Genomic DNA, 57,671 nt, shown 5'->3' with positions numbered 1-57,671 from the left:
CCGTGCGGGCCGCGGCCGCCGTGACCTTCTTGGCGGCCGCGAGGGCCGCCAGCGCCGCCAGCTGGGCCGGGACGACCGCCGACTTGTGCGGGTCCGCGTCGGCACCGAGGCGCGTGCGCAGCTCGGTGACCCAGATCCCGGCCGCCTTGGCGTCACGGTCGCCCTCGACCGCGACGCGCTCGAAGTACGTGCCCCAGGTGGGCTCGTAGGCGAACAGGTGCGCGGTGTCCTTCGGGAGGCCGAAGTCGGACTCGTAGCGGGCCTCGCGCTCGGCCGGCAGCTCCGGGATCGCGGCCTCGGCGGCCGCCATCATCTCCGGCGTCGGGACGATCGGGACGAGGTCGGGCTCCGGGAAGTAGCGGTAGTCGTGCGCCTCTTCCTTCGAGCGCAGCGAGCTGATGCGGCCGCTGACGGGGTCGAAGTGCAGCGTCTCCTGCGTGACCGGCTCGCCGGACTCCAGCAGGGCCGTCTGGCGCGCGATCTCCGCGTTGATGCCCTGCGCCACGAACCGAAACGAGTTCATGTTCTTGAGCTCGGTCTTGGTGCCGAGCGCCTTCGAGCCCTTCGGGCGGATGGAGACGTTGGCGTCGCAGCGCAGCGAGCCCTCCTCCATGTTCACGTCGCTGACACCGAGCTGGCGCAGCGTCTCGCGCAGCAGGGTCAGCCAGTCGCGGGCCTGATCGGCGCTGTAGATGTCCGGCTCGGTGACGATCTCCGCGAGCGGCGTGCCGCCGCGGTTGTAGTCCACGACCGACGCCTCGGAACCGTGGATCCGGCCGGAGGAGCCCACGTGCACGAGCTTGGCCGCGTCCTCCTCCAGGTGGATCCGGTGGATCTTCACGTCACCCAGCTGGCCGCCCAGGCACAGCGGGATGTCGTACTGGGAGATCTGGTAGCCCTTGGAGAGGTCCGGATAGAAGTAGTTCTTGCGGTGGAAGATCGACCGCGGCGCGATCTCGCAGCCCAGCGCGAGGCCCATCATGATCCCGTACTGGACGGCCTGGGCGTTGGTCACCGGCAGCGTGCCCGGCAGGCCGAGGCAGACCGGGCAGGTGCGCGTGTTGGGCTCCTCGCCGAAGCTCAGCTCGCACCCGCAGAACATCTTCGTGCGGGTCTTGAGCTGGACGTGGATCTCCAGCCCGATGACGGGTTCGTATTCGGTGCTCATGCGTACGCCTTGCTTCCGTCGAAGCCGATGGCCTTCTCGAGGGCGAGCGCCGCGTCGAGGATGCGGTTCTCGCTGAACGCGGGACCGGCGATCTGGAAGCCGACCGGCAGCCCTTCGGAGAGCCCGTTCGGGATCGAGATCGCAGGGATGCCGGCGAGCGACATCGGCACGGTGCAGAAGTCGTTCAGGTACATGGCGAGCGGGTCGGAGGTCTTCGAGTTGAGCTCGAACGCGACACCCGGCGCCGTCGGCGTGACGATGAAGTCGAAGTCGCCGAACGCGTTCTTGAAGTCCTGGGCGATCAGCGTGCGGACCTTCTGCGCGCGACCGTAGTAGGCGTCGTAGTAGCCCGAGGACAGCGCGTAGGTGCCGAGCATGATCCGGCGCTTGACCTCCGCGCCGAAGCCCGCCTCACGCGTCTGGTTGTACATGTCCAGGAGCGTGTCGGCCTGCTTGCGGAAGCCGAACCGGACGCCGTCGTAGCGGGCGAGGTTCGAGGAGCACTCGGCCGGAGCGATCAGGTAGTACGCGGCGAGGCCGTGCGGCGCGTGCGGCAGGTGCGTGGTCTCGACGGTCGCGCCGAGCTGCTTGGCCAGCTCCAGCGTCTCGTTGAACGCCTTCAGCACGCCCTCCTCGATGCCCTCGCCGGAGAGCTCCTCCGGCACGCCGAGGCGGATGCCCTTGAGGCTGTCGGCGGTCGGGAGGCGGACGGGCTCGGGCAGGCCGAGGCTCGTCTGGTCGCACGGGTCGGCGCCGACCATCGCGGACAACAGCATCGCCGTGTCCGTGACGTCGCGCGTGAACGTGCCGGCCTGGTCCAGGCTCGACGCGAAGGCGATCATCCCGTAGCGGGAGATCGCGCCGTACGTGGGCTTCAGCCCGACGATGCCGGTCAGCGCAGCGGGCTGGCGGATCGAGCCGCCGGTGTCCGTGCCGATCGACCACGGGGCCGTGGCGCCCGCGACGACCGCCGCGGAGCCGCCGGAGGAGCCGCCCGGGACGCGCGTGGTGTCCCACGGGTTCAGCGTCGGGCCGTAGGCGGAGTTCTCCGTGGAGGAGCCCATCGCGAACTCGTCCTGGTTCGTCTTGCCCAGGAGCGTGCTGCCGGCTTCCGTCGTGAGCTTCTTGACCGACGTCGCGCTGTACGGCGGGCGGTAGTCCTCGAGGATCTTCGAGCCGGCCTGGCTCGGGATGCCCTCGGTGCAGAAGAGGTCCTTGATCGCGATCGGCACGCCGGCGAACGGCTTGCTCGTGTCGATCTCGGCCGGCGTCTCGTCCGCGACCCAGACGTAGGAGTTGTACGGGTCCTTGGCCGCGCGCTGGCGGTAGAACTCGAAGTACTCGGCGGCGTCGAGCTCGCCGGACCGGATGGCGTCGGCGGCCTGCTTGGCGGTCAGCTCGATCATGACGCGCCCGGGCTCGGAACGCGGAAGCCGCCGTCGGCGGCGTCCGGGGCGCTTGCGAGCGCCTTCTCGACGGGCAGCGACGGACGCGGCACGTCCGCGCGCAGCGCGTTCTCGACGTCGATCACGTGCGAGGTGGGCTGGACGTCTTCGAGATCGAGCTGACCGATCAGCTCGATGTGATCAAGGACTTTGGAGAGTTCGCCGCCGAAGCGCTCGACCTCCTCGGGGGTGAGCTCGAGGCGGGCAAGGCGGGCGACATGGAGGACCTGGTCGCTGCTGAGCATTCCCGCGCATGTTAGGCGGCGGCGCGTTGCGGTACCCAGGTGGCCGCCCAGGCCAGTGCCGCCGCTGCCAGGGCCACGTATGCGCCGTAGGCCAGCTTCGTGTCGTCGGGTTCGAACACGATCCGCGCCGCGACGAGCACGATCGCGAGCCAGCCGACCGCGCGGGCGACCGACTGCACCGTGGCCGAACGGGTCAGCGCGACGCCGAGCACGAGCAGCGCCAGCGCGGCCAGGGCGAGGTCGACCACCAGCAGCGCGTCCCACCCGCTCCGAGGGACGATCAGGAACCGGTCCCAGTCGCTCGGGGGAAACTCGATCCCCGACTCGTTCGGCCAGGGCGCCAAGTACCAGCGGGTGGAGAGCGAGACGAGCAGGGCGACGCCTCCCGCCCCGGCCGCGAGCACACGCCAGTCGCGCGTGCTCGGCCAGGCGGCGAGCAGCGCGCCCGCGAGCCCGATCCAGGCGCCGTAGACCGGCGGCGCGAAGCCCTCTTCCGGCCGGTCGAGCAGGAGGTGGGCGACGACCACGAGCGCCGCGAGCCCCACCAGCGCGCGGCCGCGCGGTGTGAGGACGACCGCGACCGCGAGCACCGCCAGGACGATGTCGAACCCCGAGAACGCCTCCCAGGCCGTGCCGAAGCCGCTGACCAGCACGTGGATGCCCTGCTCGGTCCCGACGACGGCCGCGTGGTTGCCGTACCACGGCAGGAAGAGCGAGACGAGCAGGATCAGCCCGCCGAGTCGCTCAACGCGTGGCATCGGACCTCGGGAGCCACGCGAGGATCGCGGCGAGCAAACCGCCGGCGAGGGCGAGGAGCGCGCCCCAGCTGGGCTCGAGCCCCTCGGGCGGCTCGACCATGCGGAAGGCGACGAGCGCGAGCGTCGCGGTGGCGAGCAATCGCCACGCCCAGACCGCGGCGGGCCGGGTCGTGACGACGATCAGCGCGACCGACAGCGCCGCCAGCGCGAGGTCGACGAGCGTGAACAGGCGCCACGCCGTGTACGCCTCGTCGTCCTCGAGGCTCAGCTCGATGCTCTCACCGCTCTGGGCCACGACGTCCGGCGCGAGGCCGTACCAGACGAGCCACAGGGACCCGAGGACCGCGAGCGCGCCGACCGCGATGAGCGCCCTACGTGCGCGCACCGATCCCGCGCGCGGCGACGAGGGTGGCGAGCGAGGCGGCGAGGGCGATCCACACGCCGTAGGTCGTACCCCAGCCGTCCGGGCGCCAGACCAGCTTCAACGCGATCAGCACGGTTGCGAGGGCGGCGAACGCGGTCGCGGGTGCCGCGAGCCGGCGGAAGGCGAGCAGGACGGTCGCGATCGCGAGCGTCGCCAGCAGCACGTCGAAGACGGCGAATGCCTCCCAGGCCGACACGATGCCGCCGTAGGTGCTCGTCCCGTCGGGGCCGATGGCGGAGACCACGAAGCCGGCGTCGTACCAGGGCATCAAGAGCGAGGCGAGCAGCACGAGGCCGCCGAGCGCGGTGAACGCCCTAGCCGGCATGGGGCGCGGTGCGCCGGGGCACTTCGGGGACGGTCGCTCCGGGCGTGGACTCGTCGCGCAGGGACAGCCACGAGCCGACCCAGCCGACGAGCGCGGCCAGCGGCGACACCCAGCCGCCGTCGCCGAACAGCAGCTGGAGCACGGTGATCAGCAGCGGGATCCAGCCGAACGCGCTCGCCAGGACCGCGGCGGCGACCGCCTTCGTCGGCCCGGAGGTCGCGACGCTGACGATCGGCACGGCCAGGAACAGCAGCGCGAAGGCGATCAGGACGACGGCCTGGACCGCCCCCATGTCCTCGCCCCAGTGCAGGATCGCCGCGACGAGCAGCGCGGCGCCGCCGAGCCCGGCTATCGGCTCGGCTTTGCGCATCAGGCCGCCGCAGCCGCCTTGGCGGCCTGGAGCGTGTTCCGGAGCAGCATCGCGATCGTCATCGGACCCACGCCACCGGGCACCGGCGTGATCAGCCGCGCGCGCTCGGAGGCGGCCTCGAACTCTACGTCGCCGGTGAGCTTGCCGTCCAGGCGGTTCATGCCGACGTCGATGACGACGGCGCCCTCCTTGACCCAGTCGCCCTTGATCAGGTGCGTGACACCCACGGCGGCGACCAGCACGTCGGCGCGACGGCACACCTCCGCGAGGTCCTTCGTGCGCGAGTGCGCGGTGGTGACGGTCGCGTTGGCCTGCAGCAGCAGCGCGGAGATCGGCTTGCCGACGAGGTCGCTTCGACCCACGACGACGGCCTCGGCGCCCTGCAGGTCCACGTCGTGGCGCTTGAGCAGCTCCATGCAGCCGAGCGGCGTGCACGGGCGCAGACCCGGGAGGTTCTTGTGCAGCAGGCCGGTCGAGATCGGCGTGAGGCCGTCCACGTCCTTGCCCGGCGCGATCTCCTCGGTCAGCTTCGGGCCGTCGATGTGCGGCGGCGGCGGGAGCTGCAGCAGGATGCCGCTGACGGCAGGGTCCTCATTGAGCTGGTGCAGCAGCCGCTTGACCTCGTCCTCGCTCGTGTCCGCCGCGAGGCGATGGTCGAACCCGCGCATGCCGACCTCGGCGCACGCCTTCTGCTTGCCGCCGACGTACACCGCGGACGCGGGATCGTCGCCGACCAGGACCGTCGCCAGGCCGGGAGCTTCGTGCCCCGCGGCGACCCATTCCGCGACTTCGGCGCGGATCTCGTGGCGGACTTCCTGGGCGATGGCCTTGCCGTCGATGAGCGTCATTCCGGCTCGGCAGGCTAGCGTTTCGCGTCCATGGGATTCACGACCCGGCCTGAGCTGAACGGTACCTTCGGGATGGTGGCCTCGACGCACTGGCTCGCGTCGGCGGCGGGGATGGCCGTGCTCGAGCGCGGCGGGAACGCGTTCGACGCCGCCGTTGCGGCCGGGTTCGCGCTCCAGGTCGTGGAGCCGCACATGAACGGGCCGGGCGGCGACCTGCCGCTGCTGCTGTGGGACGGCTCGCGCGTGCGGGTGATCTGCGGGCAGGGGCCTTCGCCGGCCGGCGCCACGATCCCCGCTTACCGCGCGCTGGGCTACGACCTGGTGCCCGGCGTCGGGCCGTACGCGGCGTGCGTGCCGGGTGCGTTCGACGCCTGGTGCACGCTGCTGCGCGACTTCGGGACGTGGGAAATCGCCGACGTGCTCGCGTTCGCGATCGGGTACGCGCGGGACGGGTTCCCGGCCACGCCCGGGATCGTCGGCGCCATCGCGCGGATCGACCCGAGCTGGGACGTGTCGGCCGCGATCTGGCGCGTGCGCGACGGGCGGTTGCGCAACCCGATGCTCGCGGACTTCTACACGCGGCTGGCGGCCTCGCCCGGCACGTCACGGGAGGCGCGGATCGACGCTGCGCGGGACGCCTGGTACCGCGGCTGGGTCGCGCCGTCGCTCGCCGCCGGTTTCCTTACCGCCGACGATCTGGCGGCCTACCGCGCGGTGGTGGAGGAGCCGGTGTCGCTGCGGTTCGGCGACTGGACCGTGTTCAAGACCGGGCCGTGGGGCCAAGGACCGGTGCTGCTGGAGCAGCTCGCGCTCCTCGACGGCGTCGAGCTCGGTCCGTTCCTCGGCTCCCGCCACGTCCACACCGTGATCGAGGGGGCGAAGCTCGCGTTCGCGGACCGGGACGCCTGGTACGGCGACTCCGCGCCGGTGCCGCTCGACCTGCTGCTCTCGCGGGAATACGCGGATGAGCGCCGCTCGTTGATCGGCGGCGAGGCCTCGGGCGAGCTGCGGCCCGGCGGGCCGTCGCCGCGCTACCCGTCCGTGCGGGCCGGCGCGATCGGCGACGCGGAGCCGACGCGCGGCGACACCTGCCACCTGGACGTCGCGGACCGCTTCGGCAACCTGGTGAGCGCGACGCCGAGCGGCGGCTGGCTCCAGTCCTCCCCCGCGATCGACGGCCTCGGCTTCCCGCTGGGCACGCGCGCACAGATGTTCTGGCTCGAGGAAGGGCTGGCCTCGTCACTGAAGCCGGGCGTGCGGCCGCGCACCACGCTGTCGCCGAGCATGGCCGTCCACGACGACGGCACCGTGCTCTCCTTCGGGACGCCCGGCGGCGACCAGCAGGACCAGTGGCAGCTCGAGTTCTTCCTCGCCCACGCGGTCTTCGGCCTCCCGCTGCAGGCGGCGATCGACGCGCCGATGTTCCACACCGACCATTTCCCGAGCTCGTTCCACCCGCGCGAGGTGGCGCTGCGCGCGGTCACGGCCGAGGGCCGGTTGCCGGCGGAGACCCTCGCGGCGCTGCGGGCGCGCGGCCACGAGGTCGACGTGACGGATGACTGGTCGCAGGGACGGTTGAGCGCCATCTCGCGCGGCCCGGACGGGCTCCTGCGCGCCGCCGCGAACCCGCGCGGCATGCAGGGCTACGCCGTCGGGCGCTAGGCCGTGGCGGGCCGGCGCAGGCCCGACGTGCGCAGGATCGCGAACGCCGCCACGCACACCGCCGACAGGACGAGGTAGGCGACCTCGTCGCCCGCGACCTCGCCGAGGCGGGAGCCGCCGATGTCGCCCATCGCCTGGCCTGTCGCCCAGGTGAGGTTCATCAGCCCGAACGCGAGGCCCTGCTCGAGGCCGACCTCGTCGGCACCGTCGGACAGCATCGCCATCGCGGGCGCCCACAGCAGACCGATCACCGGCGAGCCGAGCACGATCGCGATCCCGAGCAGCACCGCGGTGTTCGGCCAGGGCAGGATCGCGAACGTGATGGCGCCGCCCACCAGGCCGGCGAGCAGCGGCGCGAGCCGGCCGCGACGGTCGCTGAACCGGCCCGCGAGCGGGCTCACGATCGCCTCCAGGCCGGCGGCGATCAGCCACACCAGCCCGATCGCGGCGGCCGTGGCGCCGAGGTCGTCCATCCGCAGCGGGCCGAGGACGGACAGCGTGCCGAACAGCAGGCCGGGGACCGTCACCAGCAGCAGGCCGGTGCGGACGCTCCCGTTGCTCAGGCTCCCGAGCAGGCCGCGCAGCGACCCGTCGCCGAGTGGCTTCGCGGCCGGCGTGGCGAACGTCCAGATCATCAGGCCGACGCCGATCGCGCCGACCGTGCAGAACACGAGCTCGTAGCTGGTCAGGTCGGCGAGCACGCCGATCACGGGGCCGAACAGCGCGCCCGCGATCGCCGCGCCCATCGCGGTGCCGATCATCTGGCCGCGCTGCTCCTTCGGGGCCGCGCCCGCGATCCACGCCATCGCGCCCGCCCACGACGCCGCGCCGCCGACGCCCTGCACGAACCGGGCGATGTCGAGCAGCACGACCGTGTGCGCGAACGCGAACCCGACGCTCGCGAGCGTCATCAGCATCAGGCCGGCCAGCACGGTCGGCTTCACGCCCACCCGGGCCGCCATGTAGCCGCCCGGCAGGCCGCCGACGAACGTCCCGATCGGGTACGCGGCGGCGAGCAGGCCGGCGCCGGACTTGCTCAGCCCGAACTCCTCCGTGAGGTCGGGCAGCAGCGGGGTGATGGCCGCGTAGAACGAGGTGTCGACGAGGACGACGGCGGAGGCGAGAAGCAGCAGGGCACGCATGGACGCCGTCGACTCTAGGAGCCGGGCCGCCGCCTCACGAGGCGGCTAACCCCACGGGCCAGGTCAGCGTTTCCGAATGGGCGCGACGTCGGCCATGAGTGACCGATCGCGCCCTTCACCCGCGAACCGGACGACCACGATCCCGCCGGGCTGCAGCCCGGTCACGACGCCGTCGCCCAGCTGGGCGTGCACGACATCGTCGCCGACCCGGAACAGCTGCGCGTCGTTCGTGTCGCCGCCCGCGTACTCGGCGGACGCCGCCGCAGCCTGCGACCACGACGCGACCTGGCCCGCGCCCGGGAAGCCGCGCGAGATCCGCGCCGGCTGGTCGGTCAGCTCCCGCGGCAGCTCGTCCAGGAAGCGCGACTTGATGGTCGCGCTCGCGCCGCCGCCGTAGCCCATCCGCCGCCGCGCATACGTCAAGGTCAGCTGCCGCATCGCGCGCGTCAGCCCCACGTACGCGAGCCGCCGCTCCTCCTCGAGGTTGCTCTCCTCGATCGAGCGCGAGTGCGGGAAGGTGCCGTCCTCCATGCCGATCATGAACACGATCGGGAACTCGAGGCCCTTGGCGTTGTGCATCGTCATCAGCGTCACGAGGCCCTCGTCGTCCCGGAGGTTGTCCGAGTCGGCGAACAGCGACGTCTGCTGGAGGAACTCGTCGAGCGAGCCGCCGTCCTCCGCGTTCATGTCGTACTGCGAAGCGGCGGTCAGGAGCGACTCGAGGTTCTCGATCCGGCCCTGGGCCTCGATCGTCCGCTCCGCGTGCAGCGCATCCAGGTAGCCGGTCTGGTGGAGCACCGCGTCCAGCAGCTGCGCGACCGGCGGGTTCTCGTCGGCCCGCGCCTTCAGCTCGGTCATCGACTCCATGAAGCGCCCGAGCGCGTTCCTGGCCGCCTTCGCGAGCCCGGTCTCGTCGCTCTCCGCCGCCTCCCAGACGGTCACGCCCGTGCTGGCCGCGTACGCCAGCACGCGGCTCAGCGACGTCTGCCCGATTCCGCGCCGCGGCGAGTTCGCGATCCGCGTGAAGGCCGTCGCGTCCTGCGGGTTGATGAGGAACGTCAGGTACGCGATCGCGTCCTTGACCTCGGCCCGCTCGTAGAACTTCGGCCCGCCGATCACCTGGAAGCCCACGCCGGCGCGGGTGAGCATCTCGTCCAGCACACGCGCCTGCGCGTTCGTCCGGTAGAAGACCGCGATCTCCGACTTGGAGACGCCCTCGTCGACGAGCCGCTGGATCTCGGCCGTGACCCAGCGCGCCTCCGAGTGCTCGTCGGCCATTTCCCGCACGCGCACGGGGTCGCCCTCCCCCAGGTCCGTCCACAGGTGCTTGGGCATCTGGCCGCGGTTGTGGGCGATCAGCGCGTTCGCGGCGTCCAGGATGGTCTGCGTCGAGCGGTAGTTCTGCTCGAGCTTGACCACGTGCGCGTCCGGATAGTCCTCCTCGAACTCGAGGATGTTCCGGATGTCGGCCGACCTGAAGCTGTAGATCGACTGCGCGTCGTCACCGACGACCGCCAGGTTGCGCGATTCGGCCGTGAGCAGCTGCAGCCAGCGGTACTGGACCTTGTTGGTGTCCTGGTACTCGTCGACCATGACCCAGCGGAACTGGCGCGCGTAGTTGTCGCGCACGTCCTGGTGCTTCTGCAGCAGCTCGACGGAGTTGACGAGCATGTCGTCGAAGTCCATCGCGTTCATGCGCAGGAGCTCGCGACCGTAGTCGTGGTAGATCTCGGCGACGATCTCCTCGAACGGGGAGCCGACCGTCTCGCCGTACTCGAACGGGCTGATGAGCTGGTTCTTCAGGTTGCTGATCTGCGACTGCAGCGCACGCGGCGTGTAGCGCTTGGTGTCGTAGCCGCGGTTGTCCAGGCAGTGCTTGATCAGCCGGCGCTGGTCGGCGGTGTCGTAGATCGTGAACTGGCGCGTGAAGCCGAGCTTGTCCGCGTGCGCGCGCAACATCCGGGCGCACGCGGCGTGGAAGGTCATCACCCACATCGCCCGGGAGACGCGACCGACGAGCAGCTCGACCCGCTCGCGCATCTCGGCCGCGGCCTTGTTGGTGAACGTGATCGCGAGGATCTCGGACGGGCGCGCCTGGCCGGTGCGCAACAGGTAGGCGATCCGGTGCGTGATCACGCGGGTCTTGCCCGACCCCGCTCCGGCGAGGATGAGCATCGGCCCCTCGCCGTGCGTGACAGCGTCGCGCTGCGGCGGGTTGAGGCCTTCTAGGAGATCGTCGATGACGGCGTCGGCGGGCATAGTTATGGCCCTTAGGACGCTAGCGGTCGTCGAGGACGGCTCCGGTCACCCCGGGGTGACCGCGCGCCCAGGCCCGAATCGTCCGGGGTGAACGGCGCGAAACGCGTTGCTCGCGCCCCTCGCTCCGAGTCCAATCGGCTCCCCTTCAGACGATTCAGAGGAGCAGCGGTGTCACTAGCAGGACGATTGGTGGGCTCACTCGTGGTGGTGGGCTGCGTGCTCGGGCCGGGAGACGCGCTGGCCGCCGCGTGCAGCGGCGACGACAGCTACACGGGAGCCTGTGGCCCGGACTTCGTGATCCCGAGCTGGACGGACACCGCGGGCTGGGACGACCCCTCGCACTACGGGACGATCCAGCTCGGCGACGTCAACGGCGACATCCGCCAGGAGCTGATCGCGCGCGCCGACGACGGCATCGAGATCTTCTGGTTCGACACGGACACGGGTCAGTGGCGCCCGCAGGCCGACGCCGAGGGCAACCGCCAGGCACTCACCGACTTCGCGACGCCGCCGCCGGGGAAGGCGAGCACGGCGCAGAACCCCGCTCTGCCCCAGTACGCCTCGACGATCCAGCTGGTCGACGTCGACGGCGACTACCGGGATGAGATCATCGCCCGCTTCTGGGACGGGATGCGCGTGTACAAGTACACGCCGCCGGCGGGTGGCAACGCGATCGACGGCGGCACCTGGACGCGGGTCGGGTACAAGGGCCCGTTCAGCGATGCCGAGGGCTACGGCGCCGCCTCCATGTACTCGACGATCAAGGTCGGCAGCTACCAGAAGCTCGACCCGCCCGTGCTGACCGCACGCCAGCGCAGCACGCCCGGCGCGCCGACGATCGCCATGTACACGTTCGCCAACGGCGGCTGGACGCCGGTGAGCCTCGACCAGCCGAGCTCCATCCTCGCCTTCGACGACCAGGCCTGCAGCCAGCCGTCGTGCTATCTGGACTTCGGGCTCGGCTACTTCGACGAGTACACGATCGCGAGCCTCTACGGCCGGACCGCGGCCGGGTTCGCCGAGGCGAACATCCGGGTCGGAGACGACAGCGACTACGTGCTCGACGCGGACACGCTCGGCAACGTCTTCGCCGACACGCCCGGCACCGCCGATTGCCCGTTCTCCGCCGCCAACGGCTACTCCGGCCCCGGGGCCGGCGACTGCGCCGGCTCCAGCCCTTCCTACTACGAGACCCTGCGCACGGGGGACATCAACGGCGACGGCTATCAGGAGCTGCTGATGCGCGCCGCGGACGGGATGCGCGTCTGGTTCCCGAACCCGGACGAGAGCGATGGGCCGATGGTGAGCGGCACGACGCTCGGCGAGCTCACGGGTGGCCCGAACATGCCCGCCTCGATCTGGGGGTCGATCCGCGTGGGTGACGTCACCGGCGACTTCAAGGACGAGGTACTCGCGCTGGAGGGCAACGGCCTGATGGCGTGGACGTACGACCCTGGCACCGCCACGTGGAGCGCGCTGGAGGACAAGACCACGCTGCAGCTCGGCGCCCCCTGGTCGACGGACCCCGCGTACTACTCGACGCTCCAGCTGGGCGACGTGGACGGCGACGGCCGCGACGACGTCGTCGGCCGCGGCCCCAACGGCATCCGCACCTGGTTCTACAACCGGAACGGGACCGGCGGTTGGGGGCGCTACTACGACACCGGCGAGCTGGACTTCCAGGACGGGCAGGCGACGGCCTACGCGGCGCTCAACACCGCCATGTCCGGACACACGATCCCCAAGAACAGCGCGGTCCGCGACTACTGGTCGCAGGAGGAGCCGCCGGCGGATCTCACCGGCCTCGCGAGCGACCTCGTCACGTACGGCAAGTGCGACGCGAAGAACGCGCTCCCGACCAGCCCGGTGACCTACTCGACCTGCACCCCACCCGACGGCGTCTCCGCCGACGACTGGACAGCGGTGGTCAACGAGCTGCTCGGCGAGACCGACGACGCGAGCAAGGTGCTGGGGTTCATCGGCGACCTGAAGACGATGCAGACCAACATGCTGATCGCCGACGGCGCGGCGCTGCCCGCGATCGGCGCCAACCTCGGCCTGCAGGCCGGCTCGAGTGCGACCGCCGAGTTCAGCCCGCAGCAGCTGTGGAGCCTGATCTTCGGCATCGCCGGGTCGATCGCCGGCCTCGTCCAGCCGGAGGTGGGCGCGGGGCTCGCGGTGGCGAGTTACATCGCGTCCGCGATCCCGGCCGCCTCGGACACCGCCGGCGGCAGCGCGTTCAACACGACGTACGCCGGCCTCGCGGACAAGTTCGCGACGATGGCGGACGAGACCACCAAGGCGATCGAGGACCAGAGCCAGGCGATCCGGTCCGACACCGGCCTGCTCCAGGTGGTCGGCGACCTGCGCCGCAACGGGACCTGGACCCTCGACACCGTCGGCATGGAGAGCGCCGCCGAGCAGGGCTTCGCCACCTGGGTGTACCAGAACCTGCTGCCGACGCTGTACATGCGCTACGACATCACCAACTGCAAGAACCAGGGCTGGAGCGACCCGCCGAACTCGGTCTTGAACTGCACGGTGCCGTCGGGCCCGGCGGTCGTGGCCAACGGGACGAGCTTTCAGGCGATCGCCGAGACCTACAACGGCGAGAACAAGGGCATCCCGTGCGGGGTCACGATCGGGTTCTTCTCAGACACCTACACCTGCACGTGGACGACGCCGCCCTCCGACATCGTCAACCGCGTGTGGGCCACCAACGAGAGCCTCGGCAAGGCGGGCAGCTGCGACTACGTGCCCGGGCAGGCCAAGACGAAGTGGACGTACGGGTGCTCGGTCGAGGTCGACCCGCAGGCGACGATCGCCGTCAACGGCTGGGGCTTCCCGAACAAGGTCGGCTCCCCGAAGCCGTTCGACGACACGCTGGTCCGCGCGTCCAAGCTCGGCCCGCCGGCGCCGATCAGGCTCGGCAAGCGCGGGCGTGCCCGGGTGCGCACCGACGTCGCGCTCCCGCCCGGCACGCGCCTCGCCGGCGCCGAGATCAGGCTCGACCGGCGGCTGTTCGAGCGCGGCGGGCACGGCGAGCTGACGCACCCGCGCGGGAAGGCGACCACCCGCACGGCACGGCTGCGCTGGGTCGGAGGCGGGCGCTACGTGGCCACGACGCCCGCTGGCACGCGCGTGACCGTGCTGCGCTCGCACGGCCGCGCGCGCGTGACGCTCGACATCAGGGCGGCCTCGCTGCGTCCGCCGCGGGCGTGCGTCAGCCTGCCCGCCAGCGTGCGGATGGACGCCGACCCGTTCTCGCTCGAGTCGCGGCTGAGCGTCGCCGGCGTGCCGGTGCGGATGACGCACGAGCTCGAGTGCCGGCGCGACGCGCGCGGGAACGTCGACCGGCTCGTGCACCGACCGCGCGGGTGAGGAAGTAGGGTCGGCCGCGGATGGCGCTGACCGACGAGATCAAAGAGAAAGCGGCGCGGGTCGCCCGGAAGGCGACCCGCGTCCGCATCGACGAGGACGCGATCGAGGCCTACGCCCGTGCGCTGCCCGCCGAGTCTCCGCCCGCGCCCGACCTGGCCGGTGCCGACGACGAGACCCGCGCCGCGTTCAGCCTCCAGCTCAACGCGATCAATTTCGGCAGCGGCTGGTTCCCGACGCTCAACAAGCCGCCCGGGCTGTCCGGGTTCCGCACGATCGAGGCGGGTCTGCGCCGACACGGCCCGTGGACCGCCAACGAGCTCAAGGTCGTCACCCGCAAGGAGCTCGCGGCGACCTTCGGGCAGGACCCCGACCACCCGCTGATGGCGCTGTTCGAGCGCCACCTGCGTGACCTCGGCAAGCGGGTCGGCCCGTCGTTCGCCACCTTCGCCCGCTCGGGCAACGCCACGGACGTCGCCGCGGAGCTCGCCACGTGGCCCACCTGGTACGACATCTCGCCCTACCACGGCGCCGCGATCCCGTTCTTCAAGCGCGCCCAGATCGCCGCCGCCGACCTCGCGCTCTCCGGCCTCACGGACCCCAAGGGCCTGGACGAGCTGACGCTGTTCGCCGACAACCTCGTCCCGCACGTGCTCCGGATCGACGGCGTGCTGCGCTTCGACGAGCAGCTGGTCGCCCGCATCGACGACGGCGAGCTGATCGAGCACGACTCGCCCGAGGAGGTCGAGATCCGCGCGGTCGCGCTCCACGCGGTCGAGCTCCTCGTGCAAGCGCACGGGGCCACGACGGCGACCGCCGTCGACAACGTGCTCTGGCTCCGGGGTGCCGGATCGGAGTACAAGGCGCACCCGCGTCATCGCGCCCGTACAACGGCGTACTAGGTGTTGAGCCGACTCAACGCAAAAATCCCACTGACCTACTCCGGATAAGCGATCATCAGCCCTTGAAAGTACGCGCCTGAGGAGCGCGTGCTCTGAAGAGGGGGTTGTTCTTGAGGTTTAGGTTGCTCCCCGCGCTTGCATGCGCGGGGGTCCTGTGTACGGCGCCGAGCGCCTACGCAGCGACACTGACGGTCGACGACGACAAGGCGGACTGCCCCGCAGCCACCTTCACGTCGGTCCAGGCCGCAGTCGACGCCGCCGCGTCCGGTGACACGATCACCATCTGCGCGGGCGACTATGCCGAGGGCAACGGCGCCCCCGGCACGAACGCGCTGACCATCACGAAGAGCCTGACGCTGAAGGGCGCGGGCGCCGATCTGGTCTCCATCTCGCCGAAGGCGAACCCGCTGGTTCGCGGCAGCATCATCGAGCCGGGCACGCCCGACATCCGCAACGGTGTCGGCGACATCGTGGCCATCGTCGGCACGCCGACGCAGCCGCTCACGGTCAACATCTCGGGCCTCACGGTCGACGGCTACGACCCGCAGGGCCGTGAGATCGCGGTCGAGGCGGGCATCCTGTTCCTCGACGCCAAGGGCTCGGTCGTCCGCTCGCGCGTGACGAACGTCGTCACCTCCGAGGGCGACAACGCCTACACCCGTGTCGGTGGTTACCGCGGCACGCAGCCCGGCATCGGCATCGTCCAGACTTCCAACGCGCTGCTCGCCCCCGTGGACGGCGCGCGCAAGCTGATCATCGACCGCACGCGCGTCGACAAGTACAACAAGATCGGCATCCTGATCGACGGCTCGCAGAACGACGCGGCGCCGTTCGTCCCGTCCGGCACGGTCAACTGGGGCGTCATCACCGCCAGCCAGATCGTCGGCCGCACGCAGTGCGTCAACTACGCCGGCACGGGCAACTGCGCCAGCGTCGGCTTGCTCACCACCGGCCCGCTGTTCGGCCAGGACGGCCTGCGCGTCACCAACGGCTCCTACGCCACGGTCGACAGCTCGCTGATCTCGCAGAACCTGGTCAACGGCACGGGCGCCCCGGCGCGCAACTCCGCGACCAACAACGAGAACCTCTCGCTCGGCGCGGGCGTCCGCTACGCGGGCGCGAAGATGACGACGTACGCGGGCGCGACCGGCCTCGTCGTGTACTCGCGCATCGACCGCAGCAACATCGTCGACAACGCCTACGGCGCGATCAACGTCCAGGCGGACGGCACGACGGCCAACGCGGGCTTCCCGATCCCGGTCATCACCGGCAACCCGCAGCCCGGCTACGGCAACCTGCTGATCGCCGAGGGCAACTGGTGGGGTCTGCGCTTCAACTCCACGACGAACCCGGGCCCGGCGATCTCGCCGACGACGAACCCGCAGACGCCGGAGAACCCGGTCAACGGCGTGACCACGGCCAACGCCACGGGCTCGACCGACCAGACCTCGAACGCGGTCGACTTCTTCCCGTACCGCAGCGGCCCGCAGTCTGACCCGACCAACGGCCAGCTGCCGGTCCTGACCGCGCCGATCCCGGTCGACGACGCCGCTCCGGCCATCTCCCTGGCCGGTCCGGCGAGCGCCGCCCGCGGTGCCACGATCACGCTCAGCGCCGCCGCTTCCGACGACTTCGGCATCAAGCGCGTGCGCTTCGCCGAGGGCCTGACGACGCTCGGCACGACCACGCTTCCGCCGTACGCGCAGACCGTCACCATCCCGGCCGACGCCGCCTGCAACAGCGTCAAGACCTACAGCGCGGTCGCGACCGACTCGCTCGGCCAGACCAAGTCCGCCACGGCGCCCGTCACGGTCACGTGCGGCGCCGGCCCGGAGCCGACCCCGACCGCCACCCCGACGGTCACGGCGACGCCGACGGCCACTCCGCCGGGCCCGCCCGGCCCGTCGCAGAACGTCACGGTCGGCGGCTACGTCGACCAGGACTACGACCCCAGCAAGCCGAACACGGCCACGAACGGCTCCGGCCCGACGGCCGCGCTCGTCTCCTGGCCGCGTTCGATCGCCGGTAAGTCGAAGGTCGTCTTCCAGGCGAGCTCGGAGGCCGGCATCAAGTCCGCCGCCGTCATCCTCGGCTCGCGCACGCTGTGCGTCGTGACCAAGGCGCCGTTCGAGTGCTCCTTCTCGCCGAAGGGCTCCGACGTCGGCGGCCAGTCCCTGCGCATCGTCGTCACCGACAACGCCGGCGCCACCACCGAGCTCACCCGCAACGTGGTCGTGTCGCGCTTCGTCGCGGCGCTGAAGGTCAGCGTCTCCAAGAAGGCCGTCAAGGGCGGCTTCAAGCGCACGCTCACCGGCAAGGTCAGCTTCCCGTCGGCCGTCACCAAGGCCCAGGCCTGCTCCGGCAAGGTCCTGCTGACGATCAAGAGCTCCGGCCGCAGCGTTCTCAACCAGGAGGTCAAGCTGTCGAAGGGCTGCACGTTCTCCCGCTCCGTCACGTCCAAGTCCGCGAAGCAGTCGTTCACGGCCGAGGTCAAGTTCGGCGGCAACAACGTGCTCAATGCCGTCGGCAAGAGCCGGAGGTTCTCGTGATGTCCCTGCGTAAGAGCCTCTCCGCAGCCGCGATCGCGCTCGCCGCGGTCGCTGCCGCCCCCGCTGTCGCACAGGCGCAGGCCCCCCTGCCCCCGTGCACGCAGACGCTGGGCTACAACAACACCATCCCCACCTGGGATCAGTACTGGGCGGGCAAGGGTGACCCGGACGCGGTCCTCCCGCTCGGCCAGGGCACGACCGGCGCCGGTGGTGGCGCCCCGACCAACGGCTCCGGCGCTCCGACGCCGCGCGGCCGCAACCTCACGCGCGTGCTCAACCAGTACTGGGACGCGATGGTCGAGGCGACCAAGAACAACACCGAGGGCCAGCCCAAGCTGATCCGGAAGTACCTCGGCAAGTCCTATCTCGGCCGGGACTTCTCGTTCTACGTCGCGGGCACGGCGGCCAACCTCGCCGACCTCGACACGCCGGGCGGCGACGCCGAGTTCTGGCGCGGGGTCCGCGCGGGCGACATCCCGACCGAGGTCGGCGTCGAGGCCGCGGGCGAGCGGCCCGCGTTCGCGTGGGTCACGGCCACCCCGCACGGCGGCGAGGCCGCCGGCGCGGAGTCGATCACGCGCTCCATGTACGAGCTCCTGGCCCGTACGGACTGCGAGAACAAGAAGCGGCTGGAGAGCCTCGACGTCTTCTACCAGCCCGTCCGCAACCCGGACGGCCGCGACGCCGTCCAGCGCACGTCCGCGTTCGCCTTCGATCACAACCGTGACTTCGGCACGCAGAACCAGATCGAGAACAAGTTGATGCTCCCGGAGATCAACAAGTACCCCGGTCTGTTCTTCATCGACGCGCACCAGCAGTCGAGCGGGTACTTCTTCCCGCCGAACGAGGACCCGGTCCACCACGAGATCTCCAACTTCTCGCTGGACTTCATCCAGAACGGGATCGGGCCGGCGCTGCAGCGGGCGTTCAACGACCAGTCCGCGCAGTACCAGAACTACAACTCCTACGACATGTTCACGCCGGAGTACGGCGACACGGTGCCCTCGCTGATCATGGGCGCCGCGGGCATGACGTACGAGAAGGGCAACAGCGAGGTCTACGGCAAACAGGTCTACGACCACTACCTCGCGATCGACACGACGATCAACGTCACGACCGAGAACAAGGTCCGCCTGCTGTCCGACTGGGTCCGCCAGTGGGGCGAGGCCGTGCACCAGGGCGAGACCTGCGCGCTGCAGGAGAACAAGCTCGTCAGCCCGCTGCACGACACGATCAAGCAGGAAGTGCCCGCGTCCGCGAAGGTCTGCGGCTACTTCTTCAAGCCGGGCCAGCACACCGCTGACACGGCGGCGCTGCTCAAGCACCTCCAGAGCACGGGCGTGAAGGTCTTCACGCTCGACACGCCGGTCGCCGTCAACGGCTACCACGAGTTCGGCAACACGACCGCCGGCGGGTTCCCGCAGTCGGTCAACGGCCAGACGCTCCCCGCCGGGACGTTCTACATCCCGATGGCGCAGGGCATGAAGCACTGGATCCAGGCCGTCCTGGGCGAGAACCCGTTCATCCCGTACGAGTACTACTACGACGTCGTGACCTGGAGCTACCCGCTCCAGCGCGGCCTCTCGGGCTCGGGCTTCCTGATGCAGCCGCTGTCGCCGGGCATCACGATGACGGCGCTGCCGACGGACGCCAACTTCGGCACCGTCCCGACCGGCGTGAACGCGGTCTACGCGTTCAACACCGACTCGGCGCGCGGGCTGTCGCTGGCGATCGACCTGCTCGACAAGGGCGTCAACGTCTACCGCGGCGCCTCCGGGTTCACCGCGGCCGGCAAGCAGTTCTACTCGGGCGCTGCGCTCGTCGACGGCGCTTCGCTGGCCGCGTCGGGCGTCAACCTGAGCACGCTGGCCCAGAAGCGCAACACCCCGGTGACGGGGCTGTCGAGCTTCCCGGTGGCCCGCAAGCAGCTCGTGAAGCCGAAGATCGGCCTCTACACGGGCGCGACGACGATCCCGTCGAACCCGCTGTTCATCTCGGGTCCGAACGTCAACGGCACGTCCGGGCACTGCGCCCTGACCGGCCCGACGGGCTTCTGCGAGGCGCTGCACTCCCTCGCGGTCAAGAACGAGATCCCGCTGTCCACGCTGATCCCGGTCACCCAGACCGACATCATCGACGGCAAGCTCGTCTCGCAGGGCTTCACCGCCCTGATCAACCCGGGCCTGTCGATGCCGACGACGACCAGCACGGGCACCCCGCCGGTGACGTCGATCTCCACGCTGGGCACGAACCTGCTGGCGTTCATCAACGGCGGCGGCAACTACGTCGGCAACAACGCCAACGGCGTCAGCGCGGCGCGCACGATCGGCGCCACCACGCTGAACACCGTGGCCTCGAACGTCACCACGGGTCTGCTGACCCCGGGCTCGACGTTCGACGGCACGTACGACTCGACCAACCCGGTCGCCTGGGGCTTCGACCTCGGCGGCTGGATCTACCGTGACGCGACGGGCAACCCGGTGTTCGACACCGGCACGCTCGGCAACGGCACGTCGGTCGTGACCTACGGCGCCACGCCGGACGAGAAGTACGGCTACGAGTCCAACGCGACGATCCTGACCGCGCGTCCGGCCGTCGTGGACGTGCCGTTCGGCTCCGGCCGCAGCGTGCTGATCGGGTTCAACCCGTTCTACCGCTCGTGGAAGGAGCAGGACGAGCGCCTCGTGCTCAACGCGGCGCTGTACCCCAAGGGCGCCACGATCGGCGGCCCGTCGGCCGCTCCGCAGGCGGCAGCGCCGTCCCCGGAGTCGGCCGCGCCGGCGCCGTCGCTGGAGCAGGTCGAGGCCGTCGCGGCCCCGATCGCGGAGGCCAAGCTGACCGAGACCCCGCGCGCCGCCGTGCGGCCGGTCTCCAAGGCCGACCGTGACGTTCGCATCACGGTCAAGCGCTCCGAGGCGAGCAAGCTGAAGACGGCCGTCAAGGTGGCCAAGCTCAGCAAGTCCGTCAAGAGCAAGGTCAAGTACACGAAGACCAAGACCACGTACACGCTCGTGGTCAAGGGTGTCCGCACGTCGGACGAGCACGGCCGCAAGGACTGGGTCTCGCGCGTCACGATGGCGCTGGACAGCCTGAAGGTGCGCCCCGTCTCGGCGCTCCTGTAGCTCGCAGCCGTGGAACCCCGGGGCCGGAGACGGCCCCGGGGTTGGCGGTTCTCGCGACCTGGGTAGGGACCTCTTGCCAGCGGCAGGAGGAGAGACGGCGTGTACAAGCAGGTGCTGGACCCGGTCGGCGACTCGCTGTTTCTCAGCGCGCTCGTCGCGATGCTCCCGCTGTTGACGCTCTTCGTCCTGCTGGGCGGGCTCAAGCTCAAGGCCCACGTCGCGGGCCTCGCCTCCCTGGCCGTCGCGATGGTGATCGCGATCGCGGTCTGGGGCATGCCGGTCGACACGACCTTCGCGGTCGCCACCGAGGGCGCCGCGTTCGGCCTGTTCCCGATCATCTGGATCATCTGGAACGCGATCTGGATCTACAACATGACCGTCGAGACCGGGCACTTCGCGGTGCTGCGACGGTCGTTCGCGACGATCTCCGACGACCAGCGGATCCAGGCGATCATCGTCGCCTTCTGCTTCGGCGCGCTGCTCGAGGCGCTCGCCGGGTTCGGCACGCCGGTGGCGATCACGGCCGTGATGCTGATCGCGATCGGCTTCAAGCCGATGAAGGCCGCGGCGATCGCGCTCGTGGCCAACACGGCGCCGGTGGCGTTCGGGGCGATCGCGACGCCGATCGTCACCCTGGCCGAGCTGACCGACCTCCCCCAGGCCGACCTGGGCGCGATGGTCGGCCGCCAGACGCCGCTGCTCGCCCTGTTCGTGCCGCTGATCCTCGTCGGCATGGTCGACGGCTGGCGCGGTGTGCGGGCCGTCTGGCCGGCGGCGCTCGTCGGTGGCTTCACGTTCGCGGTCGGCCAGTTCGTCTCCTCGAACTACATCTCGGTCGAGCTGACCGACATCATCGGCGCGCTGGCGAGCGTCGCCGCGATGGTCCTGTTCCTGCGCGTCTGGAAGCCCGGCGAGCCGCTGCTGGTCAAGGGTCAGGGCCCGGCGATCGCGGGCGCGGCGACCCACGACGCGGAGTTCGAGCGCGACGTGCGCGACTCCCGCGCCGACATCTTCAAGGCCTACGCGCCGTACCTGATCATCATCGTCGTCTTCGCGCTCGCCCAGTGGGGCCCGCTGAAGGACTTCCTCGCCAAGGGCGCCGCCGAGTTCACCTGGCCCGGGACGGGTGACATCCAGAACGCCGACGGGGAGGCGCCGAGCGCGACCACGTTCAAGTTCGGCTGGCTCGCGGCTGCCGGCACGCTGCTACTGCTGAGCGGCTTGATCACCATGGCCGTGCTGAAGGTGTCGCCGGCGAAGGCGCTGAAGGCCTACGGCGCGATGCTCGACCAGCTCAAGTGGGCGACGCTGACGGTGATGGCGGTGCTCGCGCTCGCCTACGTGATGAACCTGAGCGCCCAGACGCTGTCGATCGGCAACTGGCTCGCCGGCGCGGGCGGCATCCTCGCCTTCCTGAGCCCGATCATCGGCTGGCTGGGCGTGGCGGTGACCGGCTCGGACACGTCCTCGAACTCGCTGTTCGGCGTGCTGCAGGTGACCGCGGCGAAGGAGGCCGGGCTGGACCCGACGCTGCTCGCGTCCGCGAACTCCAGCGGCGGCGTGCTCGGGAAGATGATCTCGCCGCAGAACCTCGCGATCGGCTGCGCGGCGGTCGGGTTGGACGGCGAGGAGGGCGAGCTCTTCCGCCGTGTGGTGGGATGGAGCCTCGCACTGCTGTTGATCATGTGCGTGCTCGTGTATCTGCAATCCACGGCGGTGTTGTCATGGATGGTCGTGTAGTCGAGGAGCTGAGCCGGATCGTCGGGACCGAATGGACCTACACGGCCGAGCATCAGCTGCGCACCTATGAGTCCGACGGGCTGCTCCAGTACCGGGGCACACCGGCCTGCGCGCTGCTGCCGAGCACGGCGGAGGAGGTCCAGGCGATCGTGCAGGTGTGCGCGCGGGAGTCGATCCCGTGGGTGGCGCGGGGCGCCGGATCGGGCTTGTCCGGCGGCGCCCTGCCCGTCAAGGACGGCGTGCTGATCGTCCTCACGCGGATGAAGCGCATCCTCGAGATCGACCTCGACAACGGGCGCGTGTGCGTCGAGCCGGGCGTGACCAACGCGAACGTCAGCGCCGCGGTCGGGCCCGCGTTCTTCTATCCCCCGGACCCGTCGTCGCAGATCGTCTGCTCGATCGGCGGCAACGTCGCCGAGAACTCAGGTGGCGCGCACTGCTTCAAGTACGGCTTCACGACGAACTACGTGACCGGGCTCGAGCTGGTGCTGGGCGACGGCGAGCTGGTCCAGATCGGCGGCTACGAGCTGGACTCCCCCGGCTACGACCTGCTCGGCGCGTTCGTCGGCTCCGAGGGCACGCTCGGCGTCGCGACGAAGATCTGGCTGCGGGTCGTGCCGTCGCCGGAGACGGTCAAGACGCTCGTGGCGTTCTTCGACTCCACACACGCCGCGGGCGAGGCGGTGTCCCAGATCGTGCAGGGCGGCGTGGTCCCGGGCGCGATCGAGATGATGGACGCGCGCACGATCGAGGCGAGCGAGCAGATGGCGCACGCCGGCTACCCCGTGGGCCGCGCGGCCGCGCTGCTGGTGGAGCTCGACGGCTCCCAGCACGAGTGCGACGCGCGGTTCGACGAGGTCGTCTCGATCTGCGAGGGCTGCGGCAGCGACGACGTGCGCGTGGCCCGCGACGAGGCCGAGCGCGCGCTGTTCTGGAAGACGCGCAAGGCCGCGTTCCCCGCGATGGGGCGCATCTCCCCCAACTACTTCGTGCAGGACGGCGTGATCCCGCGCACCAAGCTGCCGGAGGTGCTCGAGCGGATCGAGCAGCTCGGCGAGGAGTACGGGCTGATCGTCGCCAACGTCTTCCACGCCGGCGACGGCAACCTGCACCCGCTCGTGTGTTACGACGGGCGCGTGGAGGGCGAGGCCGAGCGCGCGGAGGAGCTGAGCGGGCTCATCCTCGACGCGTGCCTGGACGCCGGCGGGTCGATCACCGGCGAGCACGGCGTCGGGGTCGACAAGAAGAAGCACATGCCGAAGATGTTCGCCGAGGCGGACCTGGACGCGTTCCAGCGCCTGCGCTGCGCGTTCGACCCCGCCGGGCTGGCGAACCCGGGCAAGGTGATGCCGACGCCGCGGCTGTGCGGCGAGGTGCCGGGCCCGTACCGCGTGCATCCCCTGGAAGCGGCCGGGCTGGCGGAGCGGTTTTGAGGCCGGAGTCCGTACAGGAGGCGGCGGCGATGCTCAAGGGCTTCCAGCGGCCCGTGCGGCCGGTCGGCGGCGGTACCAAGCGCTGGCTGCCCGTCCGTGAGGAGGAACCACTCGAGACCGGCGCCCTCAACCGCATCCTCGAGCACAACGTCGGCGACTTCACCGCGGTGCTGGAGGCGGGCGTGCCGTTCGCGGAGGCGCAGCGGACGTTCGCCGAGCATGGCCAGCGGATCGCGTGGGACCCGCCGGACCCCGGCGGGGCGACGGTCGGCGGGATCGTGGCGACGGCCGATTCCGGGCCGCTCCGCCACCGCTACGGCGGCGTCCGCGACCTCGTGGTCGGCATCAACGTGGTGCTCAGCGACGGCACCGTCGCCAAGGCCGGCGGCAAGGTGATCAAGAACGTCGCCGGCTACGACCTGGCGAAGCTGTTCGCGGGCTCCTTCGGGACGCTCGGCCTGATCGGGAGCGTCGCCGTGCGGCTGCACCCGCTGCCGGAGCGGACGGCGTCGGTCGTGATCGAGCACCACAACCCGGATCAGCTGCTCGAAGAGGTCCTCACGCTCTCCCGGCGCCCGCTCGAGGCGGACAAGTTCGACGTCACGTGGTCCGGCGGCCATGGGCGCATCCTGCTCGAGTTCAGCGGCGCCTCGGCGGTCGATCAGGCCGGCCGCGTGGGCCAGGTGAGCGACGTCGACTGGGGCGAGGTGCGCGGGCTGCAGCGCGGCGCCGTCGTCGTCAAGGTCTCCGGCCGCCCGACCGACCTGCCGAAGGTGATCCGCGCCGCGGACGACCACAGCGGCACCCTCGTCTCGCGCGCGGGGCTCGGGCTGACGTGGATCGCGCTCCAGAGCGCGGACTCCGTCGCCGCGATCCGGGCGGAGCTCGCGCCCCGGCACTGCACCGTGCTCGACGGCGCCGACACCGGGCAGTGGCCGCAGGACGTCCCCGGCCATGTCGTGATGGAACGGCTGAAGGCACGCTTCGATCCCGCGCGGATCTTCCGCCCGGGCAGCTTCGTGGGAGGCATTTGATGAGTGCTGCTTGGGACACCGAACGGCCGGCGCCGGAGCTGGACCTGATCCGCGACTGCGTGCACTGCGGGTTCTGCCTGCCGACGTGCCCGAGCTACGCGGTGTTCGAGGACGAGATGGACTCGCCGCGCGGGCGGATCGTGCTGATGCGGGTCGGCCACGAGGAGGGCGAGACGATCTCGCCCGAGATGGTCACGCACATGGACCGCTGCCTCGGCTGCATGGCGTGTGTGACGGCGTGCCCGTCCGGCGTGCAGTACGACAAGCTGATCGAGCGGGTGCGCCCGCAGATCGAGCACTCGGAGGCGCGGTCGTGGCAGGAGCGTGCGTACCGGAAGGCGATCTTCGCCCTCTTCACGCACCCCGGGCGGCTGCGCGCGCTCGTGCCCGGCTCGGCCCTCGCGCCCAAGCTCGCCCCGCTGCTGCCGAGCGCGCGGCTGCGCTCGATGCTGGAGCTCGCCCCGCCCGCGCCACCGTCGGCGATGGTGCGGCGGCTCCCGAAGGTGCGCGGAACCAAGGCGCCGGTGAAGCGCGGGAAGGTCGCCTTCATGCAGGGTTGCATCCAGCGCGTGTTCTTCGGCGACGTCAACGTGGCCACGCTCAATGTGCTCTCCGCCGAGGGCTGGGAGGTCCACTCCCCGCGCTCCCCGCGCTGCTGCGGCGCGCTGCCGATGCACGCGGGCGTCGACGAGGAGGCGATCCCGCTCGCCGAGGCGACGATCGCCGCCTACGAGGGCTTCGACAAGATCGTCACCAATGTCGCGGGCTGCGGCTCGGTGATGAAGGACTACGGGCACATCCTCGACACGGATCGTGCCCGGGAGTTCTCCGCCAAGGTCGTCGACATCCACGAGCTGCTCGCTTCCGAGGAGCCGCAGGCCGTGCGCAAGCCGATCGCGCTGAAGGCCGCCTACCACGACGCCTGCCATCTCGCGCACGCCCAGGGCGTGCGGGTGCAGCCGCGCGAGCTGCTGCGCGGCATCCCCGGCCTGGAGCTGCTCGAGCCCCAGGAGTGGGAGCTGTGCTGCGGCTCGGCCGGCATCTACAACCTGCTCCAGCCCGAGGCCGCCGCCACGCTCGGCGAGCGCAAGGCTCGCAATCTGAAGGCGACCGGCGCCGAGGCGATCGCCGCGGCCAACCCGGGCTGCGCGCTGCAGATCGCCAAGCACCTCGAGCTTCCGATCTACCACCCGATGACCCTGCTCGACATGTCCCTCCGAGGAGTGAAGCCGTGAGCAACGTGAAGGCCGCCGCGCCCCCGACCGACGCCGCCGCGCAGATCCTGACCGACGACGCCATCGCCTTCGTGGGCGAGCTGCAGGAGCGCTTCGGCGCGCGTCGCGCCGAGCTGCTCGCCGCGCGCAAGGGGCGTGGCAAGCCCAGCGGGTTCCTGGAGGACACGCAGGAGATCCGCGACGGCGACTGGCAGGTCCCGCCGCCCCGGCCCGACTACGCCGACCGCCGTGCCGAGATCACCGGCCCGACCGACCGCAAGCTCGTCATCAACGCGCTCAACAGCGGCGCGAAGGGCTTCATGGCCGACTTCGAGGACGCGAACTCGCCCACCTGGCAGAACCAGGTCGAAGGCCACCTGAACCTGATCGACGCGGTCGAGGGGACGATCACCTACGACTCGTCCGAGGGCAAGCACTACGAGCTGGTCGACAACCCGGCGACGCTGCTCGTCCGTCCGCGCGGCTGGCATCTGCCCGAGAAGCACCTGACGCTCGGCGGCGAGCCGGTCGCCGGCGCGTTCATGGACTTCGGGCTCTACGCCTTCCACTGCGGCAAGCGGCTCGCGGAGCGCGATCGCGGGCTCTACCTGTACCTGCCGAAGATGGAGCATTACGAAGAGGCGGCGCTCTGGAACGACGTCTTCCTCTTCACCCGCGAGGCGCTGGGGCTGCCGCCGGGCCTGATCCGCGCGACGGTGCTGATCGAGACGCTCCCGGCCGCGTTCCAGATGGCCGAGATCATCCACGCGCTCGGCGAGCACTCCTATGGCCTCAACGCCGGCCGCTGGGACTACATCTTCTCGATGATCAAGGTCTTCCGCGACGACCCGGACTTCGTGCTCCCGGACCGCAACGACGTGAAGATGACGGTCCCGTTCATGCGGGCCTACACCGAGCTGCTGGTGAAGACCTGCCACGCGCACGGCGCCTTCGCGATGGGCGGCATGGCCGCGCTGATCCCCTCCCGCAAGGACGAGGAGGCCAACCAGCGCGCGCTGGACGCGGTCAAGGCCGACAAGGAGCGCGAGGCCAAGGCCGGGTTCGACGGCACCTGGGTCGCGCATCCGGACGTGGTCGACGTGGCGCTCAAGGCCTTCGACGACGTGCTGGGCAACCGCCCGAACCAGATCGACAAGCAGCGCTACGACGTCGACGTCTCGCCCGAGCAGCTGCTCGACGCGGGCTCCACCCCGGGCGAGATCACCGAGGAAGGGCTGCGCAGCGACGTCAGCGTCGGCTTCCAGTACATCTCGTTCTGGCTCGGCGGCCGCGGCGCCGCCGGCATCAACAACCTGATGGAGGACGCCGCCACCGCGGAGATCTCCCGCTCGCAGATCTGGCAGTGGGTCAAGCACGGCAAGTTCGACCGCGACCACGTGCGCAAGGTCCTCGACGAGGAGATGGAGCGGATCCGCGCCGACGTCGGCGACGAGGTCTGGCAGAAGGGCCGGCCGGAAGAGACCAAGAAGATCTTCGAGCAGGTCGCGCTGAGCGACGAGTTCCCGGACTTCCTGACGCTCCCGGCCTACGAGTACATCGACTAAGGCCGGGTGTTCCAGAGCGGGCTCGCCGCGATGTCCTCGCAGGTCGAGCCCGCCGTGCCGTAGTAGTCGTCGCGCCCGACGTCCAGCGTGAGGTTGTTCCAGTCGCGGGCCAGCGGGCCGTTGTAGAGCAGGTCGCGCGGATCGTCGGTCACGTGGCGCGTGCCGTCGGCGTGCGGCGCGCAGTCCGGCACGGCGCCGAACAGGTGCGCGAGCTCGTGGGCGAGCAGGTAGGTGCCCTCGACGGGCCACACGGCCGGGGCGACGGGCACGATGCCGCACGCGAGCTCGGGCAGCCAGACGATTCCGTCCGAGTGCGAGCCGCAGGCCGGCTCGGGATGCCGGGTGCGTGTCCACGCGACGTAGCGCTGCGTGGCGGTCGGGAGCGGCGCGGCGGTGCGCAGGTCGGCGTTGAAGCGCGCGAGTCCGCCCGCCGCCTCGTACTCGGCGGTCGTGCGGGCGAGCTTGACGACCTGGACCTCCGGCGCGCCACTCGCGTCGCGCAGCCAGCGCGGGGCGACGCCACCGTCCGTCTGGGTCGCGAACCAGCCGTCGACCGCGTCGATCGTGGCGACGATGCCGGCGGCGTAGCCGGGCCGCTCGGCCTGGTCGGCCGGCAGCGCGTACACGGCCCGGAGCGCGTGCTCGACGGGCGGCGGGCCGGCGGGGGTCGGCGTCGGCGTCGGCGTCACCAGCGGCTTGCAGCACGGCGGCGTCGGCGCCGGGAACACGTCTCCGCTCTGATCCCCGCCGCCACCCGGTGCGGTCACCGTGGTGATCTTCGTCCGGACCAAGCGCTTGGACGTCCCGCGACGGCCCTTGGCCTTCGTCACGGTCAGCCGCAGCCGCTTGGTCTCCGCGTCGCAGCGCAGCGTGAGCGTGTACCGCCCGGGGCGTGCCTGGGACGAGATCGCGAACGTGAAGTGCACCACCGGCGAGCCCGTGGTGCGGACGGTCGCGGACGCGGAGCCCTTGCCGGTCGTCAGCCGGCACCGACGGACCCCGTCGAGGCCGACGATCACCGTCATCTTCGCGCCGGCCTTCACGCGCTTGGGCGCCTTCACGGAGGTCACGTCCGCGAGCGCCGGGGACGCGAGGAGCCCGGGCGCGACGAGCGTGGCGGCGACGAGCGCCGCGACGGTGAGTCGGTTCATCGCCGCCCATCCAACCAGGCGGAGCGGCACCGAGGCCAGTACGAACATCCAGGCCCGGGTCCGTAGACTCGCGAGGTAATGGCAACGATCCACTTCACGACGGTGACCACCGCGACGCCCGAGCAGTTCGTCGCCGCCGTCACCGACTTCGGGCCGGGCCGCTCGCAGATCTTCGGCAACACCGACGACGGCCAGCTCAAGGTCCACGACCAGGGCGCCGACTGGGCCGACGTCACCGAAGGCAAGGGCCCGGCGTGGGAACGGCTGCGCTACGACTGGTCGGACCCGAACCGCGTCGTAATGAAGACCACCGACTCCAACACCTGGGGCGGCGCGTCCTCGCACACGTACACGTTCACCCGGCAGGCCGACGGCAAGACCGGTGTCGACGTGGTCGTGGTGCGCGAGGGCAAGAACCTCAAGGGGCGCGTGGTCGGCGCGCTGCTCGGGCTGATCGGCAAGCGGTTCTTCAGCGGCCAGTTCGAGAAGACGGTCAAGGCGGTCGAGGCGCGCAGCGCCACGACCACCCCCGCGACCTAGTCCTCCGGGCGCTCGCCCGCGTCGGCCATCCGGACGATCCGCGGGTCGAAGCGTCCGATCACGTCGACGAGGTCGGTCTGCTGGGCCATGACCGCCTCGATGTCCTTGTAGGCGAACGGGTTCTCGTCGATCCCGGCCGAGAGCAGCTCGACGCCGCGCTCGGCGAGCACCGGGCGCACCATCTGCCAGTTGAACTGCTCCGTGGCGGCCTTGCGGCTCATCCGGCGCCCCGCGCCGTGGGACGCGGAGTCGATGCTTTCCGGGCGGCCCTTGCCGCGCACGACGAACCCGGGCGCCGCCATCGAGCCGGGGATCACGCCGAGCTCGCCCTCCGCGGCGGGAGTGGCGCCCTTGCGGTGCACGACGACCTCGCGGCCGTCGCGCTCGGAGGTCCACGCGTAGTTGTGGTGGTTCTCGACCCCGGCCAGCACCTCGGCCTTCAGGTGGCCGACGACCCGCTCGTGGATGACCGCGTGGCACGCCGACGCGTACTCGCCCATCAGCCGCATCAGCGCCAGGTACTCGCGGCCGGAGTCGTGGTCGAGATCCAGCCAGGACAGGTACGAGAGCTCCTTGGGCAGCTCGGGACGCAGCTCACGGGCGAGCTTGGAGTAGTGCCCGGCGATCTGCGCGCCCGCGCCGCGGCTGCCCGAGTGCGAGAGCAGCGCCACGTAGCGGCCGGCCTCCAGCCCGAGGTCGGGCGCCGGCAGCGTCAGCAGGCCGAACTCGACGAAGTGGTTGCCGGAGCCGCTGGTGCCGAGCTGCTCCCAGGCGCGATCGCGCAGGCGCCTGGCCAGCGGGGTGAGTGCCCAGCGGTCGTCGTCCATCGCCGCGTGATCGGCGCGCTTGCGCAGCTTGGCGCCCGTCCCGAACTGGGTCTGCTTGAGCAGCGCGTCCTTGAGCCGGCCGCCGTGCTCGTCCAGCGCCTCGGGGGCGACGTCGAGCACCGACAGCTTCATCCGGCAGGCGATGTCCACGCCGACCGCGTACGGGATCACGGTGCCCTCGGTCTCGAGCACGCCGCCGATCGGCAAGCCATAGCCGCGGTGCGCGTCGGGCATCAGCGCGCCGCGGACCGCGCTCGGCAGCCGCAGCGAGTTGCGCATCTGCTCGAGCGCGCCGGGGTCGGCGTCACCGCAGTAGTTCACGTACGGGGCGGGCGCGTCGCGCTCCACGAAGCGACGGTCGGCCTCGCGCGCGTCGGCGATGAGGCGCTCGGCGAGCGGCGCGAAGTCGGCGTCGTCGGTGTACCGGTCGGGCGCGGCCGCGATCTCGGCGAGACGCTGCAGTGCGACGTCACGCCCCAGATGCTTGACGGCGCGCGGGATGCAGCTCAGCGCCACGCCCATCGCCGGTCCATCCGGAATCCCGGCCGCACGAATGTCTCCACCACGGATCTTGCTCACGACACCACCGTAGTTAGAGGGGTCAGACCCCTTTAGGGAAGAACCGCCGCAAATCGGCGGGTTCGAGTCTCGCGGCGAACCTAAAGGGGTCAGACCCCTTTAGGTTGCTTTATCTTCCTGCGATGCGCTCGCGGGCGGTGGCGATGGCCGCGAGGCCCTCGTCCAGCGCGCGGTTCGCGCCCGCCTCGTCGCCGCGGCGGTTGAGGTCGTTGGCGCGGGTGTAGGCCTCGAGCGCGCGGTCGTAGTCGGGTCGGCCCGCGTCGCCGAGCGTGATGTCGAGCTCGAGCGCGCGGATCTGGTCGCCGAGGCGGACGAAGTCGTCGGTCTGGTTGATCTGCCCGACCTCGGAGCGGCCGTCGTTGCGGGCCTTGCGGTCGCGACGGCGGTTGACGACCAGCAGCGAGCCGCCGATCACGACGCCGACCAGGATCACGCCGACGATCACCGCGCCGATCGCGCCGCCGGAGCCGCTGCCGCTGGACTCGGCCTCGTCGATGAACTGGGTGAGTGCGGCCTGGAGGTCGTCCGGGTGCGCCGCGCGCGCCTTCTCGCCCGCGTCGGCAGGGAGCGTGCGCAGGTCGTCGCCGACGACGAGCGCGTAGCGGCCCTTCTCCCCCACGGCCTCGCGCAGCGCGATCAGCGTGCGGCCCGCTGAGCCCTCGACCGCGCTCTCCGGGAGCACGGCGACGAACACGGGCTCCTCGCCGATCTTGCCGCGGAGGGCACCCGCGTCGACCTGGCCGGCGAGCTCGGCGCCGTCGGCGACGTACACCGGGTCCGAGCGCAGGGCGCTGGCGGCTTCGCTGACGCTCTGCGCGGCGGCGCTGGCCGGGAACGCGAGCAGGGTGAGCAGGACCGCGAGGACGCGCATGGCCTAACCCTCCAGCAGGGTCTTCAGGCGGTCCAGGTCGCCCGTGAGCTTGCCCTCGAGCCGGCCCTGGACGATCGGGATCAGCATCTTGGCCGTGAACCCGCTGGCCTTGGCCTCCATCGTCTGGGTGACCCGCGTCCCGCCGCCGACCGGCTCCAGGACGTAGGCGCTCTCGACCTTCACGCCGTTGGTCTCGAACGCCGTCGCCGCGCCGCTCGGCGGGTCGTACTGGACGATCTCCATCGCGAGCGCGAGCCCGCCGGCGAGCGTCAACTTCTGCGTGACGCGCGTCCCGACGCCCAGCGCGCCGTCGACGTCGTAGCGCTCCAGGTCGGACGTCCACTGCGGGACCTTGTCCTCCTCCAGCAGCCACGGGAAGACTTCGGACGGCGGCTTGGAGACGTCGATCGAATGCGAGAAAGAGGGCACGAGGCCCGAGGTTACCCGCCCGCGGGACTTGGGCCACGCGCCGGGCGCAACGGCACGACCGCCGCGACCTTCCCCGGGTCCTCGCCGCGGAGCGTCGCGACCTCGCGCTCGAGGTCGGCGATCCGCGCCGCCATCTGCTTCAGGGCATCCGCGATCGGGTCGGGGAGGTGCACCCAGTCGGCGTCCGGGCCCTCGGGCTTGCGACCCTCGACGCGCACGGGATGCCCGGGGTTGCCGACCACGGTCGAGTTCGGCGGCGCGTCGTGGATGACGACCGTGTTGGCGCCGATCTTCGCCCCGTGCCCGATCGTGATCGGCCCGAGGAGCTTCGCGCCGGAGCCGATCGTCACGTTGTCCTGCACGGTCGGGTGGCGCTTGCCGGTCTCGAAGCCCGTGCCGCCGAGCGTCACGCCCTGGTAGAGCGTCACGTTGTCGCCGACCTCGGCCGTCTCGCCGATCACGACGCCGATGCCGTGGTCGATGAACATCCCGTCGCCGATCTTGGCCCGCGGGTGGATCTCGATCCCCGTGAGCGCGCGCGAGAAGTACGCGATCGCCCGCGGCGCGACCGGCACCTCGGCGGTCACGAGCGCGTGCGCGACGCGGTGCATGAGCAGCGCGTGCAGGCCGGGCCACTGCGTGAGGATCTCCGCGGTCGACACCTCGGCCGCGGCGGGGTCGCGCTCGCGCACGGCCTTGATGTCGCGGCGAAGCTCCCCGGACACCTTTCGGATGGCGCTCAGACCCAGCATCTGCCCGGAATCTACCCCTCGCCGCAGTCTTCGCAGTCGGCGCGCCGGTGCACGCTCACGCGCGTGAACTCCATCGACGCGAGGTCCACGCTCAGGAACGCGTCGAGCGTCGGCGGCTGCGCGCCGCTCAGCAGCTTGATCGCCTCGAGCGCCTGCAGCGAGCCGAGCGTGCCGGCGACCGGCCCGAGGATGCCCGCCTCCGCGCACGAGCGCGAGTCCCCCGGCTCGACCGGGAACGCGCAGCGGTAGCAGGCGGTGGCGAACGGGATGATCGTCATCACGAGCCCGATCCAGCCCACGGCGCCGCCCTCGATCAGGTCCACGCGGGCCTCGCAGCAGGCCTTGTTGACGGCGTAGCGCGTGGCGAAGGAGTCCGAGCAGTCGATCACGAGGTCCTGGCCCTCGACGAGCCCGGCGGCGTTCTCGGCGTCCAGGCGCACCTGGTAGGGCTCGATCAGCACGTCCGGGTTCAGGAAGCGCAGCTTGGCGGCCGCGCTCTCGACCTTCGGGACGCCCAGGTCGGGCGTGAAGTGCAGCGGCTGGCGGTGGAGGTTGGAGATCTCGACCACGTCGGAGTCCACGAGCCCGATCCGGCCGACGCCCGCGCCCGCGAGGTAGGCCGCGACCGGCGAGCCGAGCGCGCCGGTGCCCACGACCAGCACGGACGCGTCACGCAGCAGCGTCTGCGCGTGCTCGGTCCACTCGGGGAGCACGAGCTGGCGCGAGTAGCGCTCGACCTCGGCGTCCGAGAGCAGCGGCGGCGCGACCGCCTCGATCGCCGGCGCCTCGTACTCCTCCTTGGCGCGGATCGCGGCCCGCGCGGCCGACTGGAACGCCCCGCGCAGGAACGTCCGTCGCGAGTTCTCGGTCATGCCCTCACGATCCTGATCGTCGTGCCGTCGCCGTCGACCGCGTGACCGGCCTCGCGCGCCGAGCGCGGCACGTTGGTCTCGGCCTCGCCCGGCGGGAGCGTGACCTCCAGCGTCTCCCCCGCCGCGAGCCGCTCCAGAGCGAGCTTCGTGCGCACCCACGTCATCGGGCAGCGCAGCGAGCTGACGTCGAGGGTGTGGGCCACGTCGGCTACGGTAGCGGCCCGCATGTCACGCCCTTCGTATCTGATTCTGCATGGCTATCAGGGCTCAGGACCGGGACACTGGCAGTCCTGGCTCGCGGGCCGGTTGCGCTCCGGTGACGCCGCGGTGCACTTCCCCGATCTGCCGGACGCCGACGAGCCGCGGCTGGAGGCCTGGCTCGACGCGCTCGAGCGCGAGCTGGACCAGTTCGACACGCCGCCCGTGGTCATCTGCCACAGCGCCGGCTGCCTGCTCTGGCTGCACCACGTCGCGCGCGGCGGCAAGCCCGCCGAGCGCGTGCTGCTGGTCGCGCCCGCGTCCGCGGACGCCGTCCCGGACAGCCTCGCCCACTTCTTCCCCGCGCCGGACGTGCAGCTCGACGACGCGCGTCTGGTCTGCAGCGACAACGACCCGTACTGCCCGGCCGGCGCCGCGACCGTCTACCCCGGGCTGCCCACCGACCTGCTGCCCGGGGACGGCCACATCAACCCCGACGCCGGCTACGGCCCGTGGCCGGCGGTCGAGGCGTGGGCGCGCGAGAACGTGACGCCGGTTACGGCTCGAGAGCGGTGACGAGCTCGCGGATCGCGTTCGGGTACCGGTACGTGAGCCGCGCGTGCGTGCCGTCGAACAGCTCGCACGTGTAGTCGACGCCGATCTTCGCCAGCTCCGCCGCGAAGGCCTGGGCGCCGAGGTCGAGGAAGTACTCGTCGCGGCGCCCCGCGTCGACGTAGATGCGCTTCATCGAGCGCAGCGCGTCGGCGTTGCGCGGCGCCATCCGCACAGGGTCCTTCTCCACCCACTGCGCCCAGATGTGCGCGATCAGCCGGCCGTTGGCGTCGAACGGGATCAGCGCGCGGCCCGGGTTGGCCGGGTCGGGCGAGTAGGCCGCCGCGTAGCCGTAGAGCTCGAGCAGCTCGATCCACTCCCACTTGGGCGGGTCGGTCACCTTCACGCGCTCGAAGAACGTCTCCCACGAGCCGTCGAACTCGTCGCGCAGTTGGCGCGCGCGGGTCGGGAACTCGTGCAGGTAACAAGCCTCGAAGAGCGCGTCGCCGGCGTGTGAGGCGAACGCGCCCCACACGTCCGGGCGCAGCATCGGGACGACCATCGCGCCGTACCCACCGCTCGACTTGCCCGTCAGGCCGCGGTGGTCGCGGTGGTCGAGCGTCGGGTAGCGCTCGTCGACGAAGGCCACGACCTCGTCGCACAGGTAGTCCTGGTAGCGGCCCGTGCCGGACGAGTTCAGGAACTGGGAGCCGCCGAACGACGTCCACGCGTCGACGAAGACGATGATCGCGTCCGGGCACTCGCCGGTCGCGAACAGCGCGTCGATCCGCTCGATCATGTTGAGCTCGAAAGGTGTCCGCGAAAACCACATGTCGAGCTGACCGGTGTAGCCCTGGATCACGTACACGCTCGGCAGCAGCTTCGGGTGGTCGAGCTCCACGCCGGGCGGCCGGTAGACGTACAGCGGCCGCCGCGACGGGTCGCCGAGCGGGTTCGTTGCGAGCGCGTCCGACTCGACCACGAGCCGGTCCAGCGTGCCGTGCAGCGGGCGTTCCCACGGCGCGCCCGCGGGCCCTTCGACCTCGCGGATCATGAGGACTGGGCGGCGGGCGGCTCGGGTGCGAAGAACGGCAGGGACACGTAGCGCTCGCCCGAGTCGGGCAGCACGACCGCGATCCGCTTGCCCTTGGCCTCCGGGCGCGCGGCGACCTGCAGCGCGGCCCACAGCGCGGCGCCGCAGGACACGCCGACCAGCACGCCCTCGCGGCTGGCGGCCTGGCGGGCCGTCTCCAGCGCGTCCTCGTCGTCGACGGTGATGATCTCGTCGAGCACGCCGCGGTCCAGCACGGGCGGGATGAAGCCCGCGCCGATGCCCTGGATCTTGTGCGGGCCGGGCCGGCCGCCGGACAGCACCGGCGACGTCAGCGGCTCGACCGCGACCACCTGGATGTCCTTGTTCTGCTCCTTGAGGAACGTGCCCGCGCCCGTGATCGTGCCGCCCGTGCCGACGCCGGCGACCAGGTAGTCGATCTTGCCCTCCATCGCCTCCCACAGCTCGGGCCCGGTCGTGCGCCGGTGCACCTCGGGGTTGGCGGGGTTGGAGAACTGGTCGGGCAGGAAGTAGCCGTCCTCGCTGGCCATCGCCCGCGCGGCGGCGACGGCCTCGCCCATGCCGCCCATCGACTCGGTGATGTGGACCTGCGCGCCGTACAGGCGCAGCAGCCCTTCGCGCTCGCGGCTCATGCCCTGCGGGAGCGTGAGGATGAGGTCGTAGCCCTTGGCGGCGCAGACGAACGCGAGCGCGATGCCCGTGTTGCCGCTGGTGGCCTCCACGATCGTGGTGCGCCCCGGCTCGATCCGGCCCTCGGCCTCGGCCGCCTCGATCATGGCCACGCCGATGCGGTCCTTGACGGAGCCGCCCGGGTTGAACATCTCGAGCTTGCCGAAGACCTCGCCGCCGTTGGGGGGCGCGAGGCGCTTGAGCTGCACCATCGGGGTCCGGCCGACGTGATCGGCGATGTTGCTCGGAATCATCGGCGCCTTAGTCTGGCAGCGGCTTGTGGTAGTCGTCGATCCGCCAGCGCTGGGTCATGCCGACACGCTCGTACAGGCGCAGCGCGTTGGGGTTGTCGGAGGCGACGTTGAGGACGACCTGAACGTACCCGTTCGCGCGCGCGGCCGCGAAGACGGCGGTCAGCAGCGTGCCGCCGAGGCCGCGGCCCGCGTGGTCGGGATGCACCGCCAGCAGCTCGACATAGGCGACGCCGTCCTCCCAGCGGCGGACGAGCGCGAAGCCCTTGCCGGGCTCGACCCGGGTCGTCTCCGGGTCGACGTTGTGGCCGTGCAGGCTGCGCTGCCGCCACGCCTCGGGATCGCGCGGCGTGTAGTCGGCGTTGCGGCTGAACGCGGCCTCGTACACCGGGTAGAGGTCGTCGCTCTCCTGCAGCGCCCGGAACTCCGCGTCGCCTTCGTCGCCGAGCGCCCGCTCCAGCCGGTAGTAACTGCGGGCGACCGACCAGCCGTTGGCCTCCAGCAGCGTGCGGGCGGTGGTCGCGCGGTCGCCGACCGCCTGGCGCAGGAACGGCTCGCCGCGCTCGCGTCCGCGCGCCTCCGCCCAGCCGAGCAACGCCGTGCCGGCGCCCTCGCCCTGGCGCTCCGGGTCCACGGCCACCAGCAGGTCGCCGCTGCGGAAGTGCGCGTAGCCGATCGTCTCGCCGCCGGACTCGGCGACCATCGCGTCCTTGGCCAGCGCGAAGCCGGGCTCCGCCCACTCCTCGCGCAGGTCCTCGAGCGAGTAGTCGGGCTCCCCCACCTCCGCCACGTCGACCGCGATCACGATCTCCGCGGCGCGCGGGGCGTCGGCCTCGGTGGCGGGACGCAGCCGGATCACGCGGTGATGTCCCGCTTCCGGAGCATGAACATCCCCGCGGCGACGAAGAGCGCCGCGTAGAGCGTGAGCAGCAGCCCGGCCGGCAGTTGCTCGAGCAGCACGTCGTCGTCGGGCGAGACGCCCGTGAGCCAGTTCGAGACCGCGCCGAGGCTGTACTTGGGCAGGATGTCGTCGAGCGAGTCGCTCAGCGACAGCAGCCCCGTGGCGAGCGGCTCGAGCACGAAGACATACACGAGCGCGCCGACGATCGCCCCGACCTGGTTGCGCACGAGCGCGCCGAGGCCGACACCGAGCGCGGCGAAGAGCCCGCACGTGAGCGTGCCACCGATGATCAGGCTGCCGCGGCCGATCTCGTCCGTCGGGAAGTCCCGCGCCGAGCCGAACGCGGCGACGATGACGACGATCAGCACCGTCGAGACGAGCCCGATCGCGAGGCCGGTCAAGGTCCCGGCGATCAGCTTGGACGTCATCAGGCGGATCCGGTTGGGGACCACGAGCAGGCTCGGCGTGATCGTGCCGTGGCGGAACTCGGTCGTGGCGGCGAGGATGCCGATCAGCAGCGAGAACGTCTGGATCAGCGAGCCGATGAAGTACAGCAGCGGCTCGATCGGGTCGTCGTCGAAGGTGGCGAACGCGCAGATGAGGATCGTCGGCACGAGCACCAGCGCGGCGCAGGCGGCCAGGAAGGCGTAGAACGTCCGCGTGGTGCGGAGCTTGAGGAACTCGGCGTTGGTCAGGCGAAGCATCAGGACGGGCCTCCCGTGGCGCCGGTGAGCTCGAAGTAGACGTCCTCGAGCGAGCCGCCGAGCGGGACGAGCTCGGAGATCACGATCTGGTGCTGGGCGATCACGCGGCCGACCTGCTCGCCCGTGCGGTCGGCGACGGTGATCTCGTGGGCGTCGCCGCTCACGCGCGCGCCGTCGGCGTACAGAAGGTCGCCGAGCTTGCGCACGTCCGGCCCGGCGACGCGCACGCCGCCCTGGCGGCCGGAGCGGGCCATGATCTCCTGCAGCGGGCCCTGCGTGACGCTGCGGCCCTTGGCGATCACGACCACGTCGTCGGCGGTCTGGGAGACCTCGGCGAGGACGTGGCTGGAGACGAGCACCGCGCGGCCCTCGCCCGCGAGCCGTCTCAGGAAGTCGCGCAGCCAGCGGATGCCCTGCGGGTCCAGGCCGTTGGCGGGCTCGTCGAGCACGAGCACCTTCGGGTCGCCGAGCAGCGCTGCGGCCAGGCCGAGGCGCTGGCGCATGCCGAGCGAGTAGCCGCCGGCGCGCCGGTTCGCGGCTTCCCGCAGCGCGACAAGCTCCATCAGCTCGTCCACGCGCCGGTCGCCGATCCCGGACGCCCGCGCGAGCGTGCGCAGGTGGTTGCGGCCGGTGCGGCCCGGGTGCAGCATGCCGCCGTCCAGCACGGCGCCGACCGTGTGGACGGGGTCGCTGAGCGTCACGAACGGCTGCCCGTGCACGGTCGCGCTGCCGGACGTCGGGTTCACGAGCCCGAGCAGCATCCGCAGCGTGGTCGTCTTTCCCGCCCCGTTCGGGCCCAGGAAGCCGGTGACGCGCCCCTCGTCCACCGTGAACGAGAGGTCGTCGACGGCCTTGACGGGCCCGAAGTGCTTCGTGAGGCCCGTCACCTCGATCGCGTGTGCCATCGGTGAGAGAACCTAGCGTGATTGAGCCGAGACGCGCTCACTGGAAGAATCCCGCCCGTGAGCCTTCCCGAGCGTGAGCTGCACGGGCTGCTCGAGGTGCTGGGCGAGGTCCACCACGCCGAGGACCTCGACGGCTTCCGCGGCGCCCTGCTGGACGTGCTGCCGCGCGTGATCCCGGCCGCGTACACGTCCTACAACGAGGTCGGCGCCGACGGCGCGCCGCTGGTCACGCTCGTCTCGCCGGAGCCGGCGACGCAGATCCTGGCCAGCTGGGGCCGCGTCGGCCACCAGAACCCGCTCGTCCAGCATCACCTGGCCAGCCGCGACGGGCGCGCGCTGCGCCTGTCCGACGTGACCGACATGGCCGCGTTCCGGGAGCTGGAGCTGTACACGGACGTGTTCGTGCCGCTGGGCGTGGAGCACCAGCTCGCCGTCACGCTGCCGGCGCCGCCGACGCTGTTGATCGGGCTCGTGTTCGCGGACGCCGACGACTTCACCGACGCGCAGCGGCGGATGCTCGACCTCGCCCGCCCGCATCTGATCCAGGCGCACGCGAACGCGGCGCTGCGGGAGCGCATGCACGACGTCCTGGCCGCGGTGGAGGCCGGGCTCGACGACATCGGCGAGGCCGTGGTGGTGAGCGACGCGCGGGACCGGATCGCGTTCGCGACGCGGGCGGGCCGGGCGGCGCTGGAGCTGATGGGCTCCCGCGGCGACCGGCTCCCGGCGACGCTGCGGGACACGCCCGCGCCGGCCCACGCGGTCGTGCCGGTGGACGGCGGGCCGCTGATGGTGCGCCGGATGGCACCGCGCGGCGGGGCGACGGTGTTCATGTTCGAGCGCGGGTCGCGCGGGGCGCCGCTGTCGCTGCTGGAGTCGCTCGGGCTGACGCCGCGGGAGGCCGAGGTGCTGCAGGCGATGATGCGCGGGCAGTCGACGGCGGCGGTCGCCGAGACGTTGAAGGTGAGCCCGCGGACCGTGCACAAGCACACCGAGCACCTGTACGCAAAGCTAGGTGTCACCGACCGGCTGGCGGCCGTGAGCGCCGCGTGGGCCGCGCTGGAGAGCGGAAAAGGCAGCAGTACGTAAGTCTGCGTATTGCTCTCGCCGGGCGTTCGGCGAGAGATTGGCGGGCGCCATGGTCCGCACTTTCCTGCTCGCGCTCGTCGTCACCGCCTTCCTCGCCCCCGCCGCCCAGGCGGCCTGCACGAACACCTACTCGGGCCCGTCCGGAGGTGAGTGGCAGGTCGCCGCCAACTGGTCGCTCGGGCACATCCCGACGTCCGCCGAGGACGTGTGCGTCAGCAGGGACGTCGTCATCGTCGAGCGCGGGATCGCGACCGGCAGGCTGGCCACGATCGCGGCCGGCGCGAAGGTGACCATGCGCACCGACCCCGGGTTCGCGCACACGCAGGCGTCGTTCGCCGAGGTCGACAACGCGGGCACGTTCGAGTTCGTCGCCACGGGCACGGCAGCCGACAACGACAGCAACGAGCTGACGGTCGGCACCTTCAGCAACCGCGGCACGCTGCGCACCGCCCAGAACGAGGGCTACACGGCCATCCGCGGCAACGTCACCAACACGGGGACGGTCGCCGTCACGAGCCGCCTGCGCCTGCTCGACAACGGCGCGCCGATCACGTGGCTGAGCTCGGGCACGATCACGGTGACGGGCGAGCTGTGGATGGAGTCGGGCCACGGCGGCACGCTCCGCCAGACCGGCGGCACGCTGACCAACGCCGGCGACGTGACGTTCTGGGGTTCCTCCGACCAGCTCGCGGTGAGCGGCGGGACGTTCCTCGGCAGCCCGGTCACGCTGCGCCAGGGGTCCTTGGCGCTGACCGGCGGGACGGGCACCGCGCGCATCCACTGGGGCGCCGCGTCGCTCGCGACCGACGTCGCGGCGGGCTGGACGATCCGGATCGAGGACCGTAGCTCCGACTGGGTGCGGCTGCGCGTGCCCGCCGGCCAGACGCGCACGAACGCGGGCACGATCGTCTTCGCGCGCGACCCGATCGCGGACACGACCAACCGCGTCGGCGTCGCGATCGACGTCCTCGACGGGGCCAAGCTGATCAACACGGGCACGATCCGCGCCGACGCGAACGTCGTCGCCGAGCAGCGGATCATCGCCCCGTACTCGAGCGGGCAGAGCTACCCCAGCCCGACGGCGTTCGTGCAGAACGGCGTGCTGGAGGTCCACCACGCGCTGGCGGTGCCGCCGTTCACGCAGGGTGGCGGGACGACGTCGGTCGACGCGGGCGTGCGCTTCACGGTCGGCGCGCCGCTCCAGAACACCGATCCCGGGCTGACGTTGAACGCCGGGACGATCACCGGCGGCGGGCGCGTCTCGGCGCGACGGGTGACCAACCGCGGCGGTGTGGTCGCCCCCACGCCGGCCCTGGACTTCTCCTACAACAACATCTGGGAGACCGAGACCCAGGGCGGCGACTACGTCCAGGAGGCCGGAGGGACGCTGCGGACGCGGCTCTCGGCGGCCGGGAGCGGGCTCTCGGTCGGCGGCGTCGCGACGCTCGGCGGCGCGTGGGACGTCGCGCCCGCGCTCGGCCACACGCCCCCGGCCGGGCAGACGTACGCGGTCGTGCGGACCTTGACCCTGGGGTCGCGCCGCGTCGGCACGTTCGCCCACGTGGTCGGCGCGTACGCGCCCACCTACGAGCTCGACGGCGCGGACGTCACAGTGCCGGGCGGCTCCGCGTCGTTCTCGGTCGACGACGTGGCGGTGCGCGAGGGCGAGACGTTCACGTTCACGGTCCGGCGCTCCTCCGGCGCCGGGGCCGCGGCGGTGCGCTGGTCGGCGCGGGACACCGGCTCCGCGCAGCGCGCGTCCGACTACCCGGAGATCAACGGCGGCTTCCCGCTGTTCGGCGACCTCACGTTCGCCGCGGGCGAGACCGCCAAGACCGTGACGACGGTGTGGACGGCCAACGACGGCGCGCCCGAGCCCGACGAGACCTTCCAGTTCCATCTCTCGCATCCGACCACCGTGCCGATCTCCCGCGCCACGGCGACCGCGACGATCCTCAACGACGACACGAGCCTGACGAGCGTCGCGCCGAACGTGCTCTCCAACGGCGGGCCGGCGACGGTCACGCTGCGCGGCGAGGGCCTGACGAGCCAGACGAAGCTGCTGCTGCGCCGCGGCGGCCGACCGGACATCGCGCCGCTGAGCTTCGTGCCCGCCGACGACGGGCGCTCCGCCACCGCCGTGTTCGACACCACGACCGCGACGCCGCTGGACGCCAGCTGGTTCATCGAGGCGCGCACCTACGGGATCGGCGGCGGGTCGCGCCTGGTCTCGCTGCAGGCCGCGACCGGCGAGGCGCGCCCGTACGTGCAGGCCACCGGGCCGGCGTTCGCGCGCGGCGGGCTGCCCTCCGACGACTACCTGTACTTCGGCAACCTCGGCGCGGTCGCCTCGCGGCCGGCCGCCGTGCGGCTGTCGGGCTACCCGGTCGGGGCCGACCTGGCGGTGGACCACCTCCCGCCGGGCGCGACGGCCGGCTTCTACGACGGCGTGAAGGGCCGCACCGTGGTGGTCTCGCTCGGGCGCGTGCCGGCGCGGAGCAGCGACTTCGTGCGCATCCGCTACACCCCGACGACCACGATCGCCGGGCACACGAAGCTGAACCTGCAGGCGGCGATGACGTTCACGGACGCGATCCCGGCGCTCACCGACGCCCGCACGTTCACCGGCGCCACGCTGCTGCCGCCGAGCGCGGGGTCGCTCGTGCGCGCGGACCTCACGTTCAGCGGCGGCGGGTCCCTGCGGATGACGTACTCACAGGCCGCGGCCGACGGCGCCGCGCCAACCGTCACCCACACCGGCACGAGCTGGACGTTCGCGGGCACCCTGCCGGTCGCGGCGGCGCCCGCCAAGGCGGTGCGCGCCAGCGTCGACGATCCCACCAAGGGCCTGCTCAAGGTCGACTTCAACGGCGGCGAGTTCAAGATCACCGGGCCGCTGCAGCAGGTCGAGGGCGCGTACGAGCTGAGCATCCAGCGATTGCGCCTGACCGAGTGCATGAAGGACCTCGGGTTCCTCAACGGGACCGACTACGAGGACCTCAAGCGCCTCGCCGAGGGCGCGGTGGTGATGAAGGGGATGGTGAGCGCCGCGGGCGCCTCGAGCGAGCTCGGCAACTTCTCGCTCCAGCTGGGCGCGCTCGACGCGGTCATGAGCGGCGCCTGGGAGATGCGCGTCGCGGGCGGCCCCTCGGCGGTCCTCGACAACATCGCCAACACCAAGTTCAACCTGTATCCCGAGCAGGACGACGAGTGGCAGCTGCTGTGGATGATGCAGCTGTGCACCGAGCACGACAAGCCGGTTGAGGCGCCCGATCCCCAGTACGACAAGGATGGGAACTTCATCCCGCCGCCGTTCGTGAAGGAGCTGCTGCAGTCGCACGACCCGAACGAGAAGGCCGGGACGCCCGGCGGCGGCGCCGCGCACGCCGTGCGCTCGGACAAGCCGCTGCACTACCGGGTGAGCTTCGAGAACCTGCCGGCGGCGAGCGCGGCCGCCCAGACCGTGCGGGTGACGGACCCGCTCGACCCGGCCAAGCTGGACCTGTCCACGTTCGCGCTCGGCCCGATCGACTTCGGCGACGTGCTGCTGACGCCGCCGGCGAACGCCCGGTCGTGGACGACGACGGTCGATCTGCGGCCGGCGACGGATCTGCTCGTGCGCGTCGAGGCGGGGCTGGAGGGGTCGAGCGCCGTCTGGAAGTTCACGTCGCTGGACCCGGCGACGCTGACGGCGACGACCGACGCCGTCGCCGGCTTCCTGCCGCCCAACAAGGTCGCGCCGGAGGGCCAGGGCGGCGTCAGCTACTCCGTGGCGCCGGTCGCGGGGGTCGCGACCGGGACCGTGGTCGGCGGTGACGCGTCGATCGTGTTCGACACGAACGCCGCGATCGTCACCAACGTGTGGTCGAACCTGCTCGACGACACGGCGCCCGCCGCGGCCGTCCAGTCGGCCGTGGTGCGCGACTGTGGCGTCGACGTGGCCTGGGGCGGCACGGACGCCGGCTCCGGGATCGCGTCCTACGACGTCTGGATGAGCGAGGACGGCGGCGCCTGGCGGCCCGTCGCGATGCGCACGGCCGGCACGTCCGCGCGGGTTCCGGCGGAGGCGGGGCGCGCGTACCGCTTCGACGTGCAGGCGCGGGACTTCGCCGGCAACCTGCAGGCCGCCGAGCGCGGCGACGCGCGCGCCGTCAGCGCCGACTGCAGCGCGCCGGTGGTCGACCCGGGCGACGGGCAGATCATCGTCGAGCAGCCCGGGCCGCCGTCCGGGCCGGGTCCGGGCGGCGGCGGCGCCCCGCAGCCCGCGCCCAAGCTCGCCTTCGGCCGCACGCCCGTGAGCGTCAAGCTCGGCAAGGTCACGCGCCGCGCGGTGACGGTCACGCTCACGAGCCGCGAGCGCTTCGCCTTCACGGGCACGGCCACGCTGCGCGTCGGCAAGGCGCTCTCGAGGGCGGCGAAGTTCTCGCTCGGCAAGCCCGCCAAGGTCACGCTGCGCCCGAAGGCGCCGCTCAAGCGCGGGCGGACGAAGGTCGTGCTGCGGCTCGCCCTCGTCGCGCCCGGCGGCGTCAAGAAGACGGTCGACGTGAAGCTGACGGTGCGCGTGCGCTAAGCGACGAGCGCGGCCTTGGCGGCGCGGCTGATGTCGTCGGCGAGCACCTCGGTCTCGCCGGCGCGCAGCGCCTCGAGGGTCGCGTCCACCACCTGGCTCGTGGGGATCTTGCTCTCGGGCGGGACCGCCGCGGCCAAATCGGTGTCGATGAACCCGGCATGGACGCCGACCACGAGCGTCTCGGGCAGCTCCTCGCGCAGCGCGGTCGTGATCGACCAGGCCGCGGCCTTCGTCGCCGAGTAGGTGCTCAAGCTGAGCAGCGGGCGGAACGAGGCGACGCTCAGCACGTTCACGAGCGCGCCGCCGGACAGCTGGGGCGCGAACGCCTGGGAGACGCGCAGCAGGCCGAAGTAGTTGACCTCCATCAGCTGGCGGGCCTCGTCCAGGTCGGCGGCGAGCGGCGTGTGGAGCGCGCCGATCCCCGCGTTGTTGACGACGAGGTTGACGTCGGTGAGCTCGGCGGCGGCCTGCGCCACGTGCTCGGCGTCGGTCACGTCGAGCCGGACCGGGATGACGCCCTCGCTCGTGACGGCGTCCGGGTTGCGCGCGCCTCCGTAGACCTTCGCGCCGGCCGCGACGAGCGCCTCGGCGTAGGCCTTGCCCAACCCTCGGTTCGCGCCGGTGACGAGCGCGACTGCCCCATGTAGTTCCATGGATTTGAAACTAGCAGCGTGGGTTGCATGAAACAACCCACGCTGCTTCCTAAAGAGGGTCTGTCCCTCTTTAGCGACAGATGTCGCGTTTACGCCGGGGTGAGGCGGAAGCGCGCGACGACGCGCTCGAGCTCCTCGGCGGTGCCGGAGAGCGACTGCGCGGACGCGGCGATCTCCTGCGCGGCGGCGGAGGTCTCCTGCGCGGACGCCGAGACCTGCTCGGTGGCGGCGGAGGAGCGCTCGGCGAGGTCGGTGACCGCGCCGATGTCGTTCTGCACCGAGCCGGCGCCGGTCGCGATCGACTCGACGATGGTCGCGATGTGGCCGACGCGGTTGCTCATGTCTTCGACCGAGGCGCCGATCTGCTCGAACGCGCCGCGGGCCTGCTCGACCGTGGCAGCGCCGGCCGTCGTGCGCTCGTTGGTGCGCTCGACGACATTGACGACGTTGTAGGTCTCGCGCTGGATCTCCTCGATCAGGCCGGAGATCTGGCCGGCCGCGCCCTGGCTCTCCTCGGCCAGCTTGCGGACCTCTTCGGCCACGACCGCGAAGCCCTTGCCCTGCTCGCCGGCGCGGGCCGCCTCGATCGCGGCGTTCAGCGCCAGCAGGTTGGTCTGCTCGGCGAGGGTCGTGATCGTGGCGACGATGCCGCCGATGGCGTCGGACTTGGTGCCGAGCGCCTGGATCGCACCCGCGACCTCCTCGGAGGACTCGCGGAGCGCGTGCATGGCGCTGGTGGCCTCGTTCGCGGCCTCCACGCCGGCCTGGGCGACCGCGCGGGCCGCGTCGGCGGCGTCACGCGTCTCGCGGGCGGTGCGCGCGGACTCCTGCACGTTGACGGACACCTCGTCCACGGCGACGCGAGCGTCGGTGACGGAGCGGACCTGGCTCTCGGCGCCCTCGGCGATCTCACCGATGGCGAGCGCGATCTCGCCGACCGCACGGCCGGTCTCCTGCGCCGTGCCGGCCATCTGCGACGAGGCGCTGGCGACCGTCGCGGCCGAGTCGGCGACGTCGCCGATCGTGGTGCGCAGACCGTCGACCATGCCGTGCAGGGCGATGCCGAGCGCGTCCTTGTCGCCGCGCGGGGTCACGTCCGAGACGAGGTCGCCCTGGGCGATCCGGTCTGCGGAGGCGACGCTGTCGCGCAGGTAGTCGACCATGCCCGCGAACGCCTTGCCGGCGTCGCCGAGCTCGTCGTTGCTGTTGAGCTGGATGTCCTGGTCCACGTCGCCCTGGGCGATGTGGTCGGCGGCGTCGACGAGGCGGCGCAGGCCGCTCTTGATCGAGCGGATGATCAGGAACGCGATCAGGCTGCCCGCGAGCAGACCGCCGGCGAGCAGGATCAGCGCCAGGTTGCGGGTGGACGAGGCGGCGTCCGCGACCTGCTTGACCGAGTCGGCGGCGGCAGCGGCGTTGGCCTTGTCCCACGCGGCGATGGCGGCCTTCGTGTCCTCCCACGCCTGGTCACCCTCGCCGGACGAGATGATGCTCGTCACGCCGTTGATGTCGTTGGCCGGAAGGGCGAAGACGCCCTGGGTGACGTCCTGGTACTTGGTCCACGCGGCCACGAAGGCGTCGAGCTGAGCGCGGTCGGCGTCGCCACTGACGTACTGGGCGCGGTAGGTGCTGAGCGCGCTGGTGACGTCGGCGAGGTTGCCGTCGAGCTCCTCCTTGTCGGACTGGCGGACGACGAAGAGGATCTGGTTGCGGCGGTACTTGCCGGTCAGGTCCTTCAGCTCGCCGATGGTGCGCGTGCCGGGCACGACGTTCTCGCCGATGTTCTCCGTGTCCTCGCGCATGGCGGAGGTGCGGGAGACCGAGTAGAAGCCGAGTACGGCGATCAGGGCCAGCAGGCCGGCGAACGCCGCGATGAGCTTTGTAGAGATGGTGAGGCGCAAGGTGTGTCCAGAGGGCAGGGGGAAGACGGAAACGGTCCCCCTGGGCATCGGTCACCCTGGACGAATCTTGCGCCGCTGTGAGCTTTGACGCTCTAGATGTAATACATGGTCGCGCCCGCGGCCTGGTTCTCGCGCTCGAGGACGTCGCTGATCGTCGTCTTGGCCAGCACCGCGCGGGCGGCGGCGGCCGCCTCGGCGAAGATGCCCTCGGCCTCGGCGCCCAGGCGCCCGTCGAGCAGCTCGACGACCTCGAGCACCGTGACCTCACCGGGCTCGCGGGCGAACGCGTAGCCGCCCTTCACGCCCCGCTGCGAACGCAGGATGCCCGCGCGGCGCAGGACGGCGAAGAGCTGCTCGAGGAACTGCACCGGCACGTCGCGCCGGCGTGCCAGCTCACCGATCGGGACCGGACCGGCCCCACCGGTGCGGGCGAGCTCGGCCAGGGCGCGAATCGCGTACGGCGATTTGGTGGTGATCGAGAGCACGCGCCAATGCTGACACGTGGCCCGGCGCGGCGACGCGCGAACTGGCCGGGCGGGCAGGCGAGCGCGCTCCGCGCCCGCCGTAGGGCTGCTTACAGCCAGCCGCGTTCGGTCGCGTGCAGGACGGCCTGCGCGCGGTCCACGGCGCCGAGCTTGCCGTAGATGTTGTGCAGGTGCGTGCGGACCGTGCTGGTGGAGAGCGAGAGCTCGAGCGCGATCTGCTTGTAGACCATGCCCTGGGCGAGGCGCTTGAGCACGTCCAGCTCACGCGAGGAGAGCGGGCAGGGCTCGACCGCGCGGGGGCGGTCCTGCGACGGGTAGGGCAGGTCGTAGAGCACCGAGCGCAGCTCGGACGGGCCGAAGCCGACCGTACGGGCGGCGCGCAGGAGCTCGGTCGAGGAGACCGGGGAGCCCTGCGAGTAGTGCGCAAGCATGTCCGCGAGGCGCACGAAGGCGGCGTCGCCCTGCGCGTCGTCGGAGTGATGGCGCTCGATCGCGGACGCGACCGCGTTCGGAAGGTTCCAGCGGCGGGCGAGGACGCCGCCGACCAGGGCGTGGTCCACGCCGAGCTCGCGGCGCTCGTAGTGCAGGCGCTCCTCGGGCGTGCGCGCGGGCCCGTGGACCTGCTTCGGGTAGCCCGGGTAGGCGTGCATGAGCACGAGCTTGCCGACGTCGTGGAGCAGGGCGGTGACGAGCAGGCGGTCGCGATGCGCGTAGCCGGCGGCCGCCGCGAGGCGGTCCGCGGCGCGCTGGACGGCGACGGCGTGCAGGCGGAAGCGCTCGGGAGCGGCGTCCCAGGTTTTCCCACGCTCGAAGAACTCGAAGGTCTCGGCGTTCGCGGCGAGGCGCTGGACGGCCTCGGGCGAAAGCACCTCGACGGAGGAGACGACCGACTCGACCTGACCGCGCTTGGGCGAATCCAGGCCGTTGGCGAGGCGCATCACGGAGATGACGAGCGCGACGTCGGACTCGATGGCGCGGACGACGTCACCCGTGGACGGGTTCTCCTCGGCGATCAGCGCGAGCAGGCGGTTACGCGACTCGGCCAGCGCCGGGAAGACCTCGAGGGCCTCGAAGGCAGCCGTGAGCCGCTTGCCGTGCCCCTCGTTACGGGGTCGGCCGACGACGGCGTACGGCGCGTCGCCGCGGGGGCGGGGCCGTACGGCGGCCGGTGCGGTTGCGGTGCTCATGAGTGAGTCATCGACCGCAGGGAGCTGTTCTGGAGTGTGGCCGGTAGTCACGGGCAAGTCACCTTGACCCGGTATCGGCAATTGTCGACCGATGGTTGAGGCCCCCGCCACGTTGTCCTCCTCATTCCCCGCCTACGCCTCGCGCGCACGTTCCACCCTCTTGAGGGTCACTTCGCGCTCCAGCAGCGCGACCGTTCCGAAGATACTGGGTGAAACGGCCGTCCTGGTCAAACGGAGCGCGAAAGACCGAGAATTCCGCCCAGGTTGGCGCACAGTGCGGCTTGTGTGCACGCGCGTCGCGTCATTGGTCGGACCGAGCTCGCGCCGGATGCTGGAGCATTGTGCCTGAGAGTCGTGCACTGATTCTCGTAGATACCCCGTTTTCCGGAGATCCTGAACCGAAGCCGGTTCGCGGCACTTCGAAAGCGTTTTTCCGTCCGGACCTTCTGGTACTGACGGAAGCGCTCGGATACGACGTTCAGCGCCCATCACGTCATAGATTCGCAGGCCGGTCGGCGTATCGGGGAAAAGCAGTCAAGACCTCTCACAATGTGAGCCTTGTTTGCGGCGGGAAAGCGGCCGCCGCCGGTTGTACAGTCCCCGTCCGCGCGCTCGTCTCGAGCGCGCTCTGAACGGCGACGAGAAAGCGAACCGCGCATGGCCAGCAGCCAATGTTGATCGGCGCCCACGTCTCCCCCGCGGGCGGCCCGGCGAACGCCGTGACCCGAGGGGAAGAGCGCGGCTGCCGGTCGATCCAGATCTTCAACCAGTCCCCGCGCATGTGGAAGGCCCGCGTCTACAACGACGAGGAGGTCGCCGCGTTCCACGAGGCCATGGAGGCCTCGTACGTCGTGGAGGCGCTGGTCATCCACGCCGTCTACCTCCTGAACTGCGCCTCCGAGGATCCGGAGATCCGCTCGAAGTCGCTGGAGTCGCTGAAGGTCGCGCTCAACGCGGGCGCGCAGCTCGGCGCCGCCGGCGTCGTCCTGCATCCGGGGTCGGCGCTCAAGGACGGCGGCCCGGCCGAGGACGCCATCAAGCGCGCCTCCGAGGTCATCAAAGAAGCGCTCGACGAGTCAGAGAAGTGTCCGTTGCTGCTCGAGGACACGGCGGGCGCGGGCGGCACGCTCGGCCGCTCGTTCGAGGAGCTCGCGGCGCTGATCGAGGGCGCCGGCGGCGGCGAGCGCCTCGGCGTGTGCCTGGATTCGTGCCACCTGTTCGCCTCCGGCTACGACGTCCGCACCGCCGAGTCGCTGGGCGGGGTGATCGACGAGTTCGACAAGGTCGTCGGCTGCGACCGCCTCGGCGCGCTGCACGTGAACGACTCGATGACGCCGCTGGGCTCCAATCGCGACCGCCACACCAACCTCGGCGACGGCGAGATCGGCCTGGAAGGCATGATCGCGTTCCTGTCGGAGCCGCGGTTCGAGGGCCTGCCGGTGATCTTCGAAGGCCCGGGGCGCCTCGGCAAGGGCGTCGAGGCCGTCGACATGGCCTGGGCGCACGACCTGCGCTCGCGTGGGCTCGCCGCGCAGCTCAAGGGCTAGGACTCCCAGTTGGCTCCCAGGAACGCGCGCGATCCTGGGGGCATGTCGCACCATGACCACGACCTGGGGCTGAGCCACGACCTTCCCCGTCTCATCAGCCGCCGCCGGGCGCTCGGCGTGATGCTCGGCGGCCTCGGGTCGGCGGTCGTGGTCGCCTGCGGCGGCTCGGACCCCGCCGGCTCGCCGACCGCCACGGCAACGCCGGCTTCCGGCACGAGCGGCGACCGGATCCCCGAGGAGACCGCCGGTCCGTTCCCCGGCGACGGCTCCAACGGGCCGAACGTCCTGGCCGAGAGCGGCGTCGTCCGCTCGGACATCACGCGCAGCGTCGGTGACGCGTCCGGCGTCGCCGCCGGCATCCCGACCACGGTCGACCTCACGCTGCTGGACGTCGCGGGCGGCGGCGGGCCGCTCGCGGGCGCGGCCGTGTACCTCTGGCACTGCGACCGCGAGGGTCGCTACTCGCTCTATGACGAGTCGGTCGCGGGCGAGAACTACCTCCGCGGCGTCCAGGAGTCGGGCGCCGACGGCAAGCTCAGCTTCCAGACGATCTTCCCGGCCGCCTACCAGGGGCGCTGGCCGCACATGCACTTCGAGGTCTACGAGAGCCTCGACGCCGCGACCGCCGGCCAGGGCAAGCTCCGCACCTCCCAGCTCGCGATCCCCCAGGACACGTGCGAGGTGGTCTACGCGACGGCGGGCTACGAGCAGAGCGTCCAGAACCTCGCCGGCACGTCACTGGACTCCGACATGGTCTTCAGCGACGGCTACAAGAGCCAGCTCGCGAGCGTGAGCGGCAGCGTCGAGGACGGCTACACGCTCACGCTCAACGTCGGCGTCTAGCAGCGGCGGTAGGTGAACGACTGCGTCGCGACGCTGCCGTCCTTCAGCGTGACCGTGACCGCCACCTCGGTGCGCCGTGCCTTGAGCTTGAGCTTCGCGGCCCGGCCGGCGCTCGCGCTGGTCCGCCGCGCACCGGCCGCGAGCCCGAGCTTCGCGACCTGCTTGCCTGGCTTGACGGTCAACGTCCCGCCCCGCACGCACCGAGCGCGCGCGGGCAGCGCGACGTGGTCACGTACGCGCGGCGTGAGGCGGGGCTGCGGCGTGGGCGGGGCCACCGGGAGCGGAGCCACGCTGTCGGTGATGACGCCCTGGTTGGCCGGGATCGGCTGGACCCCGTACTCCACTCGCACGAGATCCCCGTATGGAGCCACGAAGGCGTCGCCCGTGACGCGGTTCTCCGGAGTGTCCGGGAGCGTGAACTGCACGCGGACGCGCACCGCGCCCTCCCCGCACACCGTACCCCAGCCGATCAGGTACGGCGTCTGCGCCAGGCGCGCGCTCAGGTCCTGGTAGACGCCGTCGAGCTGCGCCTGGCTGTACGGCGTGGGCGAGAAGTAGATGCGCTCATCGAGGTACGCGGCGTCCTCGGCGCTCACCTTCGTGGCGATCGCCTGCGTGAACGCCGCCTCCGCGGCCGCGGCATCCAGCGGCCCAGGCGAGAACGCGACGCCGTACCCCTGGAGCGAGGCGTCGAAGAAGTGGAGCACGTACTGGGCCCCGAGCGCCTCCTTCGCCGCCGCCTGCGCCTCATCCACCAAGTGGTTGAGCCGCGGTTCAGTGAACACGCCCGGATTCGGTGGGCACAGCGGAGTGTCCGCGCGGGCCGCCGCCGGGAAGGCAGCGACCGCGCCGAGAACGAGTAGACCAGTCAGCGCTCGCATAGTGGCGAGCGTAGCGCCGACTATGCAGCTGCGGACGCGGCTCCGCCCAGAATTCCGTCCAGTTCCGCTCGCAGGCCCGCGTCACGCGCCTGGACGCGGTAGCCGGCGCCGAACTTCAGCCGCCGCAGGCCCGTGCGGGTGTGCATCTCCAGCACGAACTCGGTCTCGCCCGGGTAGCGCTCGAACAGGTCTCGCAGGTCGTCGATGACGGTGGCCGGCAGCTGCGCGGCGTGCACGCGGCGCTTGAGCGCCGTCGGCGCCGTCGCGGCGACCTTGGCCATCTTCTCCTTGGCCTTCTCGATCTCGGCGTCGCTCGGATCGAACTTCTCCACGCTCGAGACGACGAGGGAGACCTTGCCCTGCTCCTTCTGCTCGACCTTGCCCTTGACGAGCATCGTCGAGTCCGTCGCGATCAGCTCCTCGAGCGACTGCATGACCTCGTCGAAGATCACGACCTCGACCGAGTCCTCGAGGTCGGCGAGCGTCGCGAACATCATCATCTTGCCCGAGCGCGTGCGGATCTTCTTGCTCTCGGTGATCATGCCGCCGACCTTGCGCCATTCGCCGTCGCGCGTGCCCGACAGCTCCGCGATCGTGCAGTCGGCCTTGACCTGCATCGCCGCGGCCACGCGCTTGAGCGGGTGCTCGGAGATGTAGACCCCGACCGAGTCCTTCTCCATCGAGAGCAGCTCGTTGGGCTCGAACTCGTGCGTCGGGACCGGCGGGTGGCTCGGCGCGGCGGTCTCGGTCGCGCCGCCCGTGTCGAACAGGTCGAAGATCGAGCCCTGGCCCATCTGCGCGTCCTGCTGGGCGCGCTGGCCGGCCGACTGCGCGGCGTCCAGGACCTCGAGCATGCCTCGCCGGGTCGCGCCCGTGGAGTTGAACGCGCCGCACTGGATGAGCGCCTCGATCGAGCGCTTGTTGACGGCACGGCCGTCCACCCGCTCGCAGAAGTCCCAGATGCTCGTGAACTCGCCCTCTTCGCGGGCGACCTTGATCGCCTCCACGGCGGCGTAGCCGACGCCCTTGACCGCATCCAGGCCGAAGCGGATGTTGCCCTCGACGACCATGAACTCGTGGTCGGAGAGGTTCACGTCCGGCGGCAGGATCTCGATCCCCATCTGCTCGGCCTGGTTGACGAAGAACGGGACCTTGTCCTTCGTGTCCATGACCGAGGAGATCAGCGCGGCCATGTACTCGGCCGGGTAGTTCGCCTTCAGCCACGCCGTGCGGTACGAGATGAGCGCGTAGCAGGCGGCGTGCGACTTGTTGAACGAGTAGTCGGCGGACTTCTCGTTGGTCGCCCACAGCGACTCGATCACGTCCGGCGACACGCCGTTGGCCTTGCAGCCCTCGATGAACATCGGCTGCAGCTTCGCCATCGCCGCGCGGTTCTTCTTGCCGATCGCCTTGCGGAGGTCGTCCGCCTGCGGGCCCGTGAACCCGCCCAGGGACTTGGCGATCTGCATCGCCTGCTCCTGGTAGAGGATCACGCCCTTCGTGGACTCCGTGATCGGGATCAGCCGGTCGTCGATGTACTGGATCGAGTCCGGGTTGCGCTTGCCGCGCGAGTAGGCCGGGATCTGATCCATGGCGCCCGGGCGGTAGAGCGCCACGAGCGCGACGAGGTCCTCGAACTCGGTCGGGTTGACTTTGCGCAGCGACTCGCGCATGCCTTCGGACTCGAACTGGAACACGCCGACCGAGTCGCCGCGGGCCATCATCTCGTAGGTCTTGAGGTCGTCGAGCGGGATCGCCGCGATGTCCGGGCGCGCGCCCGTGGAGCGCTCGATGATGTCCAGCGCGTCCTCGATCACGTCGAGGTTGCGCAGGCCCAGGAAATCCATCTTCAGCAGGCCGATCTCCTCGATCGGCTTCATGCTGAACTGCGTGACCGTCCGGTAGACCTTGTTGCCGGCCTCGTCGGTGGTCCGCGCGTCCGCGAGCTGCAGCGGGATGATGTCCGTGAGGCTGCGATCGGAGATCACGACCGCGGCCGCGTGGATCGACGCGTTGCGGACGATCCCCTCGAGCCCCTGCGCGACCTCGATGACCTGCGCCGCCACCGGGTCTCGCGCCACTTCGCTCGCGAGGTCCTCGCCCGGCTCCAGGCACTCCTTGAACGACGGCGAGCGGCCCATGATCGGGTCCGGAATCAGCTTGGAGAGCTTGTCGCCGACGCCGTAGTCGTGGCCGAGCACGCGGGCGGCGTCCTTGGTCGCGGCGCGCGGGAACATCCGGCCGAAGGTGATGATCTGGGCGACACGGTCGGCGCCGTACTTGTCCTTGACGTACGCCATCACGCGCTCACGGCCGCGCACCGAGAAGTCGATGTCGATATCCGGCATCGACACGCGCTCGGCGTTCAAGAAGCGCTCGAACAGCAGGTCGTAGGCCAGTGGATCGACGTCCGTGATCCGCAGCGTGTAGGCGATGATCGAGCCCGCCGCCGAGCCACGGCCCGGGCCCACGGCCACGCCGTTGTTCTTGGCCCAGGCGATGAAGTCCCAGACGATCAAGAAGTAGGCGTTGAAGCCCATCTTGTCGATGACGCCGAGCTCCATCTCCATGCGCTCGACCGCGTGCGCCGGGAGCGGGACCCCGTAGCGCTCGCGCATGCCCTCCTCGACGAGCTTGCGCAGGTAGTCCTTCTCGGACAGACCCTCGGTCCACTCGAAGCGCGGGATGAGCTGGCCGCCGAGCGCGATCTCCACGTCGCAGCGCTCCGCGATCTCCAGCGTCGACTCCAGCGCGCCCGGGAAGTCGGCGAACGCGTCCGCCATCTCCTGGGTGGACTTCAAATAGAACTCGTTCGTGGAGAACGACATCTTCGGCGCCGCGAGCGTGGACTTCGTCTGCACGCACAGCAGCGCGGCGTGGTTGCGGAAGTCCTCCTTGCGCAGGTAGTGGACGTCGGCGGTGCCGACGAACGGGCGGCCCGTGTCCTGCGCGAACTTGCGCATGCCCTCGTTGACCTGGTCCTGCTCGGTCAGCCCGTTCTTCTGGACCTCGAGATAGACGTCCTCGGGCCCGAAGATCTGGATGAGCTGATCCAGGTGCTCGCGCGCCTCGTCGTACTTGCCGTCCATGATCCGCTGGCTCGTGCGCGACGCCAGGCAGCCCGTGAGCGCGATGACGCCCTCCGAGTGCTTGGAGAGCAGCTCCAGGTCCACGCCCGGCTTGCCGCGGTGCAGGCCCTCGAGGAAGCCCTTCGAGGACAGCGTCGTGAGGTTCTTGAAGCCCTCGTTGTTCGCCGCGAGCAGCGTGAGGTGGTTGCGCTCGACCTTGCGGTCTCGCACCGTGCGGTCGTCGACGAAGTACGCCTCGAGGCCCAGCAGCGGCTTCACGCCGTGCTTCTTGGCCGCCTTGTAGAGCTCCACCGCACCGTTCATCACGCCGTGGTCGGTCAGCCCGATGGCGGGCTGGTCGTAGGCCGCCGCGCGCTCGGCCAGCTTGTCGATGTTGCAGGCTCCGTCGAGGAGCGAGTACTCGGAGTGGACGTGGAGATGCGCGACGGATGGGGTGCTCACGGGGAGGGAACCATAGGTGTCGCATCGGACCGAATCGACGTCTCCCCCGCTCCGTGCGGAAAACTGCGGGCCATGGGGTTCTACTCGTCGCTCGGTGTGCGCCGCGTGCTCAACGCGTCCGGCATCTACACCGACCTCGGTGGCTCGTCGCTGTCCCCGGCCGTGTGGGCCGCCGCTGCGCACGCGAACGCCACCTGGGCGTCGATGGACGAGCTGCTGGAAGCGTCCGGTGCGCGGATCGCGTCGTTGATCGGCTGCCCGGCGGCGCGGGTCGTGCCGGGCGCGTCGGCGGGGATCGCGCTGAGCGTGGGCGCGTGCGTGGCGCGCGGCGAGGGCGCCGTGATGGAGGCGCTGCCGGCGGTCGAGTCGGTGGTGGTCGTGCAGCGCGCGCACGCCGGCTACGTCTACGCCCGCTGCGCCGCGCTCGCGGGCGCCCGGATCGAGTGGGTGGACGACGTCGTGGCGGCGCTCCAAGCACGCCCCGTCCTGCACCCGGCGCATCTCGACGACGCGGGCCTGCCACTGGCCGCGGTGGCGTCGGCGGCGCGCGCGTGCGGCGTGCCCGTGATCGTCGACGCGGCGTTCCAGTGCCTCCCGGTGGACGCGTTCGGGCGCTGGGCGGGCGCCGGCGATGTGGCCGTGTTCTCCGCCAAGTACTTCGGTGGGCCGAACGCGGGTGGGTTCGTAGCGGGTGGGGCGTCGGTCGTGGGGGACGTCGCCGCGCTGGACTTCGTCGGCTACGAGAGCGGGCCGTGGCGGACGTTCGGGCGGGCGTTCAAGCTCGACCGGGCGGGCGTGGTGGCGGTGGTCGCGGCTCTGGAGGAGTGGCTCGCGTGCGATCACGCCGCGCGGCGCTCGCAAGAGGACTCGCGGGCGGCACGGCTGCAGTCGCTGGTCGGCGGGACGCTGTGCCGGTTCACGCTGGACGAGCGCGTGCTCGACGCGGCGCCGTTCAACGCCGTGCGCGTGCCCGGAATGGCGGCGTCGGCGGACACGCTGGCGGCGGGCGATCCGAGCGTCCGCGCCGTGGTCGACGGCGACGCGCTCGTGTTCAACGTCGAGGCGCTGTCGTCGCCGGAGGTTGACGAGCTCGCCGCCGTTGTGTCCGCACGCTGCCCAAACTGAACCAATGGCCGGGTCTTCGAGGGGTCAGACCGGTCAGACGTTTGTCCGTTGACACTGTGTTACTTGACAGTTCCACGCGATCCTCAGAGCATCGTGCCAATGCAGGTCATCGTCGTCTCCTCGGCGCGCCCCAGCGCCATCGCGCGGATCGGCCACGTGCCGTCCGCGCCGCTCGTCGCGGGGCGGAACCAGGTCCGTGCTCGGACCTCGTACGCGCGTGCGGTGTCCGCACGACGACCCACCGGTTCTTGGAGCGGATCTTGACCCTGCTGCCGCTCGAGCGGACCTCCCCCGCCGACACCGTCACGGAGACGCTGCGCGACGAGATCCTCGCCGGCCTGTTCCCGCCCGGCACCGGTCTCTCGGACGCCGACGTCCAGTCGCGGCTCGGCGTGTCACGTGACCACGCCCGGGCGGCGCTGGGACGCCTGGAGCGCGAGGGCCTGCTGGTCCACTCGCTGCATCGCGGGCTCGAGGTCGTGCGGCTGTCCGTCGAGGACATCCGCGACCTCTACGCGACCCGCCGCACCCTGGAGCTCGCCGGTCTGGAAGCGATGATCCGCAAGCGCCCGGCCGACGACGTCTGGCTCCAGGCCGCGGTCGTCTCGATGACCGAGGCGGCCAAGGCCGCCGACGGCCGCGCGGCGGTCGCCGCCGACAACGCGTTCCACCTCGCGATCGTCGCCTCGGCCGGCTCCCGCCGCCTGCGCACGGCCGCGGAGGCCGCGTTGCGCGAGCTCCGGATCGTCCTCGCGGTCGCCGACCGTGTCTCGTCCGACCTGGACGACCTCGCGGCCGATCACGCGGGCCTGCTCGACGCGCTCGTCCACGCCCCGCCGCCCTCGGCGCGAGCCGCGCTGCTCGACCACCTGCGGCGCGGCGAGTCCCGTGCCCTCGCGGTCACGCACGGCGCCTAGTCCCGCCCGCGCCGCCTCGCGCCCTCGCGCTGCGCCGCCTCCCGCCCGCGCTGTCCGCCTCGCCTCGCGCCGCCTCGCCGCGCCTCG

47 protein-coding genes (1 of these 47 running past the window's edge) are annotated in these 57,671 nt (G+C 71.3%); 18 read left to right on the top strand and 29 right to left on the bottom strand.

Features of this window, described 5'->3' with window-relative positions; all coding sequences use genetic code 11:
- The 8 genes in view from gatB to folD are tightly spaced (at most 11 nt apart) and all read right to left on the bottom strand, a layout consistent with a single transcriptional unit that may run on beyond the window.
- On the bottom strand, positions 1-1,168 hold the 5' portion of the coding sequence (gene gatB, locus OJ997_RS11580; RefSeq protein ID WP_270025254.1) for an Asp-tRNA(Asn)/Glu-tRNA(Gln) amidotransferase subunit GatB. Its footprint begins 260 nt before the window's first position; 1,168 of the gene's 1,428 nt are visible here — the first part of the coding sequence; the start codon lies at positions 1,166-1,168; its stop codon lies beyond the left edge, outside the window.
- Positions 1,165-2,574 carry an Asp-tRNA(Asn)/Glu-tRNA(Gln) amidotransferase subunit GatA gene (gatA, locus tag OJ997_RS11575; RefSeq protein WP_270025253.1) on the bottom strand — a complete coding sequence of 470 codons (1,410 nt, stop codon included), beginning with the start codon at positions 2,572-2,574 and terminating at the stop codon, positions 1,165-1,167. Before gatA ends, gatB begins: the two co-directional genes overlap by 4 nt.
- A complete protein-coding gene (gene gatC / locus OJ997_RS11570; protein WP_270025252.1) occupies positions 2,571-2,858 on the bottom strand; it encodes an Asp-tRNA(Asn)/Glu-tRNA(Gln) amidotransferase subunit GatC in 288 nt (95 codons plus the stop codon). Before gatC ends, gatA begins: the two co-directional genes overlap by 4 nt.
- 11 nt (positions 2,859-2,869) lie before the next feature.
- A complete protein-coding gene (locus tag OJ997_RS11565) occupies positions 2,870-3,616 on the bottom strand; it encodes a hypothetical protein (RefSeq protein ID WP_270025251.1) in 747 nt (248 codons plus the stop codon).
- Complete coding sequence (locus tag OJ997_RS11560; RefSeq protein WP_270025250.1) at positions 3,603-4,001, bottom strand: hypothetical protein; 399 nt, start codon at positions 3,999-4,001, stop codon at positions 3,603-3,605. Before OJ997_RS11560 ends, OJ997_RS11565 begins: the two co-directional genes overlap by 14 nt.
- On the bottom strand, positions 3,988-4,365 hold the full coding sequence (locus OJ997_RS11555) for a hypothetical protein (RefSeq protein ID WP_270025249.1): 378 nt from the start codon (positions 4,363-4,365) through the stop codon (positions 3,988-3,990). Before OJ997_RS11555 ends, OJ997_RS11560 begins: the two co-directional genes overlap by 14 nt.
- Positions 4,355-4,735, bottom strand: coding sequence for a hypothetical protein (locus OJ997_RS11550; protein WP_270025248.1), 381 nt, complete (start codon positions 4,733-4,735; stop codon positions 4,355-4,357). Before OJ997_RS11550 ends, OJ997_RS11555 begins: the two co-directional genes overlap by 11 nt.
- Positions 4,735-5,583 carry a bifunctional methylenetetrahydrofolate dehydrogenase/methenyltetrahydrofolate cyclohydrolase FolD gene (gene folD / locus OJ997_RS11545; RefSeq protein ID WP_270025247.1) on the bottom strand — a complete coding sequence of 283 codons (849 nt, stop codon included), beginning with the start codon at positions 5,581-5,583 and terminating at the stop codon, positions 4,735-4,737. The genes OJ997_RS11550 and folD overlap by 1 nt, the downstream gene beginning before the upstream one ends.
- 30 nt (positions 5,584-5,613) lie before the next feature.
- Here folD and OJ997_RS11540 point away from each other — a divergent pair, with 30 nt between their 5' ends.
- Positions 5,614-7,245: a gamma-glutamyltransferase family protein gene (locus tag OJ997_RS11540; RefSeq protein ID WP_270025246.1), complete on the top strand. Its 1,632-nt coding sequence runs from the start codon at positions 5,614-5,616 to the stop codon at positions 7,243-7,245.
- Here the strand turns inward: OJ997_RS11540 and OJ997_RS11535 are convergent.
- On the bottom strand, positions 7,242-8,387 hold the full coding sequence (locus OJ997_RS11535) for an MFS transporter (protein ID WP_270025245.1): 1,146 nt from the start codon (positions 8,385-8,387) through the stop codon (positions 7,242-7,244). The two genes, OJ997_RS11540 and OJ997_RS11535, sit on opposite strands and share 4 nt — an antisense overlap.
- Positions 8,388-8,450: 63 nt before the next feature.
- Positions 8,451-10,646: an ATP-dependent helicase gene (locus OJ997_RS11530; protein WP_270025244.1), complete on the bottom strand. Its 2,196-nt coding sequence runs from the start codon at positions 10,644-10,646 to the stop codon at positions 8,451-8,453.
- Between the two features lie 189 nt (positions 10,647-10,835).
- On the opposite strand from OJ997_RS11530, the gene OJ997_RS11525 reads away from it, so the two are divergent.
- The 9 genes from OJ997_RS11525 (at position 10,836) to aceB (ending at position 27,583) form a co-directional block, all read left to right on the top strand.
- Entirely contained in the window at positions 10,836-14,027 is a 3,192-nt protein-coding gene (locus OJ997_RS11525; protein WP_270025243.1) for a hypothetical protein, read from the top strand.
- Positions 14,028-14,047: 20 nt separating this feature from the next.
- On the top strand, positions 14,048-14,926 hold the full coding sequence (locus OJ997_RS11520) for a queuosine salvage family protein (protein ID WP_270025242.1): 879 nt from the start codon (positions 14,048-14,050) through the stop codon (positions 14,924-14,926).
- Positions 14,927-15,048: 122 nt separating this feature from the next.
- Positions 15,049-17,475, top strand: coding sequence for an Ig-like domain-containing protein (locus OJ997_RS11515; protein ID WP_270025241.1), 2,427 nt, complete (start codon positions 15,049-15,051; stop codon positions 17,473-17,475).
- Entirely contained in the window at positions 17,475-20,597 is a 3,123-nt protein-coding gene (locus tag OJ997_RS11510; RefSeq protein ID WP_270025240.1) for a M14 family zinc carboxypeptidase, read from the top strand. Before OJ997_RS11515 ends, OJ997_RS11510 begins: the two co-directional genes overlap by 1 nt.
- 99 nt (positions 20,598-20,696) lie before the next feature.
- Positions 20,697-22,337 (top strand): L-lactate permease, encoded by a 1,641-nt coding sequence (locus OJ997_RS11505; protein ID WP_270025239.1) that lies wholly within the window; start codon positions 20,697-20,699, stop codon positions 22,335-22,337.
- Positions 22,322-23,770: an FAD-linked oxidase C-terminal domain-containing protein gene (locus OJ997_RS11500; RefSeq protein ID WP_270025238.1), complete on the top strand. Its 1,449-nt coding sequence runs from the start codon at positions 22,322-22,324 to the stop codon at positions 23,768-23,770. The genes OJ997_RS11505 and OJ997_RS11500 overlap by 16 nt, the downstream gene beginning before the upstream one ends.
- Positions 23,771-23,799: 29 nt before the next feature.
- Entirely contained in the window at positions 23,800-24,804 is a 1,005-nt protein-coding gene (locus OJ997_RS11495) for an FAD-binding oxidoreductase (protein ID WP_270025237.1), read from the top strand.
- On the top strand, positions 24,804-26,039 hold the full coding sequence (locus tag OJ997_RS11490; protein WP_270025236.1) for a (Fe-S)-binding protein: 1,236 nt from the start codon (positions 24,804-24,806) through the stop codon (positions 26,037-26,039). Before OJ997_RS11495 ends, OJ997_RS11490 begins: the two co-directional genes overlap by 1 nt.
- Positions 26,036-27,583, top strand: coding sequence for a malate synthase A (gene aceB / locus OJ997_RS11485; protein ID WP_270025235.1), 1,548 nt, complete (start codon positions 26,036-26,038; stop codon positions 27,581-27,583). Before OJ997_RS11490 ends, aceB begins: the two co-directional genes overlap by 4 nt.
- Here the strand turns inward: aceB and OJ997_RS11480 are convergent.
- Complete coding sequence (locus tag OJ997_RS11480) at positions 27,580-28,734, bottom strand: zinc metalloprotease (RefSeq protein WP_270025234.1); 1,155 nt, start codon at positions 28,732-28,734, stop codon at positions 27,580-27,582. The two genes, aceB and OJ997_RS11480, sit on opposite strands and share 4 nt — an antisense overlap.
- Before the next feature lie 78 nt (positions 28,735-28,812).
- On the opposite strand from OJ997_RS11480, the gene OJ997_RS11475 reads away from it, so the two are divergent.
- The gene (locus OJ997_RS11475; RefSeq protein WP_270025233.1) at positions 28,813-29,274 is read left to right on the top strand and encodes a hypothetical protein; all 462 of its coding nucleotides are present in this window, start codon (positions 28,813-28,815) and stop codon (positions 29,272-29,274) included.
- On the opposite strand, the gene OJ997_RS11470 is transcribed toward OJ997_RS11475, so the two are convergent.
- The 6 genes from OJ997_RS11470 to OJ997_RS11445 all read right to left on the bottom strand — a co-directional run bounded on the left by OJ997_RS11470 (position 29,271) and on the right by OJ997_RS11445 (position 33,807).
- Positions 29,271-30,680 carry an RtcB family protein gene (locus OJ997_RS11470; RefSeq protein ID WP_270025232.1) on the bottom strand — a complete coding sequence of 470 codons (1,410 nt, stop codon included), beginning with the start codon at positions 30,678-30,680 and terminating at the stop codon, positions 29,271-29,273. The genes OJ997_RS11475 and OJ997_RS11470 overlap by 4 nt on opposite strands.
- Positions 30,681-30,789: 109 nt before the next feature.
- The gene (locus tag OJ997_RS11465; protein WP_270025231.1) at positions 30,790-31,551 is read right to left on the bottom strand and encodes a hypothetical protein; all 762 of its coding nucleotides are present in this window, start codon (positions 31,549-31,551) and stop codon (positions 30,790-30,792) included.
- Between the two features lie 3 nt (positions 31,552-31,554).
- Positions 31,555-31,980, bottom strand: coding sequence for an SRPBCC family protein (locus tag OJ997_RS11460; RefSeq protein WP_270025230.1), 426 nt, complete (start codon positions 31,978-31,980; stop codon positions 31,555-31,557).
- Between the two features lie 11 nt (positions 31,981-31,991).
- Positions 31,992-32,732, bottom strand: coding sequence for a serine O-acetyltransferase (gene cysE, locus OJ997_RS11455; protein WP_270025229.1), 741 nt, complete (start codon positions 32,730-32,732; stop codon positions 31,992-31,994).
- Positions 32,733-32,743: 11 nt separating this feature from the next.
- Positions 32,744-33,604, bottom strand: a complete 861-nt coding sequence (locus tag OJ997_RS11450) for a HesA/MoeB/ThiF family protein (RefSeq protein WP_270025228.1) — start codon at positions 33,602-33,604, stop codon at positions 32,744-32,746.
- On the bottom strand, positions 33,601-33,807 hold the full coding sequence (locus OJ997_RS11445) for a sulfurtransferase TusA family protein (protein WP_270025227.1): 207 nt from the start codon (positions 33,805-33,807) through the stop codon (positions 33,601-33,603). The genes OJ997_RS11450 and OJ997_RS11445 overlap by 4 nt, the downstream gene beginning before the upstream one ends.
- A 22-nt stretch (positions 33,808-33,829) precedes the next feature.
- Between OJ997_RS11445 and OJ997_RS11440 the strand changes: the two genes are divergently transcribed.
- Entirely contained in the window at positions 33,830-34,378 is a 549-nt protein-coding gene (locus tag OJ997_RS11440) for an RBBP9/YdeN family alpha/beta hydrolase (RefSeq protein ID WP_270025226.1), read from the top strand.
- Here the strand turns inward: OJ997_RS11440 and OJ997_RS11435 are convergent.
- Genes OJ997_RS11435 through OJ997_RS11415 form a run of 5 tightly spaced genes read right to left on the bottom strand, consistent with a single transcriptional unit; the run spans position 34,359 to position 38,856 of the window.
- A complete protein-coding gene (locus tag OJ997_RS11435) occupies positions 34,359-35,408 on the bottom strand; it encodes an alpha/beta hydrolase (protein WP_270025225.1) in 1,050 nt (349 codons plus the stop codon). The genes OJ997_RS11440 and OJ997_RS11435 overlap by 20 nt on opposite strands.
- Entirely contained in the window at positions 35,405-36,349 is a 945-nt protein-coding gene (gene cysK, locus OJ997_RS11430; RefSeq protein ID WP_270025224.1) for a cysteine synthase A, read from the bottom strand. The genes OJ997_RS11435 and cysK overlap by 4 nt, the downstream gene beginning before the upstream one ends.
- A gap of 7 nt (positions 36,350-36,356) precedes the next feature.
- Positions 36,357-37,205 carry a GNAT family N-acetyltransferase gene (locus OJ997_RS11425; protein WP_270025223.1) on the bottom strand — a complete coding sequence of 283 codons (849 nt, stop codon included), beginning with the start codon at positions 37,203-37,205 and terminating at the stop codon, positions 36,357-36,359.
- A complete protein-coding gene (locus OJ997_RS11420; protein ID WP_270025222.1) occupies positions 37,202-37,951 on the bottom strand; it encodes an ABC transporter permease in 750 nt (249 codons plus the stop codon). The genes OJ997_RS11425 and OJ997_RS11420 overlap by 4 nt, the downstream gene beginning before the upstream one ends.
- Positions 37,951-38,856 (bottom strand): ABC transporter ATP-binding protein, encoded by a 906-nt coding sequence (locus OJ997_RS11415; protein ID WP_270025221.1) that lies wholly within the window; start codon positions 38,854-38,856, stop codon positions 37,951-37,953. Before OJ997_RS11415 ends, OJ997_RS11420 begins: the two co-directional genes overlap by 1 nt.
- 57 nt (positions 38,857-38,913) lie before the next feature.
- On the opposite strand from OJ997_RS11415, the gene OJ997_RS37520 reads away from it, so the two are divergent.
- Together OJ997_RS37520 and OJ997_RS11405 are read left to right on the top strand one after the other, a co-directional pair.
- A complete protein-coding gene (locus tag OJ997_RS37520) occupies positions 38,914-39,945 on the top strand; it encodes a helix-turn-helix transcriptional regulator (RefSeq protein ID WP_270025220.1) in 1,032 nt (343 codons plus the stop codon).
- 49 nt (positions 39,946-39,994) lie between these two features.
- Positions 39,995-44,515 (top strand): DUF7619 domain-containing protein, encoded by a 4,521-nt coding sequence (locus OJ997_RS11405; RefSeq protein WP_270025219.1) that lies wholly within the window; start codon positions 39,995-39,997, stop codon positions 44,513-44,515.
- Here the strand turns inward: OJ997_RS11405 and OJ997_RS11400 are convergent.
- The 4 genes from OJ997_RS11400 to OJ997_RS11385 form a co-directional block, all read right to left on the bottom strand.
- The gene (locus OJ997_RS11400; protein WP_270025218.1) at positions 44,512-45,168 is read right to left on the bottom strand and encodes an SDR family NAD(P)-dependent oxidoreductase; all 657 of its coding nucleotides are present in this window, start codon (positions 45,166-45,168) and stop codon (positions 44,512-44,514) included. The genes OJ997_RS11405 and OJ997_RS11400 overlap by 4 nt on opposite strands.
- Before the next feature lie 89 nt (positions 45,169-45,257).
- Positions 45,258-47,069: a methyl-accepting chemotaxis protein gene (locus OJ997_RS11395; protein WP_270025217.1), complete on the bottom strand. Its 1,812-nt coding sequence runs from the start codon at positions 47,067-47,069 to the stop codon at positions 45,258-45,260.
- 92 nt (positions 47,070-47,161) lie between these two features.
- On the bottom strand, positions 47,162-47,554 hold the full coding sequence (locus OJ997_RS11390; RefSeq protein ID WP_270025216.1) for an RrF2 family transcriptional regulator: 393 nt from the start codon (positions 47,552-47,554) through the stop codon (positions 47,162-47,164).
- Positions 47,555-47,643: 89 nt separating this feature from the next.
- A complete protein-coding gene (locus tag OJ997_RS11385) occupies positions 47,644-48,741 on the bottom strand; it encodes an HDOD domain-containing protein (RefSeq protein WP_270025215.1) in 1,098 nt (365 codons plus the stop codon).
- Positions 48,742-49,412: 671 nt separating this feature from the next.
- On the opposite strand from OJ997_RS11385, the gene OJ997_RS11380 reads away from it, so the two are divergent.
- Both OJ997_RS11380 and OJ997_RS11375 read left to right on the top strand, forming a co-directional pair.
- Positions 49,413-50,288, top strand: a complete 876-nt coding sequence (locus tag OJ997_RS11380) for a deoxyribonuclease IV (RefSeq protein ID WP_270025214.1) — start codon at positions 49,413-49,415, stop codon at positions 50,286-50,288.
- A 42-nt stretch (positions 50,289-50,330) separates the two neighbouring features.
- The gene (locus OJ997_RS11375) at positions 50,331-51,131 is read left to right on the top strand and encodes a dioxygenase family protein (protein WP_270025213.1); all 801 of its coding nucleotides are present in this window, start codon (positions 50,331-50,333) and stop codon (positions 51,129-51,131) included.
- Here OJ997_RS11375 and OJ997_RS11370 read toward each other — a convergent pair.
- Positions 51,128-51,916, bottom strand: coding sequence for a hypothetical protein (locus OJ997_RS11370; protein WP_270025212.1), 789 nt, complete (start codon positions 51,914-51,916; stop codon positions 51,128-51,130). The two genes, OJ997_RS11375 and OJ997_RS11370, sit on opposite strands and share 4 nt — an antisense overlap.
- Positions 51,917-52,032: 116 nt before the next feature.
- Complete coding sequence (dnaE, locus tag OJ997_RS11365; protein WP_270025211.1) at positions 52,033-55,542, bottom strand: DNA polymerase III subunit alpha; 3,510 nt, start codon at positions 55,540-55,542, stop codon at positions 52,033-52,035.
- Positions 55,543-55,614: 72 nt separating this feature from the next.
- Between dnaE and OJ997_RS11360 the strand changes: the two genes are divergently transcribed.
- Entirely contained in the window at positions 55,615-56,667 is a 1,053-nt protein-coding gene (locus tag OJ997_RS11360) for a hypothetical protein (protein WP_270025210.1), read from the top strand.
- 83 nt (positions 56,668-56,750) lie between these two features.
- Here OJ997_RS11360 and OJ997_RS11355 read toward each other — a convergent pair whose 3' ends face one another.
- Entirely contained in the window at positions 56,751-56,909 is a 159-nt protein-coding gene (locus OJ997_RS11355; RefSeq protein ID WP_270025209.1) for a hypothetical protein, read from the bottom strand.
- Positions 56,910-56,915: 6 nt separating this feature from the next.
- On the opposite strand from OJ997_RS11355, the gene OJ997_RS11350 reads away from it, so the two are divergent.
- A complete protein-coding gene (locus OJ997_RS11350) occupies positions 56,916-57,584 on the top strand; it encodes a GntR family transcriptional regulator (protein ID WP_270025208.1) in 669 nt (222 codons plus the stop codon).
- Positions 57,585-57,671: the final 87 nt, after the last annotated feature.

It is taken from the genome of Solirubrobacter phytolaccae (genome assembly GCF_027587195.1).
In the GTDB taxonomy this organism is placed as follows: domain Bacteria; phylum Actinomycetota; class Thermoleophilia; order Solirubrobacterales; family Solirubrobacteraceae; genus Solirubrobacter; species Solirubrobacter phytolaccae.
This window is presented reverse-complemented; position numbering and strand designations above follow the sequence as displayed.

Bases quoted from the DNA above. Each gene is read 5' to 3' on its own strand.
- OJ997_RS11490 (WP_270025236.1), top strand. From the start codon at position 24,804: ATGAGTGCTGCTTGGGACACCGAACGGCCGGCGCCGGAGCTGGACCTG.
- OJ997_RS11520 (WP_270025242.1), top strand. From the start codon at position 14,048: ATGGCGCTGACCGACGAGATCAAAGAGAAAGCGGCGCGGGTCGCCCGG.
- OJ997_RS11540 (WP_270025246.1), top strand. From the start codon at position 5,614: ATGGGATTCACGACCCGGCCTGAGCTGAACGGTACCTTCGGGATGGTG.
- OJ997_RS11450 (WP_270025228.1), bottom strand. From the start codon at position 33,604: ATGACCGAGAACTCGCGACGGACGTTCCTGCGCGGGGCGTTCCAGTCG.
- OJ997_RS11565 (WP_270025251.1), bottom strand. From the start codon at position 3,616: ATGCCACGCGTTGAGCGACTCGGCGGGCTGATCCTGCTCGTCTCGCTC.
- OJ997_RS11465 (WP_270025231.1), bottom strand. From the start codon at position 31,551: ATGCGCGTCCTCGCGGTCCTGCTCACCCTGCTCGCGTTCCCGGCCAGC.
- gatA (WP_270025253.1), bottom strand. From the start codon at position 2,574: ATGATCGAGCTGACCGCCAAGCAGGCCGCCGACGCCATCCGGTCCGGC.
- gatC (WP_270025252.1), bottom strand. From the start codon at position 2,858: ATGCTCAGCAGCGACCAGGTCCTCCATGTCGCCCGCCTTGCCCGCCTC.
- OJ997_RS11550 (WP_270025248.1), bottom strand. From the start codon at position 4,735: ATGCGCAAAGCCGAGCCGATAGCCGGGCTCGGCGGCGCCGCGCTGCTC.
- OJ997_RS11500 (WP_270025238.1), top strand. From the start codon at position 22,322: ATGGATGGTCGTGTAGTCGAGGAGCTGAGCCGGATCGTCGGGACCGAA.
- OJ997_RS11400 (WP_270025218.1), bottom strand. From the start codon at position 45,168: ATGGAACTACATGGGGCAGTCGCGCTCGTCACCGGCGCGAACCGAGGG.
- OJ997_RS11495 (WP_270025237.1), top strand. From the start codon at position 23,800: ATGCTCAAGGGCTTCCAGCGGCCCGTGCGGCCGGTCGGCGGCGGTACC.
- OJ997_RS11535 (WP_270025245.1), bottom strand. From the start codon at position 8,387: ATGCGTGCCCTGCTGCTTCTCGCCTCCGCCGTCGTCCTCGTCGACACC.
- OJ997_RS11440 (WP_270025226.1), top strand. From the start codon at position 33,830: ATGTCACGCCCTTCGTATCTGATTCTGCATGGCTATCAGGGCTCAGGA.
- OJ997_RS11375 (WP_270025213.1), top strand. From the start codon at position 50,331: ATGTCGCACCATGACCACGACCTGGGGCTGAGCCACGACCTTCCCCGT.
- OJ997_RS11360 (WP_270025210.1), top strand. From the start codon at position 55,615: ATGGGGTTCTACTCGTCGCTCGGTGTGCGCCGCGTGCTCAACGCGTCC.
- OJ997_RS11480 (WP_270025234.1), bottom strand. From the start codon at position 28,734: ATGAACCGACTCACCGTCGCGGCGCTCGTCGCCGCCACGCTCGTCGCG.
- OJ997_RS11555 (WP_270025249.1), bottom strand. From the start codon at position 4,365: ATGCCGGCTAGGGCGTTCACCGCGCTCGGCGGCCTCGTGCTGCTCGCC.
- folD (WP_270025247.1), bottom strand. From the start codon at position 5,583: ATGACGCTCATCGACGGCAAGGCCATCGCCCAGGAAGTCCGCCACGAG.
- OJ997_RS11380 (WP_270025214.1), top strand. From the start codon at position 49,413: ATGTTGATCGGCGCCCACGTCTCCCCCGCGGGCGGCCCGGCGAACGCC.
- OJ997_RS11385 (WP_270025215.1), bottom strand. From the start codon at position 48,741: ATGAGCACCGCAACCGCACCGGCCGCCGTACGGCCCCGCCCCCGCGGC.
- OJ997_RS11510 (WP_270025240.1), top strand. From the start codon at position 17,475: ATGTCCCTGCGTAAGAGCCTCTCCGCAGCCGCGATCGCGCTCGCCGCG.
- cysK (WP_270025224.1), bottom strand. From the start codon at position 36,349: ATGATTCCGAGCAACATCGCCGATCACGTCGGCCGGACCCCGATGGTG.
- OJ997_RS11405 (WP_270025219.1), top strand. From the start codon at position 39,995: ATGGTCCGCACTTTCCTGCTCGCGCTCGTCGTCACCGCCTTCCTCGCC.
- cysE (WP_270025229.1), bottom strand. From the start codon at position 32,732: ATGCTGGGTCTGAGCGCCATCCGAAAGGTGTCCGGGGAGCTTCGCCGC.
- OJ997_RS11435 (WP_270025225.1), bottom strand. From the start codon at position 35,408: ATGATCCGCGAGGTCGAAGGGCCCGCGGGCGCGCCGTGGGAACGCCCG.
- OJ997_RS11415 (WP_270025221.1), bottom strand. From the start codon at position 38,856: ATGGCACACGCGATCGAGGTGACGGGCCTCACGAAGCACTTCGGGCCC.
- OJ997_RS11420 (WP_270025222.1), bottom strand. From the start codon at position 37,951: ATGCTTCGCCTGACCAACGCCGAGTTCCTCAAGCTCCGCACCACGCGG.
- OJ997_RS11530 (WP_270025244.1), bottom strand. From the start codon at position 10,646: ATGCCCGCCGACGCCGTCATCGACGATCTCCTAGAAGGCCTCAACCCG.
- OJ997_RS11475 (WP_270025233.1), top strand. From the start codon at position 28,813: ATGGCAACGATCCACTTCACGACGGTGACCACCGCGACGCCCGAGCAG.